We start from the raw sequence: 54,675 nt of genomic DNA, 5'->3' as shown, positions 1-54,675 counted from the left end.
CTGCCGCTCGTGATCCGACAACACCAGCTCGGCCAGCCTCGGCCCAGGACGTCCCATGCACTGACCAACGACGGATCAAGGACTCAGGACACTAGCCGTCACCCGCCCGAGTGGGTGCGGCTGGCCCGGCGTGCGGGCCGCTGGCACGCTGCGGCCCAGGAGACGGGAGAGGCCCGGTGGCTCGATGGGAGTGGTGGATGGCCGACGAGCCGGAGCTCGAAGCGAGCGCCGAGTACGGCGGGACGCGCGAACTGGCCGGGGGCCAGCTCATGGACGCCGAGCCGCCGGCCCCGGAGCCGGCGATGATCACCACCTGGCTGCGGCTGCCCAAGCCGGTGATGGACGAGGTGCGACGACGGGCGCAGGAGCGGGAGACCGAGCCGGGCGTCCTCCTCCGGGAATGGGTCGAAGCCACCGTCGTGGACCCGGGCGGGACCGTGCCACTGAGCGTGATCACCGCCGCCGTCGCGCGTCACCAGCAGGAGCATGCGGCCCGGACCGGTCGGCACTTCGAGCGGGCGCGGCACTGGGAAGCCGTCGAGATCGCCGCGTACGTGCACCGGGCGGAGACGGAGGCACGCTGAGCCGGACTCCGGCTCAGGCGCTCAGCGCCGGAACCGTTGCCGCCGCCCGACGGGCCTCGTCGTAGCGTTCCAGCAGCAGAGCGGCCAGCTCCGGGGCGGCGCCGAGGACGTCGGCGACCAGGTCCGCGCCCGCCGCAGCCGCCGCGATGCGGTCCGGCAGCAGGCCCGGGGCCAGCAGGTACGGGGCGACGGCGGTCCGCTCGGCGCCTGCCGCGCGCAGGGCGGCGAGGGCGTCGGGCACGCGCGGGCCCGCCGCCGAGGCGTACGCGACCTCGACGGCGGCCCAGCCGCGGGTGCGGCGCCACTCGGCGGCGACCCGGCGGGTGGCCGCGTCGGCGGCCGGGTCGGAGGAGCCGGCCGCGGCCAGCACCACACCCGTACGGGCGCGGACCGCCGCCGAGCCGACGTCGAGCCCGGCCCCGGCCAGCCGGCGGTCCAGGGCGGCGAGCAGCAGCGGGGAGGGGCCCAGCACGTCCGCCACCGGCAGGCCCGCGCCGGTAGCGCGCAGCGCGGCGGGGATGTCGTGCTTGGCGTGGAAGGCCCGGTTGAGCAGCAGCGGGACGGCCACCGCGTCCGCCGCCCGCCCGAACCGGCCGGACCGCCCGACCAGCTGGGGGATCCGCGGCGCGCAGTGGTCCAGGTAGGCGGTGGCGACCTCCAGGGCGGGCCGCTGGGCCCGCACCTCCCGGACCAGCGCGGCCACGGTCGCGGCGTGCCGCGGGTCGCGGCTGCCGTGGGCGATGAGCAGGAGGGCGGGCACCGGCGGCCGCCTCACTTGCCGGAGGCCAGCAGGCCGCGGTTGCGCAGCACCCGGCGTTCGACCGGGGTGAAGACGAGCAGTTCGATGGCGATGCCGACGAACAGGATCAGGATGATGCCGAGCAGCACCCCGGACATGTCGGAGAACTCGCGCTGGTCCTCCAGGAACCGGCCCAGGCCCCGGCCGAGGTCGGGGGAGGAGGCGACGAGCTCGGCGGCCATCAGGGAGCGCCAGGAGAACGCCCAGCCCTGCTTGAGGCCGGCCAGGTAGCCGGGCAGCGCGGCGGGGATGAGCACGTGGCGGGCGCCGGTCAGGCCGGTGGCGCCGAGGGTGCGCCCGGCCCGCAGGAACAGCGGCGGGACCTGGTCGATGCCGGCCACCAGCCCGTTGGCGATGGACGGGACGGCGCCGAGCAGGATCACCGCGTACATCATCTGGTCGTTGATGCCGAGCCAGATGACCGCGGCCGGCACCCAGGCGACCGAGGGCAGCGACTGGAGGCCCTGGAGGACCGGGCCGATCGCGGTGCGCACCGGCCTGACCCGGGCGACGACCAGGCCGATCGGGGTGCCGATGACGACGGCGAGCAGGAAGCCCGACAGGCCGCGCCAGACGCTGGTCCAGATGATCGAGAACAGCGTGCCCTGGTACCAGAGGTCCTGGAGGGAGTGCCACACGTCGGTGGGGCTGGGCAGCTTGTACGAGGAGGTGAGGTGCAGGCTGTACGCGCCCTGCCACAGTGCCAGCACCACCAGCACGCCGATCAGCGGCGGCAGGGCCTTGCCGCGCAGCACCTCGCCGAGCGAGCTGCGCCGGGCGGTGACGGAGTCGAGGGCGTCCAGGCCGGCGCCGACGTCGGCGCTGTCGGAGACGCCGTCGGAGACGGGGTTCTTGTCCAGGACGACGGGAGCGGTGTCAGTGCTGGCCATGGCGACGGATCTCCCCACGCAGTTCTTCGGTGATCTCGATGGACAGGTCGGCGACGCCGGAGGACTCGATGCGGCGCGGCTGCGGAAGGTCGATCCGCCACTCCCGGGCGACCCGGCCGGGGCGGGAGGAGAGCAGCACGACGCGCTGGGCCAGCCGGACGGCCTCGCGCACGTTGTGGGTGACGAACAGGACGGACAGCTGCCGCTCGGCCCAGATCCGGGTGATCTCGTCGTGCAGGACGTCCCGGGTGATGGCGTCGAGGGCCGCGAAGGGCTCGTCCATCAGCAGCACCTTGCTGCCCTGGGCGAGGGCGCGGGCCATCGCGACGCGCTGGCGCATGCCGCCGGACAGCTCGTGCACCCGCTTGCCGTACGCGCCGTTCAGGCGGACGAGTTCGAGCAGGCGCTCGGCCTCGGCGCGGCGCTCGGGGCGGGGGACGCCGGCCAGCTTGAGGGCCAGTTCGATGTTCTTCCCGGCGGTGAGCCAGGGGAACAGGGCGTGCTCCTGGAACATCAGGGCGGGGCGGCCGCCGGACACCTCGATGCTGCCGCGGGTGGGCGCGTCGAGGCCGGCGACCAGGTTGAGCAGGGTGGACTTGCCGCAGCCCGAGGCGCCGAGCAGGGTGACGAACTCGCCGGGCGCGACGTCGAGGGTGATGTCGTCCAGCACGTGGGTGGCGGCGCCCGGGCGGCCGAAGGACTTGTGCACGTGCGAGATCCGGACGGCGGGCGTGCCGCCGGTGGCGTCGGCGCCGGGGGCGTCCGCCGAGGTGGTCAGTGCCGGGGTCATCCGGGCACCTCCTGCGTGAGTGGTCTGGCGGGGCTGGCGGGGGCTGCGGAGCGGGAGGCCGGGTCCGGCCCCGCCCGGCCCGGTGGGCATCGATCGGGGATCGACCGGGCGGGCGGGGGCCGGACCGCGGAGCTGCGAGGCGCCGGGCTACTTGGCGCCGAGTCCGGCGTCCGCCACGGGCGCCTGGTCCTTGGCCGCGAGGACCTTGTTCAGCAGGGTGAGGTCGTAGATGCCGTTCAGGTTGGGCTTCTTGAGGAGCCCGGCGGTGACGGCGTGGTCGGCCTCGGCCTGGAGGGTGTTCGCCAGCGGGTCGTCCAGGAAGTCGATGTCGGACCAGGCCGGGTCGAGGACGGCCGGCTCCAGCGCGTTGCCGGCCTCCTTCTTGATCGCCTCGTTGGCGTCGGCCTTGGCCTTGTCGGGGTTGGCCTTGATGAAGGCGTTGGTGTTCACCGAGCCGCGCAGCACGGCCTCCACCACGTCCGGGTGCTCCTTGAGGAACTTCTGCGAGACGATGATGTTGGTGATCACGAACTTCTTGTCCGGCCAGACGTCCTTCTCGTTGAGCAGGACCTTCGCGCCGAGGGTGACCAGCTTGGAGGCGGTGGGCTCGGGCACCCAGGCGCCGTCGATGGAGCCCTGCCGGTAGGCGTCGGGGGTGACCTTGTTGTCGGTGCGCACCACCGAGACGTCGCCCGCGCCGGACGCCGCGTCGACCTTGTAGCCCTTGCCGGCCAGGTAGTTGAGCAGCGCCACGTCCTGGGTGTTGCCCAGCTGCGGGGTGGCGATCTTCTTGCCCTTGAGGTCGTCCAGCGAGCCGATCTTCTCGGGGTTGACCACCAGCTTGACCCCGCCGGAGGCCGAACCGCCGATGATCTTCAAGGACTTGCCGTCGGACTTGGTGTAGCCGTTGATCGCCGGGGAGGGGCCGATCCAGCCGATGTCGATCGATCCGGCGTTGAGCGCCTCGATCTCCGCCGGGCCCGCGTTGAAGACCTGGGTCTTCACCTGGGTGGCGCCCAACTCCTTCTGGAATATGCCTTCCTGGAGCCCGACCAGCGGGGTGCCGTGGGTCAGGTTGGCGAAGTAGCCGATCTTCACCGTGTCCGCGGTGAGCTTGGGGCCGGACGCCGAACTCCCCACGGTGGCCGCGGTGTCGGCCTTGGTGTCGGCCTTGGAGCCGTAGCTGCAGGCCGACAGCAGGGCGACGGCGGTCAGGCCGGCGGCGGCGGCCGCGGCCGTGCGTCTGATCCGGCCGGCGTTGGGGCGGGCGGGCCGATCGGAGGGGGTGCGGTACGAGGGTGCCTGGTGCGGTGCCATGGTGGGTCCTGTTCGCGGACGGACCGTCAGGAAGCGGTCCCGGGCGGACGGTGGGAAGGTGGCGCTTGCGGCAGGGGGTGTGCCGGGCAAGCCGGGCGGCCGTGGGGAGCGGCCCGGTGACGGGGCGTTCTCAGCCCCGTCGGCCCGCACATCGGGTCAAGCCGCCCTGGCCGCTGCCGAGGACGCCGCTGCCGATGCGGCCGCCTTCCTTGTCCATGCCCGAGAACGCCTCGCTGGGCATCAGACCCAGTCCTCCTCTTCGGGCGCGCCGGGCGCGCCGTCGGTGCGTACGGTGGCGAAGGCCTCGCCCGCCATGCCGGCGGTGAGGGTGGTGCCGTCGGCCGGGTCGATCAGCAGGAACGAGCCGGTGCGGCGGTTGTCGGTGTAGTCGTCGAGGGCCAGCGGCTCGGCGGTGCGCAGCTTCACGTGGCCGATGTCGTTGACGTTCAACCCCTCGGTGCCGGAGCGCTGTTCGAGGGTGTCGATGTCGATGCGGTAGGTGATCTCCTTGACGAGGGCGCGCACGGTGCGGGTGGTGTGCTTGAGCAGCACCTTGTCCCCGGCGCGCAGCGGCCGCTCGTTGAGGTGGCTGACGGTGGCCTCGATGTCCTTGGTGGGGGCGGGGGAGGCCCCGGCGGTGATGAGGTCGCCGCGGGAGACGTCGAGGTCGTCGGCGAGGCGGACGGTGACCGACTGCGGGGCCCAGGCGAGGTCCGTTTCCCGTCCGAGGGCGTCGATGGCGGCGACGGTGGTGGTGTGGCCGGAGGGCAGCACGGTGACGGGGTCGCCGACGCGCAGCACGCCGGAGGCCAGCTGGCCCGCGTAGCCGCGGTAGTCGGGGTGCTCCTCGGTCTGCGGGCGGATCACGTACTGGACGGGGAAGCGGGCGGGCTCCGCGCCGGGGTCGCTGCCGACCGGGACGGTCTCCAGGTGCTCCAGCAGGGTCGGGCCGCCGTACCAGTCCATCTGCGCGGACGGCTCGACGACGTTGTCCCCGGCGAGGGCGGAGATCGGGACGGCCAGCACGTCCTTGACCCCGAGCGAGGCGGCGTAGGCGGTGAACTCGGCGGCGATCGCGGCGAACACCGGCTCGGCGTAGTCGACCAGGTCCATCTTGTTGACGGCCAGCACCACGTGCGGCACCCGCAGCAGGGCGGCGACGGCGGCGTGCCGGCGGGTCTGCTCGACCACGCCGTTGCGGGCGTCGACCAGGACGACGGCGAGCTCGGCGGTGGAGGCGCCGGTCACCATGTTGCGGGTGTACTGCACGTGCCCGGGGGTGTCGGCGAGGATGAACCGGCGCCGGGGGGTGGCGAAGTAGCGGTAGGCGACGTCGATGGTGATGCCCTGCTCGCGTTCGGCCCGCAGGCCGTCGGTGAGCAGCGCGAGGTCGGGTGCCTCCTGGCCGCGGCTGCGGGAGGCGTGCTCGACGGCCTCCAGCTGGTCGGCGAGCACCGACTTGGAGTCGTGCAGCAGGCGGCCGACCAGGGTGGACTTGCCGTCGTCGACGGAGCCGGCGGTGGCGAAGCGCAGCAGGGAGGTGGCGCTGGTCCCGACGGTCGTGCTGGTGGTGCTCATTAGAAGTACCCCTCGCGCTTGCGGTCTTCCATCGCGGCCTCGGACAGCTTGTCGTCGGCGCGGGTGGCGCCGCGCTCGGTGAGGCGGCTGGCGGCGATCTCGGCGATCACGGCCTCGATGGTGGTGGCGTCGGAGTCGACGGCGCCGGTGCAGGACATGTCGCCGACGGTGCGGTAGCGCACCAGGCGCCGCTCGACGGGCTCGCTGTCCTTGGGGCCGCCCCACTCGCCGGCGGTCAGCCACATGCCGCTGCGGGCGAAGACGTCCCGCTCGTGGGCGTAGTAGATCTCGGGCAGTTCGATGCCCTCGCGCTCGATGTACTGCCAGACGTCCAGCTCGGTCCAGTTGGACAGCGGGAAGACCCGCACGTGCTCGCCGACGGCGTGCCGGCCGTTGTACAGCGACCACAGCTCGGGGCGCTGGCGGCGCGGGTCCCAGGCGCCGAACTCGTCGCGCAGGGAGAAGACGCGCTCCTTGGCGCGGGCCTTCTCCTCGTCGCGGCGCCCGCCGCCGAACACCGCGTCGAAGCGGTTGGTCTCGATGGCGTCGAGCAGCGGCACGGTCTGCAGCGGGTTGCGGGTGCCGTCGGGGCGCTCGCGCAGCCGGCCGTCGTCGATGAAGTCCTGGACGTGGGCGACGTGCAGGCGCAGGTTGTGCTCGGCGACGGTCCGGTCGCGGTAGGCCAGGACCTCGGGGAAGTTGTGGCCGGTGTCGACGTGCAGGAGGGAGAAGGGCACGGCGGCCGGTGCGAAGGCCTTGAGCGCCAGGTGCAGCATCAGGATGGAGTCCTTGCCGCCGGAGAACAGGATCACCGGGCGCTCGAACTCCCCCGCGACCTCGCGGAAGATGTGCACCGACTCGGCCTCCAGCGCGTCCAGGTGGGACAGCGCGAAGGGCCCCCCTGAATCCTGGCCGGCGTCCTGGGTGCGGACCGGGCTGTCGGTCGCGGTGGTCATGCCAGACCCCTCTCGGTCAGGAAGGCGTGCAGCTCGGCGGCGGACTCGGCGACCGCGCGGCCCTGCGTCTGGAGGCGCAACTCCGGTGCGGCCGGGGCCTCGTACGGGTCGTCGACGCCGGTCAGGCCGGAGATCTCCCCGGCGGCCTGCTTGGCGTACAGGCCCTTGACGTCCCGTTCGGCGCACAGCTCGACCGGGGTGGCGACGTGGATCTCCAGGAACTCGGTGCCGGCCGCGGCGTGCCGCTCGCGCACCGCGGTGCGGGAGTCGGCGAACGGGGCGATCACCGGGGCGAGCACCTTGACGCCGTTGGCGGCGAGCTTCTCGGCGACGAAGCCGATCCGGGTGACGTTGGTGTGCCGGTCCTCGCGGGAGAAGCCGAGGCCCTTGGAGAGGAACTCGCGGATCTCGTCGCCGTCCAGCACCTCGACCTTGTGGCCCTCGGCGCGCAGCCGCCCGGCCAGTGCGAAGGCCAGGGTGGTCTTGCCCGCGCTCGGCAGCCCGGTCAGCCACACGGTGGCGCCGCGCTCGCAGGGGGCGGCCGCGGGGGCCGCCTCTGCGGCTCCGTCGGCGGCCGGGGTGTGAGCTGTCACGGTTCGTTCCTTACGCGGTGGTTGACGGACGGTCAGGAGGCCGGGGGCCTCAGAGGTGGATGCCGCACTCGGTCTTGCCGGAGCCGGACCAGCGGCCGGCCCGGGCGTCCTCGCCCTCGCCCGGCTTGCGGGTGCAGGACAGCGGCGAGCAGCCGATGGACGGGTAGCCCTCCCACAGCAGCGGGTTGAGCAGCACGCCGTTCGCGGCGACGTAGGCGTCCACGTCCTGCTGCGTCCAGCGGGCGATCGGGGCGATCTTGACCTTGCGGCGCTTCGGGTCCCAGGAGACCACCGGCGTGTTCGCCCGGGTCGGGGACTCGTCGCGGCGCAGCCCGGTCGCCCACGCGTCGTAGCCGGCCAGGCCGCGGTTGAGCGGCTCGACCTTGCGCAGCGCGCAGCACAGGTCCGGGTCGCGGTCGTGCAGCCGCGGCCCGTGCTCGGCGTCCTGCTCGGCGACCGTCCTCAGCGGGGTGAGCGTGATGACGTTGACCGGCATGGTCGCGGCGACCGCGTCCCTGGTCCCGATGGTCTCCGGGAAGTGGTAACCGGTGTCCAGGAACACCACGTCCACCCCCGGGAACACCGAGGACGCGAGGTGGGCTACCACCGCGTCCTCCATCGAGGAGGTGACGCAGAACCGCTCGCCGAAGGTGTCGGCGGCCCAGCGCAGCACCTCCTGCGGGGTGGCCTCCTCCAGCTCGCGGCCGGCCCGGACGGCGAGCTCCTCGTGGTCAGTCGTGGCCCGGTCGGTCATGCGACGCACCCCCGTTGGTCGGTGACAGCAGGCCGAGGAACTTCAACTGGAAGGCGCGGCGGCAGCCGTGGCACTCCCAGGCGCCGTGGCCGGCCTCGGACGGGCGCAGGTCCTCGTCCCCGCAGTACGGGCAGAAGAACGGCGCGGCTCGCTCACTCATCGCCCACCTCGCTCCGCTCGGCGTTCGCTTCGCGAACAACGCCCTGCCTACCGGTTCGCTCGCTGCGCTCGCTCACGACAGCTGCTCCTCGGTGGCGCGGGCCGTCCACTGGGCGAAGCGCTCGCCCTCGGCGCGGTCGGCCTGGTAGCGGGTCAGCACGCGCTCGACGTAGTCGGGCAGGCCGGCGCTGGTGACCTTGAGGCCGCGGACCTTGCGGCCGAAGCCGGCCTCCAGGCCGAGCGCGCCGCCCAGGTGGACCTGGTAGCCCTCGACCTGCTCGCCGTGCTCGTCGGTGACCAGCTGGCCCTTGAGGCCGATGTCGGCGACCTGGATCCGGGCGCAGGCGTTCGGGCAGCCGTTGATGTTGATGGTCAGCGGCTCGGCGAACTCCGGCAGGCGCTGCTCCAGTTCGTCGATCAGGGTGCGCCCGCGCTCCTTGGTCTCGACGATGGCGAGCTTGCAGTACTCGATGCCGGTGCAGGCCATGGTGCCGCGGCGGAACGGCGAGGGGGTGACCCGCAGGTCGAGCTCCTCCAGGCCGGCCACCACCGAGTCGACGTGCTCCTCGGCGATGTCGAGGACCAGCATCTTCTGCTCGGCGGTGGTGCGCAGCCGGTCGCTGCCGTGGGCGGCGGCGAGGTCGGCGATCCGGCCGAGCAGCTTGCCGTCGACCCGGCCGACGCGCGGGGCGAAGCCGATGTAGTAGCGGCCGTCCTGCTGCTTGTGGACGCCGACGTGGTCGCGCCAGCGGGCGGCGGGCTCGGCCGGGGCGGGCCCGTCGACGAGGCGGTACTTCAGGTACTCGTCCTCCAGGACCTGACGGAACTTCTCCACGCCCCAGTCGGCGACCAGGAACTTGAGCCGGGCGCGGTTGCGCAGGCGCCGGTAGCCGTAGTCGCGGAAGATGCCGATGACACCGCCGTAGACGTCGGCGACCTCGTCCAGCGGGACCCAGGCGCCCAGGCGCACGCCGAGCTTGGGGTTGGTGGACAGGCCGCCGCCGACCCACAGGTCGAAGCCGGGCCCGTGCTCGGGGTGGACCACGCCGACGAAGGCGACGTCGTTGATCTCGTGGGCGACGTCCAGCTGCGGGGAGCCGGAGACCGCGCTCTTGAACTTGCGCGGCAGGTTGGAGAAGTCCTTGTTGCCGATGAAGCGGCGCTGGATCTCCTCGATGGCCGGGGTGCCGTCGATGATCTCGTCCTCGGCGATGCCGGCCACCGGCGAGCCGAGGATGACGCGCGGGGTGTCGCCGCAGGCCTCGGTGGTGGACAGGCCGACGGCCTCCAGCTTCTGCCAGATCGCCGGGACGTCCTCGATCCGGATCCAGTGGTACTGGATGTTCTGCCGGTCGGTCAGGTCGGCGGTGCCCCGGGCGTACTGCTCGGAGACCTCGGCGACCGCGCGCAGCTGGGCGACGGTCAGCCGGCCGCCGTCGATGCGCACCCGGAGCATGAAGTACTCGGCGTCCAGCTCGTGCGGGTCCAGGATCGCGGTCTTGCCGCCGTCGATGCCCTCCTTGCGCTGGGTGTAGAGCCCCCACCAGCGCATCCGGCCGCGCAGGTCGGCGGGGTCGATCGAGTCGAAGCCCCGGTGCGCGTAGATCGTCTCAATACGTGTCCGCACATTGAGACCGTCGTCGTCCTTCTTGAACTGCTCGTTGGCGTTCAGCGGGGTGAAGTGCCCCATGCCCCACTGGCCCTCGCCGCGGTGGCGGGTCACCTTGCGAGCCGCGGCGGGGCGGGGCGCGACCGGGCGGTCGGCCGTGGGCTCGGCAGTCTCGGGAGAGGTGGCCATGGTGAAGTCCTTCTGGGCAGGTGGCGCTGGCGCCGGGTGGGTCGCGGGGCGTGCTCGGCCGTGCGATCGCTGCTGTGACCTGCGGGTTTCTCAGGGCCGGGAGAGCAGCTGACCGGGCCGGGCGGGCGCCTGCGCATCCGCTCGTGCGGGGATGGCGGGGTGGACGGCGCCGGGTGCGGTGGTGCGGTGGGGTGGGAGCTCAGGTCACCGGACAGATGGCGCTGGACACGCGAAGGAGATCGACGTGGAGTCGACCTACTAGGGTGGTTCCGGCGCTAGGCATGGCAAGAGATTCGCACGGCGCGGGACTCGCGGTCCACTAACATCCGCATACTGGACTCCGGAGTTTCGGCATCTGGGACGCCCGGGCGTTCCCGCCGCTCCCGGCCGGGCCTCCTGACGGGCGCTCGGACCGCGGTCCGGTGCGGCGGCCGACGCGGCGGTGCGCACGTGCCCGGACGGCAGCCCGCACGGCCGGGGCGCACGCGCCCGCACCCCGGGGGAGATCAACCGGAGCGACCCGGCCCGATACCGTTAGCCCTGTGCAAGCAGCAGGCGATACGAGCAGACCGAACCCCGAACGGCCCTCCCGGCGCCGGGGCAAGGGCTCCCGGCGCGCGGCCAAACAGGGCCTGTGGCGCCGCACGGCGTGGGACTTGGTCAAGGACACCACCAACACCTGCGTCGAGTACCGGGTCACCGGCCTCGCCGCCGAGGCGGCCTTCTTCACCCTGCTGTCCATCCCGCCGCTGCTGCTCGGCCTCGCCGCCACCCTCGGCTACCTCGACGGGTTCCTCGGCGCGGGCACCATCGAGCGGCTCAAGCACGACATCGTCTCGGCCTCCGGAACGGTCCTGTCCGACTCCTCCGTCAACGAGGTCGTCAAACCGCTGCTCAGCCAGGTCTTCGACCAGGCCCGGCCCGACCTGATCTCGATCGGCTTCCTGCTGTCGCTGTGGTCCGGCTCCAGGGCCCTCTACATCTTCATCGACACCATCACCGTCATGTACGGGCTGGACGGCAAGCGCGGCATCGTCAAGACCCGGCTGCTGTCGCTCGGCCTCTACCTCGGCGCCCTGGTGATCGGCTCACTGGTGCTGCCGCTGCTGATGGCCGGGCCCGGACTGGTCGAGAACGCCGTCCCCGGCGCCGCCGGACTCGTCGGCGCCGCCTACTGGCCGGTCGCCATCCTGCTGCTGATCGTCTCCCTCACCACCCTCTACCACCTGGCCGTGCCGGTCTCCACGCCCTGGCGCGAGGACATCCCCGGCGCGCTGGTCGCCCTGGTGGTGCTCGTCTTCTGCAGCGTCGGCCTGCGGCTCTACCTGGTCAGCTCGGTCGAGGGCCCCTCGGTGTACGGCTCGCTGGCCGCGCCGGTGGCCGTCCTGCTGTGGATCTTCGTGGTGGCCCTCGCCGTACTCATCGGCGCCGCCATGAACGCCGCCATAGACCGCCGCTGGCCCACCCTGGAGACCGCCGACGCCCGCGCCGAGAACGAGCGCGCCCACGAGGAGGCGGCCGCCGCGGTGGTCCGCGAGGTCGCCGCCCGCCGGGCCGTCGAACGGGCCCGGCGCGCCCGCGAACTCGGCCTGGCCGAGGGCGTCGAGGAGGAGTGGGGCGAGGAGGACGGCGACGACGTCGACGTGCCCGCCGAGTACCCCGAGCGGTGGGCCGACGTGCTGGCCGCCGACAACGTGCGCGCGCGGCTCACCGCTCGGCCCGGGCCGCACCACCGGCCCGCCCCGCCGCCGCCGGACAGCGACCGGCCCTCCCCACCGCCGCCGGAGCGGCCGGGGGCGGGGCCGGGGGCGGAGCAGGTGCCGGGGTACCCGCCCAGGCCGCCGTGGGAGCAGCGGTAGCGGCGCGCTAGTGGCACGGTAGGGGCACGGCCGTGGCGGCGGCTTCGTACGGGCAGGGCCTCCCTCGCGGGTGCGGGGGAGGCCCTCTGCGTTGCCGGTCGCGTTGTCGGTTGCGCTGACGGCGGTCGGCCGGTGTTCGACTTGTGTGCGAATCGTGCCGAGGGCGGTCCGGGCCGGTCGGCGGGGGCCTGGGGCACCTTGACGGCACCTTGACGGCCGGCCGGCGGGGTGTGCCGGTGGGGCCGGGGTGTGCCGGTGGGGTCAGCCGATCGTCGGGTTCTGCGGGTACGGGGGCTGCTGCGGGTGGCCGTAGCCGTGGGTGGACTGCTCGTTGATCGGCGGGTAGCCGTACGACGCCTGCGCTCCACCGTGCTGCGGACCGCCGAACTGCGGACCGCCGTACTGGGGGGTGCCGGGCAGCGTTCCGCCGTGCTGCGGTCCGTCGGGCCGGGGCGCGCCGGGCGCGTGGCCGAAGGAGGGGCGCAGCTCGGTGGGGGCGCCCGGGTCCGCGTGGCCGGGGCCGGGCGGCGCGGACGGCGCGGACGACGGGCCCGCCGGGTCGGGCCCGGTGCCCGGCAGCGCGTCCGGGCCCGCGGCCAGCGGTTCGCCCGCCCCCAGGGTCCCGCCCGGGGCGGCGGAGGCCGGGGTGCCGGCCGCCGCCCGCTCGGCCGGGACGGCCTGCGCCGGGAGCGGCTCCGGGCTGGTCGGGGCCGGGTCCATGGCGGTGCGTCCCGAGGAGTCGCTCAGCTTGATCAGCAGGGCGACCATCAGCCAGTTCGCCAGTAGGGAGGAACCGCCGGCCGCCAGGAAGGGCAGCGCCTTGCCGGTCAGCGGGACCAGCCCGCTCACGCCGCCGACCACCACGAACACCTGCAGTGCGAGGGCCGCCGACAGGCCGGTGGCCAGCAGCTTGCCGAACGGGTCGGTCAGGCCGACCGCGGTGCGCAGCCCGCGCTGGATCAGCAGCACGTACACCAGCAGGATCGCGGTCACCCCGGCCAGGCCGAGTTCCTCCCCGATGGTGGTGAAGATGAAGTCGCTGCGCCCGGCGAAGCCGATCAGCCACGGCCGGCCGGAGCCCAGGCCGGTCCCGGTCATGTGTCCGGTGCCGAGGCTGAACAGGGCCTCGGCGGGCTGTGCGGAGATCGCCTGGTTGTTGACCGGGGGGAAGTAGTCGAGCGGGTGCAGCCAGGCCTCGACGCGTCCGTGCACGTGCGGCTCCACGGTGCCGACCACGGCCGCGCCGCCGACCGCCATCAGCAGGCCGAGCACCACCCAGCTGGTGCGCTCGGTCGCCACGTACAGCATCACGACGAAGACGCCGAAGAAGATCAGCGAGGTGCCCAGGTCGCGTTCGAAGATCAGCACCATCAGGCTGACCGCCCAGATCGCCAGCACCGGTCCGGCGTGCCGCCCGCGCGGGAGGGTCATCCCCCAGACCTTCCGCCCGGCCAGTGCCAGGGCGTCCCGGGAGGCCATCAGGTAGCCCGCGAAGAAGATCGTGATCGCGACCTTCACGAACTCGTCCGGCTCGAAGGAGGGCAGCCCGGGGAGCTTGATCCAGCGCTTGGCGCCGAAGCTGTCGGTCGGCGAGAAGATCGGCGCGGTCAGCAGGATCAGCGCGCCCGCCATCAGCACGTAGACGTAGCGCTGGAAGAAGCGGTGGTGCTTGACGAAGACGATCAGCGCGAGCGCCGCCGCCACCGCGATGAACGTCCACATCAGCTGGCCCGGCGCGGCCGGGAGCTTCTGGTAGTCGCCCTTGGCGGCGTGCGCGGCCTTGTAGCTGAAGTCCAGCCGGTCCAGCAGCACCAGCCCGAAGCCGGTCAGGAACACGCCCAGCGGCAGGATCAGCGGGTCCGCGTACGGTGCGAACCGGCGCACCGCCAGGTGCGCCACCGCGACCAGCGCGCCGAGGGACAGGCCGTGGACGAGGAGCCCGGGCGGCAGCTTGTCGGTCATCGCCAGCGAGGCGTCGATGTGTCCGGCCAGGCAGACGGCCACCGCGAGCGCCAGCAGGCCCAGCTCGATGTTGCGGTGGCGCGCGGCCAGCCGCCGGCCCTCGCCGCGTGCAGTGCTTTGCACCTCTTGTCGTCCCCTTGCTGTCACCCACGTGGCCGGTATCGCCGACGGTGCATCCTGCCAGACGGGAGCGGGCTCGCGCCGGTTGCGCCTCCGGGGTCGCCATGGGCAGAACTTTGCCTGGGCAAAGCTTTGTTCGGCTTTGGCAAAGCTTTGTTCAGGTCCGGGTATAGAGGTGGGCCCCGGCTGCGGCGGACGGCGTCGGGAAGGCCATCATGGCCGGGCGCCGCGGCCCCTGCGGCGGTAGGGATGAGGTGGGCGGACGGATGAACGGCGCGGTGGACGGCGCGTTGGCCGGCGGGTTGGCCGGCGGGGCCCGGGTGCTCGCGTACGGCGGCCCGCCCGCGTGGCAGTGGTCCGACCTGGCCACCTCCTGGACCTTCGAACCGGTGGTGCTCGCCCTGTCGCTGCTGCTCGGCGGCTGGTACCTGGCCGCGGTGCGCACCGCGAACCGCGGCGACGGCGCCCGCTGGCAGCCCACCCGCACCGCGGCCTTCCTCGGCGGGCTGCTGCTGTGGATCTGGTGCACCTGCTCCGGCCTCGGGGTGTACGAGCGCGTCCTGTTCACCGACCGGGCCGTGCAGGTCGTGCTGCTGCTCATGGTCGTCCCGCTGCTGCTCGCGCTCGGCGCCCCCGTCTCGCTGCTGGTCCGGTCCTCGCCGGAGCACCGGCGGGAGCGGATCCTGCGGGCGCTGCGCAGCCGGCCCTCCAAGGTGCTGATGTTCCCCGCGGTCTCCACCGCGCTGCTGATGGCGCCGCCGTGGCTCCTCTACTTCACGCCCTGGTACGAGTGGTCGGTCTCCAGCGGCGTCGGCAACCTGGTGCTGCACCTGGCGCTGGTGCTGCTGGGCCTCGCCTACTTCTGGCCGCGGCTGCAGCTCGACCCGGTCGGGCACGAGTACCCGCACCTGGTCGGGCTGTTCATCACCTTCGCCGAGGTGATCTTCGACGCGGGGCTCGGGATCGTGCTGATCTACGGCGGGCACCTCGTCGCCGAGCACTACTACGTGGCGCTCGGGCGGCCCTGGGGGCCGAGCCTGGCGCAGGACCAGACCTGGGGCGGCAACGCCTTCTGGGTGCTGGGCGACCTCGTCGGCCTGCCGTTCCTGGCCGCGCTGGTGCGGCGGATGGTGGTGCAGGGGCGCGAGGAGATCAAGGCCGTGGACGCCGAGCTGGACGCCCGCTTCGAGGCGCAGGCCGCGCAGGACCGGGCGGCGGGGCGGCCGGAGGAGGACGAGGGCGGGATGCGGCCGTGGTGGCTGGACGACCCGAACCTCAAGCACCGCTACGGGGGGTAGCGGCGGGTCGGTGCGTCGTGCGTCGTGGGTCCTCTGTCGTCCGTCGTGCGTCGTCCGTCGCGCATCGTCCGTCGTGCGCCGTCCTGCGGCCGGGCCAATGTTGGCCCGCTGCAACCCCTTCCTACCGCATTTCCGCAGGTCAAAAATAGGTTGGCCACGACCGCCCACCCCGCTAGCGTGTGACACATCGGTTCGGGGGCCATTGGGCCGCCCGAGGAGTAGAGAGCAGGAGGTGAACCCCCGTGGTCGTTGTCGCCCCGATAGCTGCCCTGGGCAGCACGCGCGTTCACCTCCTCTTCCCGGCCGCCGGCTGAGCCTTCCGCGCCAGCCGTAGCCCGCCGGGACCATCTCCTCCCGAAGGGCCACTGCGTTGTTCAACGCTGCCTCCACTTCGCTGTTCTCCTCTTCCTTCCCCACCGAGAGTTCCCCGCTGGCCCGCTACGGCTGGACGCCCGAGCTCGACGAGCTCTTCGTCCCGCTCGCCGAGGCCGGCCTGCTCCCCGCCCGCATCACCCGGGTCGACCGCGGCCAGTGCGACGCCGTCCTGGCCGACCCGGAGACGGGCGAGCTGCGCACCGTCCGGCTCGACACCCGGCCGGTGGGCGACGCCGACATGATCAACTGCCCCTGCACGGGCGACTGGGCCGCCGTCGACCTGCACGCCCAGCCGATGGCCGCCGTCTCCGCGCTGCTGCCGCGCTCCACCGCGATCATCCGCAAGGTGGCCGGCAAGCGCTCCGACGGCCAGGTGCTGGCGGCCAACGTCGACACCGTACTGATCGCCGCCTCGCTCGCGGCCGATCCCGACCTCGGGCGGATCGAGCGCTTCCTGGCCCTGGCCTGGGAGTCCGGCGCTGAACCGCTGGTCGTCCTCACCAAGGCCGACCTGGTCGACGACGCCGAGTTCATCCGGGCCGACGTCGAATCCGTCGCACCGGGCGTCACCGTGCTGGTGGTCAGCGCGGAGAGCGGCGAGGGCATCGACGTGCTCCGTGCCTGCGCCCCCGGCACCACGGTGCTGATCGGCCAGTCCGGCGTGGGCAAGTCCACGCTCACCAACGCGCTGGTCGGCGCCGACGTGATGACCGTCCAGGAAGCCCGCGAGGTCGACCAGAAGGGGCGCCACACCACGACCACCCGCGAGCTGATACCGCTGCCCGGCGGGGGCGTGCTCATCGACACCCCCGGGCTGCGCGAGGTCGGCCTCTACGGTGGCGAGGGGGTGGACCTGGCCTTCGCCGACATAGCCGAGCTGGCCGAGGGTTGCCGCTTCCACGACTGCAGCCATCACACCGAGCCCGGCTGCGCGGTCCGCGCGGCGCTGGAGGACGGCACCCTGCCGCAGCGCCGGATGGACAGCTACCTCAAGCTCCAGCGCGAGAACGAGTGGATCGCCTCGCGCACCGACGCCCGGGTCGCCAAGGCCCGGCTGAACAAGTGGAAGGCGATCACCAAGTCGATGCGTGCGGCAGGCGGTCCGGTGAAGCGCTGACCGGATCCGTCCTCGGCGCAGCGGTTCAGCAGCTCCATGGCCCAGCGTCCGCCCGGCGAGCCCGGGCGTGACGCCCCGCACTGACCGGTCGGCTGGCGGCCGGCCAGTGCGGGGACGGGCCGAGGCGGAGCCGTGCGAGCCGGGCGGGGCCGGGCGGGGCCCGGTATGGAGCCGGGTATGGAGCCGGGCCCGGTGGTGGGTGTGTGGGTGGGTGGTGGGTGGTGGCGGCGGGAGGGTGGGGGAGGGGGGAGGGGGAAGCCCCCAACGGCAATGTCCGATTCCCGCCAGTCACCCCTCGTCCGATCCCGCAAACTGGACAACGTGATCGACGACGACATTCGGTACCGAGCCGTGGACAGCCGCGACGCCCGCTTCGACGGCATCTTCTTCACGGCGGTCACCTCCACCGGCATCTACTGCCGGCCGAGCTGCCCCGCCGTGACCCCCAAACGTGCCAACTGCCGCTTCTACCCCAGCGCCGCGGCCGCCCAGGGCGCAGGCTTCCGAGCCTGCCGCCGCTGCCGCCCGGACTCGGTGCCGGGCTCCCCGGAGTGGAACCACCGCGCCGACCTGGTCGGCCGCGCGATGCGCCTGATCGGCGACGGCGTGGTGGACCGCGAGGGCGTCGCGGGCCTGGCCGACCGCCTCGGCTACAGCGCCCGGCAGCTCCAGCGCCAGCTCACTGCCGAGCTCGGCGCCGGCCCGATCGCGCTGGCCCGGGCCCGCCGCGCCCAGACCGCCCGGCTGCTCCTGCAGACCACCGAACTCCCCGTCACCGACATCGCGTTCGCGGCCGGCTTCGCCTCCGTCCGCCAGTTCAACGACACCGTGCGCGAGGTCTACGACCGCACCCCCAGCGGCCTGCGCGCCGAGGTGGTGTCCGGCCGCCGCACGGCGACCCCGGCCGGCGGGCTCACCCTGCGCCTGGCCTACCGCGGCGCGCTGGACAGTGACCACCTGATCGACTTCCTGGAGCTGCGCGCCGTCCCCGGCGTGGAGGAGGTGGTACCCGGCGCGCGCCCCGGTGTGCGCACCTACCGGCGCACCCTCGCGCTCCCGTACGGGCACGGCATCGCCGAGGTCGACGGCCTGGCACCGCAGGACCCGCGCACCCGCGGCTGGCTCGACTGCCGCCTGCTGCTCGCCGACCTGCGCGACCTGCCGACCGCCGTCCAGCGCCTGCGCGGCCTGTTCGATCTGGACGCCGACCCGGACACCGTGGACGAGCAGCTCGGCGCCGATCCGGTGCTCGGCCCGCTGGTCCGCGAGCGCCCCGGCCTGCGCTCGCCCGGCCACGTGGAGCCGCACGAGCTCGCCGTCCGTGCCGTGCTCGGCCAGCAGATCACCGTCGGCGCCGCCCGCACCCTGGCGGGCCGGCTCGCGGAGAAGTACGGCGCCGCGCTGCCCGAGCCGAGCGGCGGACTGCGGCTGCTCTTCCCCTCGGCGGCGGTGCTGGCCACCGCCGACCCGGAGGACTTCGCGATGCCCGCGGCCCGCCGCCGGGCGCTCACCGGCCTGTGCGCCGCGCTGGCGGAGGGCGTGGTGCGCCTGGACGGCGGCGTCGACCGGGAGGAGGCCGCCACCCGGCTGCTGGCGCTGCCCGGCATCGGCCCCTGGACGGTCGGCTACCTGCGGATGCGCGCCCTCGCCGACCCCGACGTCTTCCTCCCGACCGACATCGGCGTCAAGCACGGCCTCCTCCGGCTCGGCGCCCCCGGCGACGCCAAGGCTGCCGCCCACGCCGCCGAGGCCTGGGCCCCGTGGCGCTCCTACGCCGTCCACCGCCTGTGGGCCGGTCCCGCGAGCGCCGACAGCACCAGCACCATCCTCAGCACCAGCACCAGCACCAGCACCAGCACGAACACCGGAACGGAGAACGACCCGGCATGAGCACCACCGTCTACACCACCATGGAGAGCCCGTTCGGCCCGCTGCTGCTCAGCGGCGTGCTGCCCGAGGACGGCGGCCCCGCGGCCCTGGCCACGGTCACCGCGCCCGGGCAGAAGTACGCGCTGGCCGAGCCCGCCGACGACTGGGAGTACGACCCCGAGGCCCTGGCCGAGCCGGTCGCCCAGCTGACCGCCTACTTCAAGGGCGACCGCACCACCTTCGACTTCCCGCTCGCCCCCGAGGGCACCGAGTTCCGCCGCCGGATCTGGGCCGCGCTGGACGAGATCCCGTACGGCACGACCGTGACCTACGGCCAACTCGCCGAACTGGCCGGGCAGTCGCCGCGGACGGTCCGGGCGGTCGGCGGCGCGGTGGGTGCCAACCCGCTGCTGATCGTGCGCCCCTGCCACCGGGTGCTCGGCGCCGGCGGCGCGCTCACCGGGTTCGCCGCGGGTGTGGACCGCAAGCGCTGGCTGCTGGAGCTGGAGAGCGGCACCCTCTTCTGAGACACCCGTGCCCGGAGGCCTCAACCCCGCAGGTCCCACCCCCCGCAGGTCTCAACCCCACAGGCCTCAACCTCGGAGGCCTCAACCCCGCAGGTCCACCCGCCAGTTGTTGCTGCGCATGAACCGACCGGGCGGGAACTCGAACTCCGTCTCGCCGAGCAGCGTGAACCCGGCCTTCGCGCAGACCGCGTTGGAGGCGGGGTTGTCCACCGAGGGGAAGGCGTGCAGGAAGCGGTGCGCGGCCTCGCGCCGGGCGGCGGCGACGGCGGCCCGGGTGGCGGTCACGGCGATGCCGCGCCCCTGGTGCTCGGGCAGCACGTTCCACCCCATCTCGTGCACGGTCCCGCCGTCCCAGCTGCGGGTGCCGTAGCCGACCGTGCCGACGGCCTCGCCCTCGGGCAGCAGCACGATCCGGTACATGCAGCCCAGCCCGGACGGGACGAAGTCCAGGTAGCGCCCGTGCCGGACGAGCAGCTGCTCCTCCGTCTCCGGCCCGCCGACGTGCTTCTTCATCTCCGGGGTGTTCACCCGGCGCAGCAGCGCGAGGTCGGCGTCCGTCCAGGGTTCGAGCTGTACCTCGGTGGTGGTCATGCCGGGGACGGTAGCGCCCGCCGGACCCCGTCCACCAGCGGTTTTCACCCGCCCGCGGGCCCCTCGGGGCCGACCGCCCCGGGCTCGGCGAGGGCGCGGGCGAGCCGGTCCAGCGCGGGCAGGGCGTGGACGACGGTCGTGCGGTCGGCCGGGTCGAGGGTGCCGAGGGCGGTGGCGATGCGGCGTTCGTGGGCGTGCTGCCAGTCGTCGAGCTGGAGCCGTCCGGCGGGGGTGAGGGCGATGCGGGCGGTGCGCCGGTCGCCGGGGTCGGCCTGGCGGTCGACGAAGCCGGCTTCCAGGAGCTTGCCGACCAGGCCGCTGACGGTGTTGGGGGCGAGCCGCTGGCGGGCGGCGAGTTCGCCGACCCGGAGTGGGGCGGCGGCGAGCGTCTGGAGGAGTTCGACCTGCGCCATCGGCAGGGACTCCCAGGGGTAGTCGGTGCGGATGCTGCTGCGCAGGGCGCGGCGCAGCCGGGTGACGGTGTCGGTCAGCCGCCGGGCGTGCTCGACCGCCGGGTCGGGGCTTTCGGTGGCGGGGTCGGGAACGTGTGGTGACGACGGCATGGCGGACAGCGTATCGCCTGGTACGGGGCGTTCCCGGGGCGCTGTCCGGTCCTCGGACGCGGGGTGGGCGCCCTGCGAGATGTTTCGTATCGCAGGGCGAGCAAGTCGTAGCAAGAACATATCTGCATCCGATATATTCGTGGCATGAACGCCACCGCCTTCACCGCGCGCCTGCTCACCGAGCGGGCCCGGCCCCGCGGCATAGCCGGCTGGCGCCACGCCCACTGGCTGGCCGTCGGCACGGTCTGTCTCGGTGCCTTCCTCGGCCAGCTCGACGCCAGCGTCATCGCCCTGGTCTTCCCCGCCCTCGGCCGCCACTTCGGCGCGGGTTTCGCCGCCGTCGAATGGGTCGCCCTCGCCTACCTGCTCGTCCTGGTCGCCCTGCTGGCACCGGTCGGCTGGCTGTCCGACCTGGTCGGCCGCAAGACCGTGTACATCGGCGGCTTCGCCGTCTTCGGCCTCTCCTCCCTCGGCGCCGGACTCGCCGGCAGTCTGTGGATCCTGGTCGGCTGCCGGACCCTACAGGCCGTCGGCGCCGCGATGATGCAGGCCAACAGCGTCGCCCTGGTCGCCCGCGGTGTCCCCGAGCACGCGATGCGGCGCGCGCTCGGCATCCAGGCCGCCGCCCAGGGGCTCGGGCTGGCACTGGGGCCGAGCCTCGGCGGGCTGCTGGTGGAACACGCCTCCTGGCAGTGGGTGTTCTGGGTCAACGTGCCGATCGCGCTGTTCGGCATCGTGGCCGGCTGGTACCTGCTGCCCCGCACCCGGACCGCGGCCGACGGGCCGACCACCGTCCCCACCACCGTTCCCGCACCTCGCGGTTCCGTACCCCGAGGCTCTGCACGCCGCACGCCCTCCGAGCCCCGCTTCGACCTGCCCGGCATGCTGCTCCTCACCGGCGCGACCACCTCGCTGCTGCTCGCCCTCTCCACCGCCTCCGGCCTGCCGCTGCCCGGCTGGGCCGTGGTCGTCCTGCTGGCGGCCGCCGCGGTGCTCACCCTGGCGCTGGTGCGCCAGGAGCGGCGGGCGGCCAGGCCGGTCCTGGCACCCGGGCTGGTCAACACCCCTGGTGTGCGGTCCGGGCTGGTGGTCGCGCTGATCGGCTACCTGCTGCTGTTCTGCCCGCTCGTACTGGGCCCGGTGCTGCTCACCGGCGCGGGCGTCTCGACGGCGGCCGCCGGCCTGGTGGTCACCCTGCTGCCCGCCGCGTTCGCGGTCGCCGCGACGGTCGGCGGCGGATTGCTGCCCCGGGGCTGGTCGGACGTCGCCCGGTGCCGCGCCGGGGCCGGCCTCGCCGCCGCCGGGCTGCTGCTGTTCGCCGTGCTGCCCGCTTCGGGCGCGGCGGTGGCGGCCCCGCTGCTGGTGGCCGGCTACGGGCTGGGGCTGCTGCTGCCGGCCAACAACGCCCTGGTGATGCGGGCGGTCCCGGCGGAGTGCTCGGCCGTCGGCGGCGGCATGGTGAACATGGCGCGCAGCCTCGGTACGGCGCTGGGCATGGCGCTGTCGGTCCTCGGTGTCCACCTGGCGGGCGCGGCGTCCGGTGGGCGGACGGTGCTGGTCGCCCTCGCGGCGGTCGCGGTGGCGGCCGTCGCTCTGACCCGCCCGACCGCGCGCCGGGACGGCCCGGACCGAGCGGGCTTCGACCCGCACGGCCCCGGGCGGAGGGGCCCCGGCGGCCCGGAGGGCCTCAGGGCGCGCTGATGTTCAGGGCATCCTGGGCCCGGTTCAGGCCGAGCCGCACCAGCGTCTCCAGGGCGTTCGCGCAGCGCTCCAACACCTCTGGCATCGCGGCCAGTTCCTCGTCCGTGAACTTCTTGAGCACGTAGTCGCCGACGCTCTGTCCCTTCGGCGGGCGGCCGATGCCGAAGCGCAGCCGGATGAAGTCCCGGGTGCCGAGCACGTCACCCACCGAACGGACCCCGTTGTGCCCGCCCGGCCCGCCGCCGCGCTTCAACTTGCCGGAGCCGTAGGCGAAGTCCAGGTCGTCCTGGACGATCACCAGGTGCTCCACCGGCACCCCGTACCGGCGCATCAGGCCGGACACCGGCCGACCGGACAGGTTGATGAACCACTGCGGCTTGGCCAGCAGCACCCGCCGCCCGTCCAGTTCGATCTCCGCGACCGTGCCGCCGATCCCGCGCCGCCGGAACCGGGCGCCGTGCCGTTCGGCCAGCCGGTCCACGGTCAGGAACCCCGCGTTGTGCCGGGTCGTCCGGAACCAGGGGCCGGGGTTGCCCAGTCCGACGATCAGCCAGGGCGCTTGAGGGGTCATGCGGGAACTCCAGGTGCTGTGGAACGGCGGACGGCCGGGGCGCGGTGCGGGCCGGTACGGGACCGCCCGCGCGCCCCGGCCGTCCGGGAGAACGGAGGGAACGGAGGGAACGTGACAACGAGGGAACAGCGGGACCGACGGGAACAGCGGGAACAGAGGAACAGCAGCAGGACCAGCGGGTGTCAGGACGCGGGGACGCCGGGGGCGGCGCCGCGCTCCTTGAGCATGTCGGTCATCAGCTCCACCTCGGAGGTCTGGGCGACCACCATCGACTGGGCGAGCCGCTTCTCGACGTCGTTCTTCGCCATGTCGACGTACCCCTGGGCCATCTCGACGCCGCCCTTGTGGTGCTCGATCATCAGCTGCAGGTAGTACACCTCGGCGTCCCGCCCGCTGAGCGAACGCAGCTTCGCCATCTGGGTGTTGGTGGCCATGCCGGGCATCAGCGAACCGTCGTGGGCCTGGTAGTCGTGGCCCATCCTCATCCACGCCATCGGCTTGGCCGGCGAGTGCTGCGACAGCCCCCACTGGTCGATCCAGCCCATCATCATCCCGCGCTGGTTGGCCTGGGTGTTGATGATGTCGAAGGCGAGGGTGCGGGTCGGCTCGTCGCTGGTGCGGTCCCGGACGATGAACGACAGGTCGACCGCCTGCTGGTGGTGGGTCGCCATGTCACGGGCGAACCCGGCCTCGGGCGAGTCGTCGGCCGGGACGGCGACCGAGGAGGAGCCGGAGGCCGTGGTCGAACCCGCCACCAGGGCCGGCACCCCGAGCGCCAGCGCCACCGCGGCGGCCAGCGCGGCCGGCCACCACATCCGCCGACGGCCCGGCCGGCCGGTCGGCTCCGTCGTCCCGGCCCCGGCCCCGGCCCCGGCCGCGTCCGCGACCCCGGCCGATTCGGCCTCCGCCGCCGGGACGTCCTCCGGGCGGGCCCCCTCGGCGGTCACATCTGCCCCATCGTGCAGGAGGCGCCGGGCTCCTGGGTCTGCTTGCCCTGGACGTACTTGGTGAAGAACTGGCTGACCCGCGGGTCGCTGGCGCTGTCCACGATCAGCTGGGTGCTCCAGGCGTTCAGGGTGATGGTGCCCTGCTCGTCCGGGTACGGGCTCATCAGCGAGTACGGGGTGTTCTTGACCTTGTCGGACAGGGTCTTGATGTCGTCCGGCGTGGCCTTGCCGTTGTACGTCACCCAGACCGCGCCGTGCTCCAGCGAGTGGACGGCGCGCTCGTTCTCGACCGGCTGGTCGTAGACGTGGCCCATGCAGTCCAGCCAGACCGCGTTGTGGTCCCCGCCGACCGGCGGGGTCATCGGGTAGTTGACCTTCTCCTTGACGTGGTTGCGGCTCAGGTCGCCGAAGGTCTTCACGCCCGGGATGTCCGCGTTGGCGGCGGCCACGCGGTCCTTCTTCTTCTGGTTCTGGTCCATGACGAACCAGGTGGCGGTGCCGATCGCACCGACCACCAGCACACCGGCGGCCACCGAGGCGATCACCTTGTTGCGGCGGTCGCGGCGCTGCTCGGCGGCGCGCAGCTCGGCGATCCGGGCGCGGCGGTCGACGTTGCCCTTGGCACCGGGCTTGTTGGACTGCTTGGAGGCGGAACCCATGATGTTCGTCCTTGTCCCCGCCGCGCACGGCTGTGGCGGCGGTCGGCTGTAGTGGAGGTAGGGCGGACCCGCCGACGGGAGCGTCGGCGGTGGGTTCCGCTCAGGACCGGTGGACCTGGAGTTCGTGCAGATCCGGCGCGGGGCGCGGACCGTCCAGCAGACCCGCGGGCACCGCCCGGGGCAGCGCCTCGGGCGTCGGCACGGCCAACGGCAGTACGGCGGGCTGCGGATGCGGCGGCGGGTTGGGCAACTGGGCGTCCTGCGGGCAGAACGGGTGGCTGGAGCAGCCGTTGTTGCGCGGTGGCTGGCCGTCGGCGGTGCACAGGATCCAGTGCTCCTGCGGTTCCCCGAACCAGTGGTGGTCGGACGCCCGGACGACGTCGCGGGCGTCGCGGGCGTCGTGGGCGTGCGGTGCCGGCGCGACGGCGTCCGCCGCGCTCACCAGCGAGACGGCGCTCACCAGGGACACGGCGCTCACCGGGGCCGGGCCGGGGCGGACGGGGGCGTCCGCCTTCGCCAGGCCCGAACACGGCAGCGCGGACAACAGCGCGACCAGCAACAGGACCAACAGCACACCCGCCGGGCGGCCCGCCGGTGCGGCCCTCCCCGGTCGGGGCGAGCTCGGGGCCGACGCGGTCATGCGCACATTTAATCAGCCGAACGGGTGAAGCGATGCCCCTCCTCGGACCTCATTTTCGGCCGCCAACACCCCCCAATGTCCAGGAAACGCCCTGCTCGGGGCACATCCGGCAAGCAGGGACGGAACGGGAGCGAACGAGTCGGTGACACCCGTCCCACCCAGCTGCCCGGACGGCCGTGAACCGGCAGGTGAGCGCGGTGGCCGGGATGATCCGATCGGTGACCGGTTGTCGCCGAAACCCGGACACGGTCGTTGCACTTGGAGACAATGACGCCAGTCCGGCCCCGCCGGGGGCGGCGCGACCACGGACCGACCAGGAGCCGCCAGATGAGCAAGCAGGGTGCACCCGCACAGCCGCCCCGGCCCGACGACGGCTGGTGGGACACCGTCTACGACGGTCCGGCGGGCACCCTCCCCGACACCCCGCACGCCGACCCGGGCGACGGCAGCGTCGACGACTGGTTCGACACGGCGGCCGGACTCATCGGGCCGCAGCGCACCGCTCCGCCGGTGCCGGAGCCCGCGGCGGAAGCTGCGGAGGAGCTTGCGGACGAGCCCGTGGAGGTGCCCGTGGACGAGCCCGCGGAGGCGCCCGCGGCCGAACGGGACAGCATCGACGACTGGTTCGACGACGCGCTCGGCGTCATCGAGGGCGCCGGCGGCATCGGGCGCCAGCGCAGCTCGACCGAGACCCAGCGGGCCCCCGAGCCCCCCGCGGCGGAGCCCGAGCCCGAGCCCGAGCCCGAGCAGCCGTCCACCCCGGTCTCCCCGGTCCCCCCGGTTTCCCTGGAAAAGCCCGTCCCCGAGCTCGCCCCCGCCCCCACCCCCGCCGCAACCCCCGAGCCCGAGCCCGACCACGCGCCGCAGCCCGAGCCCGACCACGCGCCGCAGCCCGATCCCGAACCCGTGGCCCCCGTCCCCGTCCCTGCCTCGGTCCCCGACCCGCGCCTCGCCATCCGCACCCCGCTCGCCGAGACCCCTCCCACCGTCCCCCACGTCGGCGAACGCCCCCCGACCTACGGCCCCGAGCCGACCGCCGTACCGGAGGCCGACCCCGACACCCTCGACGCCGTCGTGCCGGACACCGCGCTCGAAGGCGCCCAGTACGGGGCGACCGTGCTGCGCGCGGTCTCCGTCCGCGGCGACTCCGCCCGCTACCGCGGCGAGCCGCGCCGGGACAGCCTGCTGGTCACCAGGTTCGGCGACGGCCCCGACGGGCTGCTGCTCACCGTCCTCGCCGGCTACGAGCGCACCGGCGGCGCCGAGGACGAGTCACTCACCCCGCAGGCCGTCGCCGCGGGGACGGGCGAGGCCTGCCGCCAGCTCGCCGCCACCATCGGACGCAGCCGGACCGGCCTCGCCGCCGACCTGCGCGACGGTGCCCGCGACCGGCTGCGCTACGGCCTCCAGCGCCTGGCCACCGGCGCGGCCGCCCCGCTGCGGGCCCTCGCCCCCCAGGCCGAGGGGGACGACAGCCCGTCCCCGGCCTCGCTGCACTGCCTGCTGATGTCGCTGGACCCGGCGGCCGGCTACCGCGCCGCCTTCGGCGTCGGGCCCGGCGGGCTCTACCTGCTGCGCTCGGGCCACTGGATCGACGCCTACGCGGCCCGGCTGCTCCACCACCCGGACGGCCAGCCGCCCGTCCCGGAGGCCCCCGTGCCGGACCCGCGCCCGTTCCGCTTCCGGCTCGTCCCCGCCACCCCGGGCGACATCCTGCTCCTCTGCACCCCGGGCTTGTCCCGCCCCATCGCCGACGAACCGGCGGTCGCCCACTTCCTCTCCTCCCACTGGGCCCACCCCCACCCCCCGGGCACCGTCGACTTCCTCCGCCAGGTCCAAGTCCGCGCCAAGGGCTACGCCGACGACCGCACCGCCGCCGCCATCTGGACCGAATGACCAAGCCCCATCGCACCAGAAGTCGGCCCGCCCGACTTCCAGCGCAGCCCCCCACGGCGCCCGCCGCCCGTCGGGCCGCCCCCTTCCCGACCCGGAGCCGGCCGGGCGGGGCAGCAAGCCCCGCACACCAGAAGTCGATCCGCCCGACTTCTGGTGCACAGTCCCCGTGCGAGTGCTCGGTGCTCATCGGGGGCGTGGCACTCTCGGGCAGGCGGGTCGGGCTGAGAGAGCAGGCCCCGCGTAGCCAGAAGTCGACCCGACCGACTTCTGGCTCAACCGGATCTGTGTTCGCCCCCCGGTGCACCGGGTGCCGTGGTGCCGTGGCCCTCCCGCATCTGGTCGGGCGAGGGCCGAGGACCGAGGGGCGAACGCCCTGCCGGCGGGCCGCAGCTCAGTTCTCCCTGGCCCTGGCCCCGGCCCTGGCCCCGACCCCGACCCCGGCCCTCCGGACACCAGAAGTCGGCTGGGCCGACTTCTGGTGCGGGAGCGGCGAGTGCGCTGGGGAAGAAATCTATAGACCGGTCGGTCTACTTCTGCGCGCGCTGCATGGGAAGTCGGCTGGGCCGACTTTTGGTGCGGGCAGGGTGGCGGCGTGGTCGAGAAGCCCGATGAATCTGTAGATCGATCTACATATTCTCCGGGATGGCCAGCCAGTAGATCGGTCTACATATTTCCCCCGAGAGGCACGCCGCGCGCGGGGCCCGACCCCCGGCGGGCCGGGGGTGCTGCACCGGAAGAGGCGGCCAGGGCTCAGTGGCCGGGGTGCCTCAGGTGCGGAGCAGGATGGTGGCGACGGCGGTGGCCTGGGTGAGGGCGGTGGGGTGGTGGGCGCCGGGGAGGCCGATCGCGATGGGGACGGCCAGGCCGTCGAGGAGGGCGCGGAGTTGGCCGGCGCGGTCGGCGGCCGGTCCGGGGGTGAAGTGGCCGGTGCTGGTGCCCTGCTCGATGAGGGTGACCAGGTCGGCCTGCCAGGGCGCCTCGATCTCCTGCTGCCCCTGGCGGAGTTCGGCGCTGGCCGGGGAGCGGCCCCAGACTTCCACCCAGAGGATCCAGCGCGGGTCGCCGGGGCCTTCGGCCAGGTAGAGCCGCAGGTAGGCGTCGAGGCGCTGCCAGGGGTCGAGGGCCGGGTCGGTGAGGGCTGCGCGCCGGCGGGCCCCCAGCTGATCCTCGCTCCAGCGGAGGGTTTCGAGCAGCAGCTGGTCCTTGCTGCCGAAGTAGTAGAGCAGGTGTCCGGCGCTCATCTGGAGCTGTTTGCCGAGTCCGGCCATGGTGAGTTTGGCGAGTCCGTGTTCGGCGATCGCGGCCCGGGCGGTGGCGTAGACCTCCTCGCGGGGGCGCGCCGGGCGGCGCGGGCGGGGGTCGGCCATGGTGGAGCTGCTTCCTGACGCGGGAGACGGGCGAGACGGGCGAGACGGGCGAGACGGGCGAGACGGGGAGACGGCGGCGCTGGTGGAAGTCCGAACGGTACCGGAGCGGGGAAGGCTCCCCGCTCCGGTACCCCCGGCGTCAGGCCTTGGGCTGCTGCTGGGTGATGCAGTGGATTCCGCCCCCGTTGGCGAAGATCCCGCGGGCGTCGACGAGTTCGACGGTGCGGCCGGGGTAGGCCTTGGCGAGGATGTCGGCGGCCTCCTGGTCGCGCGGGTCGTCGAAGGCGCACAGGACGACGGCGCCGTTGGCCACGTAGTGGTTGATGTAGGAGTAGTCGACCGGTTCGCCGTCCTCGTCGAACAGGACGGTGGGGGCGGGCAGTTCGATGACCTCCAGCTGTCGGCCCTGCGCGTCGGTGGCGGCGCGCAGCACGGCGACGAGCTCCTGGCAGACCTCGTGGTCGGGGTGGGCCGGGTCGGGCTGGACGTGGGCGACGACGACGCCGGGGCGGACGAAGGAGGCGACGATGTCGATGTGGCCGCGGGTGCCGAACTCGTCGTAGTCGCGGGTGAGTCCGCGGGGCAGCCAGATGGCCTTGGTGGTGCCGAGGTGGGCGTGCAGTTCGGCCTCGACGTCCTCCTTGGTCCAGTCGGAGTTGCGGCCCTCGCCGAGCTGGACGGTCTCGGTGACGAGGACGGTGCCCTCGCCGTCGACGTGGATGCCGCCGCCTTCGTTGATCAGCCGGGAGGCGAAGCGCTGGACGCCGGTGAGTTCGCTGATGTGCTCGGCGACGTGCTGGTCCTTGTCCCAGCGGGCCCAGGACTGGGCGCCCCAGCCGTTGAAGATCCAGTCGGTGGCGGCCAGCGAGCCCTTGCCGTCGATCACGAACGAGGGGCCGATGTCGCGCATCCAGGCGTCGTCGAGCGGGCGTTCGACGATCTCGACGGCCTCGGAGACGTACCGGCGGGCGTCGGCGGTCTCGCCGGTGTTGACGATCAGGGTGAGCGGCTCGTACCGGACGATGGTGTCGGCGACGGCGGCCCAGGCCTCGCGGCCGGCGTGCAGCTGCTCGGGGGTCTCGAAGGTGGGGTTGGTGGTGGGGAAGGCCATCCAGGTGCGCTCGTGGGGGTACCACTCGGCGGGCATCCGGTAGCCGAGGGAGGCGGGCGTGGGGGTGGTCATCATCGGGTCCTTGAGGAAGAAGTGAGCGACGGGGTCAGAGGAAGTAGAGGCGGCTGAGCGAGACGCTGTCCGCGGGTTCGGAGCGCAGGGGTGCGCCGTCGAGCGAGACCAGTCCGGTCTCGGTGACCTCGACGTGGCCGGTGCGGGCGTTGCGGACGAGGTCGCGCGGCCCGATGCCGCGGGTGCCGCGGACGCCGACCCGGCGGCGGCGGGTGGGGAGTCCGTCGGCGGCTCGGTGGGGGTGGGCGCCGTCGGCGGCGGCCTGGGCGACGAAGGCCACCGAGAGGTCGGCGGCGGTGGCGCCGTGGGCCCCGAACTGGGGCCCCAGGACGAGGGGTTCGCAGCGGTCGGTGGCGGCGTTGGGGTCGCCGGTGACGCCGTACGCGGGGAAGCCGGCCTTGAGGACGAGTTGCGGTTTGGCGCCGAAGTGGTCGGGGCGCCAGAGCACGATGTCGGCGAGCTTGCCGATCTCGATCGAGCCGACCTCGTGGGCGAGTCCGTGGGCGATGGCGGGGTTGACGGTGAGTTTGGCGATGTAGCGCAGCACGCGCTCGTTGTCGTCGCCGCTCTCGGTGGTCCCGTACGAGCCGTTGCCGTCCATCGGTCCGCGTTCGGCCTTCATCTTGCCGGCCATCGCGAAGGTGCGGCGCACCGTCTCGCCGGCGCGGCCCATGCCCTGGGCGTCGGAGGAGGTGATGCCGATGACGCCGAGGTCGTGCAGCACGTCCTCGGCGCCCATGGTGCCGGCCCGGATGCGGTCGCGGGCCATGGCGGCGTCGCCGGGCAGGTCGGTCTTGAGGTCGTGGGCGGAGACGATCATGCCGAAGTGTTCGCCGAGGGCGTCCCGGCCGAAGGGCAGGGTGGGGTTGGTGGAGGAGCCGATGACGTTCGGCACGCCGGCCAGCTTGAGCACGTTGGGGACGTGTCCGCCGCCGCAGCCCTCGATGTGGAAGGCGTGGACGGTCCGGCCCTCCAGCACCCGCAGGGTGTCCTCGACCGCCAGGCACTCGTTCAACCCGTCGGTGTGCAGGGCGACTTGGACGTCGTACTGTTCGGCGACGCGCAGCGCGGTGTCCAGTGCGCGGGTGTGGGCGCCCATGTCCTCGTGCACCTTGAAGCCGCAGGCGCCGCCCTCGGCCAGCGCCTCCACCAGCGGGGCCTCGTCGGAGGACGAACCGCGGCCCAGGAAGCCGATGTTGACGGGCCAGGCGTCGAAGGCGTTGAAGGCGTGGCGCAGCGCCCAGGGCGAGTTGACGCCGACGCCCCAGACCGGGCCGAACTCCTGGCCGATGATCGTGGTGACGCCGGAGGCCAGCGAGGCCTCCATGATCCGCGGCGAGAGCAGGTGGACGTGGGTGTCGACGGCGCCGGCGGTGGCGATCAGGCCTTCGCCGGAGACGATGGTGGTGCCGGTGCCGACGACCACCTCGACGCCGTCCAGGGTGTCCGGGTTGCCGGCCCGTCCGATCGAGGCGATCCGGCCGCCGATCAGGCCGATGGACGTCTTGCGGATGCCCTGGATCGCGTCGATCACCAGGACGTTGCTGATCACGACGTCGCAGGTGTCGCGGACGGCGGCGGGCTTGAGGTGGAGGCCGTCACGGGCGGTCTTGCCGAAGCCGGCCAGGAATTCGTCGCCGGGGGCCTGGGAGTCGGATTCGACGCGGACGATCAGTCCGCTGTCGCCGAGCCGGATCCGGTCGCCGGCCCGGGGGCCGTGCACGGAGATGTAGTCGTGGGCGGTGAGGGAGCTCACGAGGGCACCTCCTGGTCGTCGAAGTCGGTGAGGTAACCGGTGGCGCGGGCTTTGGCGAGGGCGGCGTCCTTGGCGCCGGGGGCGTCCAGGGGGCCGTCGACGAGTCCGGCGAAGCCGATCGCGACGCGTGCGCCGCCGATCGGGACGAGGCCGACCTCGACGGTGGCGCCGGGGTCGAAGCGCACCGAGGAGCCGGCCGGGACGGCCAGGTGGGTGCCGTAGGCGGCGGCCCGGTCGAAGGCCAGGCGCGGGTTGGCCTCGAAGAAGTGGAAGTGGGAGGTGACCGAGATCGGCACCCGGGAGGTGTTGTGGACGGGGATGAGCAGGGTCTCCTCGACCGGGTCGTAGCCGGCGCCGTCGCCGGGCAGCGCGCGGCCGGGGGCCTCGTCGCCGAGCGAGCCGGCGCCCCGGAAGGGGTCGTCGACGACGGCGAGCCGGGTGCCGTCCTCGAAGACGGCCTCGACCTGGACGACGGTGACCACGTCGGGCACTCCGGGCAGGACGTCGGCGGCGGTGAGGACCGAGCGGCCGGCCTCGACGGCCTCGGCGAGGCGGCGGCCGTCGCGGGCGGCTTCGCAGACGGTGTCGGCGATCAGGGCGGTCGCCTCGGGGATGTTGAGGCGCACGCCCCGGGCGCGGGGGGCGCGGGCCAGTTCGGCTGCTGTGAAGATCAGCAGCCGGTCCCGCTCGGTGGGGGGCAGTCGCACGGTTCCTCGCTCGCGGTCGCCGGGGAGGGGGTGGGTTCGGGGCCCTGGGCTTCCGGATGATGTTAGAACGGCGTTCAAACATCTCGGTTCATTGAACCCGCACCGGGGCTCTGTGTCCAGCGTTGCCGCTCCCGGAGCCTTCGGCCCCTCGGGCGGGCGGCGGGGCGGGCGGCGGGGTGAGAAGCGGGACGGGCGGCGGGGCGAGCAGCGGGGCGGGCGGCGGGGGCGAGCGGGCCTGTTCGCCGGGCGGCGCACGGCGGTGGTGCGGGTGGGGGCGCGCGGCCCCGCGCACGGTCCGTACGGGCGCCGGGTGTGCGCGGGATCGGGTGGGGGCGGTCTCGAAAACAGCCTCTGCGCTTCGCAAACCTGTCCGGCGCGGGCAGTTGGATCACGTGAACCTCCCCGTGCCCCTTTCACCCCACGTGATCGGACGCACACTGTTGCAAACGCCGTCAACTGGGCATGAGGATGGTGGTTCAGTACGAGGGGGCCACCCGGCCGGCGGGGGATCCGGAGGCGGGGGCCCGGATTTTGAGGGCGGGGGCATCTGTTGATGGACGGTCAGTCGCGATTCCCGCGGCAGCGGACGAGTTCGGGCGACGCCTACCGGTCCGGGCCGGTCCAGGGCCCGGTCGTCGGCGCCGGAACGGCCCTGCCGGGTGCGTCGGCCCCGGGGTGCGCGCTGCACCGCCGGCTGCACCTGACGCTCGAACCGGCCGACCTGGTCGGGGTGGGCGCGGTGCGGCACCGGCTGCGTACGGCGCTGAGCCACTGGGGGGTGCCGGAGCTGTCCGACACCGCCGAGCTGCTCTCCTCCGAGCTGGTCACCAACGCGTTGCAGCACACCGGCAAGGGCGCGGTCTTCGACGCGGTGCTCGGTACGGACAGCCGGCTGCGGGTCGAGGTGCAGGACGGCGCGAGCCGGCTGCCCGGGCGGCGGCGCGAGCCGGACGCCGAGTACGCGACCTCGGGGCGCGGGCTGCTGCTGGTGGAGGCGCTGGCGGACTCCTGGGGCGTGCAGCTGCGCGGCGACGGCAAGGTCACCTGGTTCGAGCTCGCGATGCCGTGACCCGCCGAAGTCCGCCGAAGTCCGGCGGAGCCCGCCAGCGTCCGCCGAAGCCCGCCCATGTCCGCCAACGTCCACCGAAGCCCGTCGGCGAACCCGAACGCGACACCCGTACGATTGTTCGTCTCCGATTGATCCGTTCCCGAAGCAAGCCCTGAACACAAGGCGGAGCGCAAGATTTCCGGCCCGTTGCCATTGCCGCTCGGCCGAACATTGGACAGGATGGTGGGAATGTGTGTCCACGTGCGGGAAGCAGCGGGGAGACCGAACCTCGACTGACCACCGCCCGTCGGCACCGCCCGATCCAGCACGACCCATCACACCGCCACGCGGCCCGTCCGGACGGTCGGCGCGGTCCGCCACGGCAGCGGCAGGAGCAGCATGCCCACTGAGCCCGAGTCGCCGGGGCCGACGCTTCCTCCCGGCGTGTCCGCCGCGGAGCGGCACCTGCCCGCCGCGGAGCCGCACCCGCCCGCTCCCCGCACGCCCGCGCAGGCCACCCGCCGCAACTCCGTCCGCACGCCGCCGGTGCTCGCCTCCGGGCGGCTGGCGCCCGTGCTGTCCGGCGGCCTGCCGCCCTCCTCCGCCGACTCCATGCCGGACTGGCTGGAGCCCGCGATGGCCGCCAACGGCATCGGCTCCTTCGACTGGGACATCCGCCGCGACGTCCTGGAGGGTGACCAGCGGGCCTGCGCGATCATCGGACTGGACTCCGTCGAGCGGGACCGCTTCGACCGCACCGCCGCCTCCTTCCTGTCCCTGCTGCACCCCGAGGACGCGCCGGTGGTGCGCCGCCGGGTCGAGCGCGCGGTGGCCGAGCTGGGCCAGTGCGGCGCCTACTACCGCACCGTCGGGCCGAACGGCACGATGCGCGCGGTGCGCTTCCGCGGCCGGGTGCTGGCGGACGCCTTCGGCCGGGCCTCGCGGATGGTGGGCTTCGTCTGGGACGCCACCGTCGAGCTGCACAAGCGCGACCACGCCGACCGGATGGCCCTGCTGCGCGAGGAGCGCTCCCGGTTCATCAAGGAGGCCGCGCGCGCCCTCTCCGAGGCGGTCACCGTGCGTGACGTGGCCCGGGTGTTCACCGAGCTGCCGCTGCCCGGACTGCCGCCGGACGGTCTGGTGCTGGCCTCCTTCGAGGCCGGCCGGGCCCGGATCCTCGGCGCCTCCGGCTACCGTTCGCAGGCCCTCGCCGTCTGGGACCGCGCGGTGCTGCCCGCCGGCCACCCGGCCGCCGAGGCGCTCAGGCACCGCACCCCGGTCTTCATCTCCAGCCGGGAGGACTTCCGGGACCGCCACCCCGACGTGTGGGAGCAGACCAGCCGCACCGGCCGCGGCTCCTGGGCGTACCTGCCGCTGGTGGCCAGCGGCCGGGCGATCGGCGTCTGCGTGGTCAGCTTCGACGACGAGCGCGAGCTGGACGCGGACGAGCGCACCCTGCTGTCCACCCTGGGCGGGCTGGTGGCCCAGTCGCTGGCCCGGGCCCGGCTGCACGACGCCGAGCACGAGCTGGCGGCCGGCCTGCAGCGGGTGATGCTGCCCCGCACCGTCCCGTCCGTGCCCGGGGTGACCACCGCGGTGCGCTACCTGGCGGCCGGTTCCGGGCTGCAGATCGGCGGCGACTGGTACGACGTGGTGCCGCTGCCCGGCGGGCACGTCGGCCTGGTGATCGGCGACGTCCAGGGCCACGACGTGCACGCGGCCGGGATCATGGGTCAGCTGCGGATCGCGCTGCGCGCCTACGCCGCGGAGGGCCACCCGCCCGCCGCGGTGATGGCCCGCGCCTCCCGCTTCCTCGCGGACCTGGACACCGACCACTTCGCGACCTGCACCTACGCCGAGGTCAACGTGGACTACGGCGTGGTCTACGCCGTCCGGGCCGGCCACCTGGACCCGGTGGTGCGCCGCGCGGACGGCACCGCCGCCGTCCTGCCGGTGGCCGGCGGGCTGCCGCTGGGCATCGACCCGGACCAGGAGTACCGGGTGACGAGGTTCAGCCTGGACCCGGGCGAGACGGTGCTGCTCTGCACCGACGGCCTGGTCGAGGCCCGCGGTACGGACCTGGACGAGGGCATCGGCCGGCTCACCCGGACCATGGCCCGGCCGCTGCCGGTGGCCGGCGAGGCGGCCCGCGACCCGCTGGAGGAGCTGGCCGACCGGATCACCTCCCAGGCCGCCGACTCCAGCGAGCGCGAGGACGACATAGCGCTCCTGCTGCTGCGCTGGGACGGTCCGGAGGGCGGCCTGGCCGCCCAGCAGCTGCGCCGCCGGATCGGCCAGGCCGACCTGGCCAGGGTCGCCGAGGTGCGCGCCGAGCTGCGGGACGCGCTGCGCCGCTGGGGCGTCGCCGAGTTCATCGACACCGCCGAGCTGCTCTCCTCCGAGCTGGTCACCAACGCGATCCGGCACACCGACCGGGACGCCATGTTCACCGCCCGGCTCTACCGGGAGACGGTCTCGGACGGCGGCCGGGCCCGGCTGCGGGTCGAGGTGGAGGACGAGTCGGACCTCTGGCCGACCCGCCGGACCCCGGGGGAGCAGGCCTCCTCCGGGCGCGGGCTGATGCTGGTCGAGGCGCTGGCGGACGCCTGGGGCGTGGAGCCGCGCGGGTCCGGCAAGCGGATGTGGTTCGAGCTCAGCGGGACGAGCGCGGCCTGACGGTTTCCCGCCCCCGCCCCCTGGGGCCCGGGTGACGCGGGGCCCCAGGGGAACGGTCGGGCCGGGGCCCGGTGACGGGTCAGCCGAACTGCTGCTCCAGGTCCTTCAGTTTGCGCTCCAGCGAGTCCAGCCGGGGGAGCGTGACGGTGTCCTCGTCGGCGGTGAGGTCGATGGTGCGCCGCTCCGGACGGGCCGGCAGGCCCGGCTGGGCGACGGTGCCCTCGGCGGCCTCGACCTCGCGCGCGCGCGTCCTGGCCCCGCGCGCGCCCGACCCGGCCTCCCGGGCGCCCGCCCCGGCGGAGCCGAGGGCCCCGGCCTCCCGGGCGCCCGCCGGGAGCTCCGCCCCGGGCCCGCCGGCTATCGCGGACTCCGGGCCGGCCGACTCCAACTGCCGTGCGGCGCCGCCGCGTCCGCGCCAGTGGCCGCTGCTGCGGTTGATCGCCCGGATCTCGGCCCGTTCTCGGCGCCCGGCGAGCTTACGGCGCTCCTTCTCCATGGCGCGCTCGCGCTTCTCGTCGCGGACCTCGTCCACCGCCTCGTCCAGGCTGCGGACACCCTCCAGGAGCATCAGCGACCAGGCCGCGTAGGTCTCGCGCGGGGCGCGCAGCCAGCGGACGATGCGGATCTGCGGCAGCGGACGGGGCACCAGGCCCTGTTCGCGCAGCGCGGCCCGGCGGGTCTGCTTGAGCGCGCGGTCGAACAGGATCGCGGCGGACAGCGACATGCCGGAGAAGAACTGCGGGGCGCCGGCGTGGCCGAAGCCGCGCGGGGCGTGCACCCAGTTGAACCAGGCCGAGGCGCCGGCGAAGAGCCAGACCAGCAGCCGGGAGCCGAGCGCCGCGTCGCCGTGGCTGGCCTCGCGGACGGCGAGCACCGAGCAGAACATCGCGGCGCCGTCCAGGCCGAACGGGACGAGGTACTCCCAGCCGCCGGACAGTCCGAGGTTCTGCACGCCGAAGCCGACCAGGCCGTGGAAGGAGAGCGCGGCCGCGACACCGGCGCAGCAGAACAGCAGCGTGTAGGAGGCAGCGCCGTACAGGGATTCCTTGTTGCGGCGCCGTTCCTCGGAACGCTCCCAGGAATCCGCGCCGGCGGCGGATCCCCGGCTTCGGGCCAGGGCCACCAGGAGGGCGCTGACCAGCAGCCCCACGACCCCGGTGACGGCCCAGCCGAGCGGTATGTCGGACAATTTCATTGCCGGAACCAGCCTCGCTTTCTGCGTCGCGTTCCTGCGCCGGTCGCTGCGTTCCAGCAGCGCGGCGGGGACCATCATGACGGATGCCCGGCGGGGGAAAGGCGGATTCGCCGTCAATGCGCTGAGGAGAGGGATTTCTGACCCGTCGCCAATCACATGGTCATATGAATTCGGCGCTGGACATTCCCGGAATCACGGGCTTTTCGAATCCCGGGTCGTACGGATTTCCGTCAACGTCGCGTGACGCGGGGGCAGCCGTTGCACATTTCCGCGGATTCCACGGTGTAGACGAGGCAACAGCTGGCCCGAGCCCGGTCCGTACCCGAAGCACCGCCGCACCCGGGCGCCGGGGGTGCGAAACCGGCGCCCGGGGTGAAGGGGGCCGGGGCGGGAGCGGGGCCCCGGCCCGCGCCGGGCGTGCGCGCCGGTCCGGAGGGGGATGGCCCGGAGGAGGGCTCCCCGGGCTCCCCGGGTGCCAGCAGGGCGGACAGCTCGTCGCGCGCCCGTTCCTGCTCCCCGAGCAGCCCGCCCGCGTACCAGAGCCCCTCCACCACCGCGTCGGTGGCCATCGCCCACAGCACCCGGGGCCCGCGCCGCGCCTCCGGCCCGAAGGCGGCCAGCACCGGGGTCAGGAACTCGGCCAGGGCGCACCGCAGTTCGGCGCCGAGCGCGTCCTCGTCCGGCACCGTGCGGGCCCCGGCCGTGCGGGCCGCGGGGTCGTCCGGCAGGCAGACGAAGGCCTCCGGGCGCACCGTCAGCCCCATCGAGGCCGGGGCGCGGTGCACCGAGACGTCGCCGGGGCCGAGCAGCGGGACGCGCCGCTCCAGGAACCACGGCACGGTGAACAGCAGCGAGACCGGCCAGACGAAGCGGTGCAGCCCGAAGCCGGCCGCCACGTCCGGGCGCAGCGGCCGCCCGTAGCGGGTCAGGCCCTGCCGGGCGTCGTGGGCGACCAGTTCGCGCAGTGCCGCCGGGTCGGTGGTGAGGGTGGCGACCGGCAGCCAGCCGTCGCCGTGCCGGGGTGGGGCGCAGCGCAGGTCCAGCATCGGGGCGAGCGCGGTCAGCCGGTGGTACGAGGGGGCGCAGGGGGTGGGGGTGTCCGGTGCGTGGGCGGGGTCGTGCGCCCGGGTGGTGCGGGGGGCGCGCGGCGCGGGGCCGGGCCGGGTGCTGCTCGCGGTCATGGGCGGGCCCCATCGGGTCGACCGGGGCCGCCGGTGGACCGCCCGGCAGGGCCGGTCGCGGACGGTCCGCCGCGGCCGGGCCCGGCCGGTCCGGGGCGTGGCGGTGCCCGGGGGACAGCAAGGCGACCTGTCCGGGGCGCTGCTCACCCCGGACAGGTTAGGCTCACCTTAGCTGATAGTTCCCCGGGTCTCGCTGGTGATGCGTCCGTCCGGGGGAGGCCCCGGCGCACGTCCGAGCTGGCGTGCGAGCCAGACCGGCACCCCGCCCAGGGCGTGCACCAGGCGGGTGGCCTCGGCGCGCAGCCGCACCGCCTCGGCGGGTTCGGACACCTCGGCGAGCGCGGCGAGCGCCGGCGCCACCCCCACCGTGAAGCCGAGTTGCTCGCGCAGCCGCAGTGAGGCGTCGAAGCCCTCCCGGGCGTTGCCGCGGTCGCCGCGGGAGAGCGCGAGCGCGCCCAGGTGCCGCCAGGTGTAGGAGCGGAGCAGTTCGTCCCCGCGTTCCCCGGCGCCCTCGTGCGCCCGGCGGTAGGCGATCCAGGCGGCGCTGCGGTCGCCGAGCAGGTTCTCGGCGACCAGTCCGCGCCGGAAGTCCAGCAGGGGCCGGCCCGGCGCGTCCGGCGGCAGCAGCGCCGAGGTGCGGCCGAGGGCGGCCTGGGCCTCGTCGAGGCGGTCGCGCGGGCCGAGCACGCTGGCCAGGTAGGCGAGGAAGCCGCGGGCGCAGCCGGCGGCCGCGCGCTGCTCGGTGCCCTCCGCCAGGGCCTCGGCCAGCCGTAACGCCTGTTCCGCCTGGGTCCAGTGCGCGGCGGTGAACAGGCATTTCTCGATGAGGAGTTCGGCCCGTGCGAGGGCCGCGGCCGGGTCGTGTTCGGCGGCGGGTCGCAGTAGTTCGGCGGCCTCCTGCCAGCACCCCCGGGATCGCAGCCGCCACACGGTGTCGCCCGGTTCCTCCGCTGCCGCCCGCCCCCGTTCGTCCGGGCCGCTCGGGCTCCATCCGTGCTCCGACAACGCCACCTCCTTGTGTGCGCCATCCAGCAAGGGCGCGGACCTGCCTGGGAGCCCTGCCGTCACGGCCCGTTCGCATGGCGGCGGCAGGGTGAACGGCACGGCGAAAGGCCCGCGCTGTGGCGGCAATTCAACACGGGGGTGAGCTTGTGCACCAGATCACGAGCGGAGGTTGTTGCTTTTGTCGGGGAGATGATCTAGTGGGGCGCCGGGTGTGCGGCGCCGGGCTCCGGGTGTTGGGGCGCCGGGGTGTCGGGGGAGGGGCGGGTCGGGTCAGGAGGTCCAGCCGGTCTCCATCAGGGCCTCGGCGGCGCCGTTGGCGGGTTGGGGCACGCCGGCCAGGTCGAGGCTGAACAGGGCGACCAGCAGTTGTTCGCCGCGCACGGTGGCCTGGTGGGAGTAGCCGGCCAGGGTGAACATGGCGGCGGCCATCTCCTCGGCGTGCAGGGTCTGCAGCCACAGGCACTCGACCGACTTCACGTCGGCGGGCTCGGTCCAGGTGTCGACCTGGGCGACCATCCGGCCGCCCAGCAGGGTGACCCCGTCGCGTTCCTGGGCCTCGGTCAGCTCCAGGTCGTCGAAGCCGAGCCACTCCAGGTAGCGGGCGGCGGTGAACACCGCGTCCTGGGAGGTGCGCACCGGGTGGGGGCGGAACGGGGCGCGGTGGCGGAACGGCCTGGGGCGTCCGACGGGGCCGCCGCCCTGCGCGGGCGGGGCGGGCACCGGGGCGTTCACCGGGTGCGCCGGGTAGGGGCGGGCGCTCTGCGGGCCGGGGGCGGCGAGCGGGCCGGCGGTGCCGCCGCCCAGCCGGGTGGTGCGGTCCACCGGGAGGCGGACGGTGGCGCCGCAGTTGCAGGTGAACTCGGGCTGCGGCCACTGGTCGGAGCGGCCGCAGTGCGGGCAGCGCATGCTCAGCCAGGAGTCCTCCCAGGAGCGGAACCGCACCTGGACCGGCACCCCGCCGCGCAGCAGCGGGACCTTCAGCGAGGCGCCGCACGGACACGGCAGCGACGGCGGCTCGTACAGGTGCTCGCGGCGGCAGGCGGGGCAGCGGATCGCCCGGGCGCCACCGCCCGCCCCCGGCCCCGACCGCGCGGGGTCGTGTCCGGTGAAGTCGTCGGGCAGTCCTGCCATCGCGGGCTCCGTCCGTCGGTGTCGGGTCGGGGTGGTTGGTTCCCATGCTCCCCGAAACGTCCGGCTTCGGGCGCGGAATGGGGCAATCCTCAGGGACGGATCAGGGACGGATCAGGGGCCGGTCGCCGGTACGGGCGAGGCCGGGCCCCTCCGCGGGGAGGATGCGCGGCCGGCGTCAGCGGGGTGGTCGGTCGACGGACCAGCGGGCCAGGTCGGCGGGGGTGTCCAGGTCGTCGGGGACGGCGACGTCCGCGCACTCGACCAGGACGAGTTCCCCGGCGTGCGCCGCCAGCAGGGCGCGGGCCCCGGCGTCCCCGGACGCGCCCTCGGCGGCCTCGGCGAAGTGCCGCGCGCCGATCAGCACCGGGTGTCCGCGCCGTCCGCCGTACGCCGCGGCGGCCAGGTCGGCGCCGGCCCGGTGCGCGGCCAGCAGCCGGGCGACCGCGGCCGGGGTGACGCCGGGGGTGTCCACCAGCATCACCAGCACCGCCGGGGCCCGCAGCGGCAGTGCGGCCAGTCCGGCCCGCAGCGAGGAGCCCATGCCCTCGGCCCAGTCCGGGTTGGCGACCAGCCGGCAGCCCGGCAGGTGCGCGGTGGAGCGCACCCGCTCGCGGTCCGCGCCCAGCACCACAGTGACGTCGGGGCAGCCGCCGGCCCGGACGGTGGCCACCGCGTGCTCCACCAGCGGCCGGCCCGCGTACCGGATCAGCGCCTTGGGCCGCCCGCCGAGCCGGCGTCCGCCCCCGGCGGCGAGGACGAGGGCCGGGACGGCGGGCGGTGTGGTCTGCATGCGCCCAGCCTGCCCGGTCGGGGCCCGGTCGCGCAGCCGTTCGGCGCTTGTACGAATCCACAAGGCGAAGGCGCAGGTCGCGGGCGGTCCCCGGCGGTTCGGCCGCTGGTCCCGCGGCCCGCTTGCCCCTGTACTGGGGCGATGAACACCGCACCGCGCCCGCTGGTGGACCGCTTCGGACGGGTCCACACCGATCTGCGGGTCTCCCTGACCGATCGCTGCAATCTGCGCTGCACGTACTGCATGCCGGCCGAGGGGCTGGACTGGCTGCCCCGGGCGGACACGCTCGGGGACGACGAGGTGGTGCGGCTGGTGCGGATCGCGGCGCAGCGCCTGGGGGTGCGCTCGGTGCGGCTGACCGGCGGGGAGCCGCTGCTGCGGCGGGGGCTGCCGGGCCTGGTCGGGCGGCTGGCCGCGCTGGGCGTGGAGCTGTCGCTGACCACCAACGGGATCGGTCTGGCCCGGACCGCGGTCGCGCTGCGGGAGGCCGGGCTGGGGCGGGTGAACGTCAGCCTGGACACGCTGCGCGCGGACCGGTTCGCGGAGCTCACCCGGCGGGACCGGATCGCCGACGTGTTCGCGGGCCTGGCGGCGGCCAAGGCGGCCGGGCTGGACCCGGTGAAGGTCAACGCCGTGCCGGTGCGCGGCGTGAACGACGACGAGATACCGGAGTTGGCGGCCTTCGCCGTCGAGCACGGCTACCGGATGCGCTTCATCGAGTCCATGCCCCTGGACGCGCAGGGGAGTTGGGACCGCGCCGCGATGGTGACGGCCGAGGAGGTGCTGGCCCGGCTCGGCGAGCGCTTCGACCTGGTGCCGGTCGGGCGCAGCGGCAACGCCCCGGCGGAGGAGTGGCGGGTCGCCGGGACGGACACGGTGATCGGGGTGATCGCCTCCGTCACCCGGCCGTTCTGCGGGGGCTGCGACCGGGTCCGGCTGACGGCCGACGGGCAGTTGCGCAACTGCCTGTTCGCGACCGAGGAGTCGGACCTGCGCGCGCTGCTGCGCGGGGGCGCGGACGACGGGCGGATCGAGGAGGCCTGGCGGGCCTCGGTGACGGGCAAGGGGCCCGGACACGCCATCGGCAGCGCCGGGTTCGTCCGGCCGGACCGGCCGATGTCGGCGATCGGGGGCTGAACTCCCGGGCGCGGACGGGGATGCGGACGGGCATGCGGGCGGTGACGGGGACCCGGATGGGGCCCGGGCGGCCGGAGTCGACGGAGTGTGAGCTTCGACATGCTCCTGGGCTCCCCGTGGCGTCGGCTTGACCTTCTCTTGGGGTGGCTGGTCTGCTGGTTCGCCGTCAACCCGCCCCTGATCCCGGGAGTTCTCCGTGCCCGCCCGCCGTACCTGGCTGTCCGCCGCCACCGTGTTCCTGATATGCCTGCTCGCCCTGGTCGGCTGGCTGGTCGAGGGCCGCGGCGGGAAGTCGCCGGGCGGGTCCGGACCGTCCGCCGTCGGCACCGGCACCAGCCCGCTGCAGAACCCGGACGGCACCAAGCCCGGCCTGGCGCCGCTGACCACCCCGGAGGAGCAGAAGGCGGGCCGGGAGCTGATCGCCAAGGTGGCCACCGCCCGTACCGGTCCCAAGGACGGCTACGACCGCAACGAGTTCGGCCCCGCCTGGACGGACAGCGTCGAGGGCGTCCCGTACGGCGGCAACAAGTGCGACACCCGCAACGACCTGTTGGCCCGCGACGGCAGCGGTGTCGAGCGCAAGGACGGCTCGGACTGCGTAGTCACCGCGATGACCATCCACGACCCGTACACCGGCCGGACCGTCGAGTGGACCAAGCAGCAGGCGTCGAAGATCCAGATCGACCACGTGATGCCGCTGTCCTACGACTGGCAGATGGGCGCCGCCACGTGGGACAAGGCCAAGCGGGTCCGGATCGCCAACGACCCGCTCAACCTGATCCCCGCCGACGGCTCGCAGAACGCCTCCAAGGGCGACTCCGGCCCGGCCGACTGGCTGCCCGCCAGCACCGAGATCCGCTGCTCGTACGCGGTGCGCTTCGCCCAGGTCTCGCTCAAGTACCAGCTGCCGGTCACCGAGGCGGACAAGAAGGCGATGCTCCAGCAGTGCGGCGGGTGAGGAAACGATCCTCCTTCGCCGGTCGTACCGCGAGGCGGCGAGGCCTCGTGGCGGCGCAGCGGCGCGGCGGCGCGGCGGCGCTAAGGAAGTGCCAAGGAGGCGGCCGGGGGCAGCGGGCGAGATGCCCCGGCGGTGCCCCGGATGGTATTCGTGGGCGGTGCCCCCGATGACCCCCCGCCTGCGGCGACGCGCCCTGCCCGCCCTCGCCGCCCTGCTCCTCGCCCTGGCCGCCGGCTGCTCCGGCCCCGGCGGCGCACGCCCCGCGGCCGCGCCGACCAGCCGCCCGCCGCTCGCCGAGCGGGCGCCCACCAGCGCCTCCCCGGCGCTGCAGGCGTACTACGACCAGCGGCTCGCCTGGGCACCCTGCGACGGCGCGGGCGGCGACGCGGGCGCCGACGGCGCGGAGGCGGCCGCAACCGCCGTCCAGTGCGCCACCCTCAAGGCCCCGCTGGACTACGCCGACCCCGGCGGCCGCAGCATCGACGTCGCCGTCGCCCGGGTGCCCGCCGCCGACCCCGCCCACCGGATCGGCGCCCTGCTGGTCAACCCCGGCGGGCCCGGCAACTCCGGTGCCAACATGGCCCGGGGCTGGAAGGACGGCCAGGGCCCGATGCGCGACCGCTTCGACGTGGTCGGCTTCGACCCGCGCGGCTCCGGCGCCACCCTGCCGATCGACTGCCTGGACGACCGCACCCGCGAGCAGTCGATGCGCACCGACGACCCGGCCTACGACCGAGGCCGGGTCCTCGCCGACGCCTGCCGGGCCAAGTACGCCGACATCCTGCCGTTCCTCGGCACCCGCAACAGCGCCCGCGACATGGACGTGCTGCGCAGCGCCCTCGGCGAGCGCAAGCTCGACTTCCTCGGCCTCTCCTACGGCACCTACCTCGGCGTCCTCTACGCCGAGGAGTTCCCCGACCGCACCGGTCGGCTCGTCCTCGACGGCGCCGTCGAACGCAGCACCGACCTGATGCACCTCGACGTCGAACAGGCCGCCGCCACCGAGGCCGGCTTCCGCGCCTTCGCCATCGCCTGCACCGCCGAGGGCGCCGACTGCCCGTTCGGCACCGACCCGGCCGCCGCCCCCGGGCGGCTCGCCGACTTCCTCGACGGCCTCAAGGACCACCCGCTGCCCACCCACGACGGCCGCACCGTCACCGCCTCCCTCGGCTGGGGCGTCGTCATCGACACCCTCGCCGACGGCCACGGCAGCTGGTCGCGGCTGCGCTCCGCCCTCGACCCCGCGCTCACCCGCGGCGAGGGCGACGAACTGCTCCGGTTCTCCGACGGCAACGCCGGCCGCGACGACGACGGCCACTACGAGAACTCCGCGGACGCCTTCGCGGCCATCCACTGCGCCGACGCCCCGCTCGCCCCCAGCGACGCCGACCTGCGCACCGCCCTCGCCGACCTCGCCGCCCGGGCCCCGCTCACCAGCCGCCACGACACCCGGATCACCCTGCTCGAACCCGACTGCCGCCCCTGGCCGTACCGGTCCACCGAGCGGCCGCACACCGTGACGGCGCCCGGCAGCGCCCCGGTCCTGGTGATCGGCGGGACGGAGGACCCGATCACCCCCTACGTGTGGGCGCAGCGGATGGCGGCCGGGTTGCAGCACGGCGTGCTGCTCACCCGCGACGGCGACGGGCACATGTCCTGGTACCACAGCTCCTGCGCGCGCGACGCCGCCGAGGCCTACCTGGTGGACGGGGTGCTGCCCGCCGCCGGGGCGCGCTGCGGCTCCGACTGACGGGGCGTCGTGCCGGGCCCGTGGGGGCCCGTGGGACGGGCCCGTGAAAGGGACCCGTGAGAGGGGCAGGCGAAGGGGCAGGCGAAAGGGGCACGCGAAAGAGGGCGTACCGCGCGAACGCGGCACGCCCCCTGGGGAGTTCGGGCTCCGGGTCAGGGTTCCCGGAGCCCGGGTCGGACCGACCGGATCAGGCCTTCGGGGCCGTCAGGTCGTAGAAGGTGGTGCCACCGACCGTCTTGGCGGTGAAGTGGCTGGTCACCCAGGCCTCGATCTGCGCCGACTCGGTCTGCTGGTCGCCCTCGGCGCCCTCGCCGCCCGCCCCGCCGGCGCCGCCGAAGCCGCGGTGCGAGCCGCCGCCGATGAACCAGTGCACCTTCCCCTCCTGGACGTACTTCTGGAAGCCCGCCAGGCTGAGCGAGGGGTCCGTGCCGTTGAAGCCGCCGAGCGCCATCACCGGCTTGCCGGTGGCGAGTTGGTAGCTCGCGGCGTTCTGCGAACCGGTGGTGGCGGCCGCCCAGGTGTACTGGCCGGAGTCCTGCGAGAGCAGGGACTTCGCCTCGTCGCTCACCTTGGTGCCGCCGAGCAGGCCGCCCATGCCGCCGCCCATGCCGCCGCCGAAGCCGCCGGGGCCGCCCGCGCCCTCGGGGTCCTGGCCGCCGCCGGGGAACCCGGGGAAGCCGGGCGTACCGGAGGCGCCGCCGGAGCCGGTGGACCCGCCCGCGCCGCGCTCGTGGCGGCCGCCGGGGGCGGTGCCGTCGGCGCCCCGGCCGGAGCCGCCGTTGAAGCCGCCCTGACCGCCCTGGTCACCCTGGCCGTTCTGACCGCCCGGGAAGCCGTGGCCGCCCTGTCCACCCCGCCCGCCGAAGCCGCCCTGACCGCCCTGACCACCTTGGCCGGCCTGGCCGCCCTGACCCTGGCCGCCCTGGCCGCCGCCGAAGCCGCCCGGGAAGCCCCGGCCGCCCTTGCCGCCCTTGCCGAAGGAGCCCGGCCCGAAGCCCGCGCCCTTCACGGACGGACCGGCCGTGATGATCGAGCCGTTGTGCGCGGTGCCCACGGTGTCCACCGCGTACGCGGCCGGACCGCCGAGCGCCGCCGCCAGGCCCACCAGGCCCGCCACCGAGGCGATCCGCGCGCCCGTCCGTCCGGAGACCCGGCCTGCCACCTGCCCGGCGACCAGCGCCCCCGCGGCCGCCAGTCCGCCGACCAGCACCGCCCAGCGCAGCCAGGGCAGGAAGTCGGAGCTGCGCCCGAGCAGGACGAACGCCCACCCGGCCGTCACCGCGAGCACGCCGGCCAGCAGCAGTGCGTACGGCAGCCGGTGCCGGGCCCGCCACAGGCCGTCCACGCCCATGCCGAACAGCGCCGCGACGGCCGGGGCCAGCGCCACCGTGTAGTACTGGTGGAAGATCCCGGACATGAAGCTGAAGATCAGCGCGGTGGAGACCAGCCAGCCGCCCCAGACCAGGAAGGCCGCGCGGGCCGTGTCCGGACGGGCGTAGCGGCGGGTCGCCCACAGGCCGACCACCAGCAGGATCAGCGCTGCCGGCAGCAGCCAGGCGATCTGCCCGCCGATGTCGCTGCCGAACAGCCGGGTGATGCCGGTCTGGCCCCAGCCCCGGCTGTGCCCGGCGCCGCCCGGCAGGTCGAGCCCGGCGGGCATCCGGCCGCCGCCGCCCACGCTGCCGCGCTCGTTGCCGTCGACCCGGCCGAGGCCGTTGTAGCCGAAGGTCAGCGACAGGAAGTCGTTGTCCTGCGAGCCGCCGACGTACGGGCGGGCCGAGGCCGGCAGCAGCTCCACGACCGCCACCCACCAGCCGCCGGCGACCACCACGGCCACGCCCGCGAGCAGGGTCTGCCGCAGCCGCCGCCAGAAGCCGGTGGGCGCCACGACCAGGTAGATCACCGCGAACGCGGGCAGGATCAGGAAGGCCGCCAGCGTCTTGGTGAGGAAGGCGAAGCCGAACATCGCGCCGGTGAACAGCAGCCAGCGGGTGCTCGCCGTCTCGACCGCCCGCACCATCCCGTACGCGGCCAGGGTCAGCAGCAGCACCAGCAGCGCGTCCGGGTTGTTGAAGCGGAACATCAGCGCCGCGACCGGGGTGAGCGCCAGCGCGGCGCCCGCCAGCAGGCCGCCGAGCGGGGAGAAGCGGCGGCGCACCGTCGCGTACAGCGCGCCCACGGTGGCGGCGCCCATCAGCGCCTGCGGGGCCAGGATCGACCAGGAGGAGAGGCCGAACAGCCGCACCGACAGCGCCATCGGCCACAGGGACGCCGGGGGCTTGTCGACGGTGATGAAGTTGCCGGCGTCGGAGGAGCCGAAGAAGAAGGCCTTCCAGCTCTGGCTTCCGGCCTGCACGGCCGCCGAGTAGAAGGCGTTGGCCCAGCCGGAGGCGCCCAGGCCCCACAGGTAGAGCACGACCGTCGCGGCCATCAGCGCCAGCAGGGCCGGGCGCACCCAGCGCGGGTCGTCCGCGCGCCCGCGCCAGGCGCGGGCCGGGAGGGTGCGCAGCCGTCCGGACCAGGAGGCCGGGCCCTTGGGGCCGGTCGTCGGCAGGGGCTGCTCGGGGAAGAGCGGCGCCGGGTCCGGCCGCGGCGCCTCCGGTGGCGGGTAGTTCGCGGCCTCGGGCCACGGATCGCCGGCCGGAGGGGAGTAGCTGCTCGTGGTCATGCGCCATACCGTGCGTGGCGTGGCTGAGAGAACCGTGAGATACGGCTGTGAGGCGGGTGTGATCTGCCCGGTTTCACCCGTCCGGAGGCGGAGTCAGGGGGCTCTCGTCCGGTCGGGCTCGGGCGGTCGGGCCGCTGGTCCCGTCGGGCCGCTCAGGCGGCGGCCGGCATGGTGATGTGCTTGCCCAGCCACTCCAGGGCCGGGGGGATCTCCCGGGTCCAGGTGTGGAAGTTGTGGCCGGCGGTGTCCAGGGTGATCGTGGACATCTTGGTGGGCGCCTTGAAGGCGGCGACCATGGCCTTGGTGTCGTCGTAGTTGTTCTCGTCGTTCGCGGTGGTCAGCAGCAGCGAGACCGGGGCGGCCGGCTGGTTCTTGAGCCGCCACAGCAGGTCGTTCTCCTGCTTGAGCTTGTCGTTGCCGCCGAACAGGTCGCCGGTGGTCGGGTCGTGGGCGGCGCTGTAGTAGCCGGAGAGCGCGACCGCGGCCGGGTAGGAGTCGGGCTTGCGCAGGGCGAACTTGAGCGCGCAGTAGCCGCCGGTGGAGTTGCCGATCACGGCCCGGTTGGAGGGGTCGGTGCCGATCCGGTAGGTGGTGGCGAGGGCCTTGGGCAGGTCGCTGGTGAAGAAGGTCTCGACCTGGGGGCCGTTCGGCACGTCGACGCACTCGGTGTCGCGGTTGTCGACGAGGGTGGGGCGGGTCATCACCAGGATGGTCGGCGGCAGCTTCTTCTGCTCGATGGCGTCGAGGGTGGACGCCGGGTACTGCATCAGCGAGATCAGCTTCTCCGGGGTGCCCGGGTAGCCGGTCAGCACCACGGCCATCGGGAAGCGCTGCTTGGCGAAGCCCGGCTGGAAGTACTGCGGCGGCAGGTAGACGTACGCCTCGGTGCTCAGGCCGGTGCCGGCCCCTTTGACGTCGACCTTCTGGATCATCCCGGAGCGGTCCGGCTCCGAACCCTGGGACGAGTAGAACTTCTGCTCGCCGGTGACGGACACCCCGGAGGCGTTCGGCTGGTGGTCGACCACCGTGCCGAGGCCGCCGCTGGTGCCGAGCAGGTCGGTCCAGGAGCTGTAGAAGCCGAAGTAGCTGTTGGCGATCAGGCCCATCGCGGCCAGCACCGACAGCTGGGTGGCCAGGAAGGCGCCGATCCGGCCCAGCCAGGACTTCCAGCCCTTGCCACCGAACTTGGGCCAGAACCACATGGTGGCGGCGAAGACGACGATCGCGATGACCGACGTGATGACCTGGAGGGGGAGTCCGGTGAGGCTGAGCACGTGCCCGATCGTAGTTGACCCCGGCGTCGACCCCGCCGGGCGGGGCGGGACGGCCCCCGCGGGTGGTCGCCGGAAACGGATTGACCGGGGTGGTTCGTACTCGGGACCATGTCGCGGGGTGTGCGCGCGGTGCGCGTGCCGGGTGACATGGGGTGGGGTCATGAAGTCCATCGGCAAGGCCGGCCTGGCCATCGGTTCGGCGCTGCTGCTCGCGGCGTGCTCGGGCGGAACGACGGCGGGCAGGCCCGGGCCCGGGGCCACGACGAGCGCGGTGGCGTTCGGCCCGGTGCTCAGCAAGAACATCGAGCCGGTCGACAACGCGCTCGCCCGGATCCCCGGGGCCAAGAACCTGAGCGACCTCGAGGCCGTGATGAGCGCCCTCAGCACCGCCGCGCACGACGCCTCCAGGGCGCTGAACGTGGCGGACGCCCCCGCTGCGGTCACCGGGGACCGGCACGACCTGGCGAACGCGCTGAGCGTGCTCCAGTCCGACGCGACGGATGTCCGTCTCGGCATCAAGTCCCGGAACGTCTGCGCACTGGACTCGGCCGAGGCCCAGCTGGGCGCGGGCGAGGGCTTGAAGTCCGTACCGGCGGTCCTGGCGAAACTGACGGCGGCCGGCTACGCGGCGAACCTCACCGTCCCCCAGCTGCCCAAGCAGCAGTCCCGCTCGCTGGACAACGGCACGATGATCAGCAAGGGGAAGCTGCACGGCTACGGCGAGTTCAAGGTCGACAACGGCAGCAAGGCGGACGCGGTCGTCTCGCTCGTGCTGGGCGGCAAGGCGGTGCACTCGATGTTCGTGGCCAAGGGACAGAAGGCCGCCGTCCAGGGCGTGGAGGACGGGACGTACGACGTCTACGTCTCCCAAGGGGCGGACTGGGACTCCGCGGCCAAGTCCTTCACCCGGAGCTGCGCGTTCACCAAGTTCGAGGACACCTTCCCGTACGAGACCGGCCGCACCTCGACGTCCTGGTCGATCACCCTCCAGCCGGTGGTCGACGGCAACGCCGAGACCAACGACGTGGACCCGAACTCCTTCCCGCAGCTGTAGCGTCCGGCCGGACGGCCCCTTCCGGCGGCCGTCCGAAACCGCTTGACCAGGGCGGTTCGTGATCGGCACCATGGCGCCCCGTGTGCGCGCGGAGTGCGCGCCCGGCAGCGTTGAGGTGGGGTTGTGAAGTTCTCGGGGTCCGTGGGCAGATCCGGTCTGGCCGTTGGTGCGGCGCTGCTGCTGGCGGCGTGCTCGGGCGGGGGCGGCGGCGCGGCTGTGTCGAGCGCCTCGCCGTCCGCCGCGGCGACGCCGTTCGGGACGGCGCTCGACCAGGCCCTGGCGCCGGTCGGAGCCGACTTCGGCAAGGCGGCCTCGGCCAAGAGCGCCCTCGACCTCGACACCGCGCTCACCCACCTGGCGTCCGACACCAACCGGGCCGTGCGGAACGTGAACGCCACCACCGCGCCCTCCGGCGCCACGGCGGCGCGGGCCGACCTGGCCACCGCCCTGGCCACGCTCGCCACCGACACCGAGCCCGTCCGGAAGGACATCTCGGAGCACAAGGTGTGCTCCGCCGGTGGCGGACTGGCGCAGTTCGGCGCCGCCCAAGGGGTGGCCGGGGTCTCGGCGGCCCTCGCCAAGCTGGCGGCGGCCGGCTACCGGACCGCCTTCGCCGTGCCGGAGCTGCCCAAGCCGCAGACGCAGGCGCGCAGCCTGGACAACGGCACCGTGGTCCAGGAGGGCGGCAAGGGCGGCAAGGGCGTGGTGAAGGTCGACAACACCGGGCAGACGGACGCGGTCTTCACGCTCGCCGCCAATGGCACCGCGGTGGCCTCGGTGTACGTGGCCAAGGGGCAGCAGGCCACCATCGAGGGCATCGCGGACGGCGTGTACGACTTCTACTACACCACCGGCGTGGACTGGGACTCCGGCGCGAAGCAGTTCACCCAGGGCTGCGCGTTCGCCAGGTTCACCGGCACGCACGACTTCACGCCGGACCGGGGCGGCACGATCTGGACCCTCACCGTGATCTCGCCGGACGGCAAGGATCGGCGCGACGTCCAGTGGATGAAGTCCGATCCCCTCGCTCAGCCGTAGCGTTCATGGGTTCGTCCCGTAACGGGCATACCAGGACGGGTTGTTGCCAAACGATGGCACAACCCGGCCCCTGGGGTGGCGAGTTGTGCGGGAACTGTTGACCGCTTGAAGTGACCATGGCACTTTCGTGCGGGCGTGGGCCTCGGCGACCAGCCGGGCGGCCCGCGATCCCCCACAAGGAGAGCCATGTTCAAGAGACTTGTCGCGATGGCCGGTGCGAGCGCCGTCGTCGCCGGAGGGCTGGTCCTCGCCGCCGCCCCCGCCCACGCCGTCCAGGCCGCCGACCTGACGTCGACCATCGCCCTGGACGACTGCTCCGCCTCGCTCGTCCGGTTCCCCACCTCGGCCTCCGGCGACCGGGCCATGATGCTCACCAACGGGCACTGCCTGCCGTCCATGCCCCCCTACGGCCAGGTCATCCAGAACGTCAGCGCCAGCCGCAGCGGCACCCTGCTGGACGGCGCGGGCAACAGCCTCGGCACCGTCCAGGGCGACAAGGTGATCTACGCGACGATGACCGGCACCGACGTCGCCCTCTACGAACTCACCGACACCTTCGCCTCGATCACCTCCAAGTACGGCGCCACCGCCCTCACCATCAACGACGCCCACCCGGTCGACGGCTCGTCGATGTACATACCGTCCTCGTACTGGAAGCAGGTGTGGAACTGCTCCGTCAACGGGTTCGTGCCCACCCTGCGCGAGGACCAGTGGAGTTGGCACGACTCGCTGCGCTACAGCTCCGGCTGCAACACCACCCACGGCACCTCCGGTTCGCCGATCATCGACTCCGCGAGCGGGCGGATCGTCGGCATCAACAACACCGGCAACGACGACGGGGAGATGTGCACCCTCAACAACCCCTGTGAGGTCGCCGCCGACGGCTCCACCAAGGCCTTCAAGGGCCAGAGTTACGGCGAGGAGACCTACTGGTTCACCACCTGCGTCAACTCCGCCCGGACCGTCGACCTCACCGTGCCCGGCTGCCTGCTCACCAAGCCGGCCGGCGCCGCCGTCTCGGTGGGCAACCCCGGTGACCAGTCCACCGCGGTGGGCGGCTCGGTCAACCTGCAGATCAACGCCTCCGGCGGCACCGCCCCGCTGTCCTACAGCGCGACCGGGCTGCCGGCCGGCCTGTCGATCAACTCCTCGACCGGCCTGATCTCCGGCACCGCCGCCACCGCGGGCAGCTCCAGCGTCACCGTCACCGTCACCGACGCGGCCGGCAAGTCGGCCGGCACCAGCTTCGCCTGGACGGTCACCGGTGGTGGCGGCGGTTCCTGCACCCCGGCGCAGCTGCTCGGCAACCCGGGCTTCGAGACCGGGACGGCGTCGCCGTGGACGGCTTCGAGCGGTGTGATCGACAACGGTTCGTCCGAGCCGTCGCACGGTGGTAGCTGGAAGGCGTACCTGGACGGCTACGGCAGCACCCACACCGACACGCTGTCCCAGACGGTGAGCATCCCGGCGGGCTGCAAGGCGACGCTGAGCTTCTGGCTGCACATCGACACCGCCGAGACCGGCAGCACCGCGTACGACAAGCTGGCCGTCTCGGTCAACGGCACCACGCTCAAGACCTACTCGAACGTGGACGCCGCGGCCGGCTACCAGCAGCGCACCTTCGACCTCTCGGCCTACGCGGGCCAGACGGTCACCGTGAAGTTCACCGGCACCGAGGACTCGTCGCTGCAGACCAGCTTCGTGATCGACGACACCTCCGTCCAGACCGGCTGAGGTCGCACCGGCTCCTGAGGGACCGGTGAACCAGGGCAGGTGAGGGGCCCGGCGGCTACGGCCGCCGGGCCCTTGTCGTGCTCCGGGGAACGCTCCGGCCGTGCCTCGGCTGTGCTCCGCTCCGTGTCGATGCAGAAACGAATCTCCTGGGACCTTGACGGCCTGTTCCGGTCGCCCTAGGTTCAGCGCTGCAAGTTTCCGGCAAGTTACAGAAGCTTCTTGCAGACTTCACCCCGGCTGCCCCCACCCCAGCCACCCCCAGGAGACAACGTGGTCACCACCCCCACCCGCGGGCCCGCCCGCACCCGCCGGCCCGCCCGCACGGCCGGCGCGCTCGCGGCCTCGGCGGCGCTCGCCCTCTCGCTCGGCACCGCCCTCGGCGCCCCCGCCGCGCAGGCCGCCCCGCCCGCGAACAACGGCAAGGACGTCACCGCCACCCTCTTCGAGTGGCGCTTCGACTCGGTCGCCCAGGCCTGCACCACCACCCTCGGCCCGAAGGGCTACGGCTTCGTCGAGGTGTCGCCGCCCCAGGAGCACATCCAGGGCCCGCAGTGGTGGACCTCGTACCAGCCGGTCAGCTACAAGATCGCCGGACGGCTCGGCGACCGCACGTCCTTCAAGAACATGGTGGACACCTGCCACGCGGCCGGGGTGAAGGTGATCGCCGACGCCGTCGTCAACCACATGACGGCCGGTTCCGGCACCGGCACCGGCGGCACCGCGTACACCAAGTACAACTACCCCGGCACGTACCAGGACCAGGACTTCCACACCTGTCGCCAGCCGATCACCAACTACCAGGACCGCGGCAACGTCCAGAACTGCGAGCTGGTCAACCTCGCCGACCTGGACACCGGCAGCGACTACGTCCGGAGCACCATCGCCCACTACCTGGACGACCTCGGCTCGCTCGGCGTCGACGGCTACCGGATCGACGCCGCCAAGCACATCGCCGCCGCCGACCTCGCCGCCATCAAGGCCAAGACGGCCAACCCCAAGGCCTACTGGGTGCAGGAGGTCATCTACGGCGCCGGCGAGCCCGTCCAGCCCACCGAGTACACCGGCAACGGCGACGTCGACGAGTTCCGGGTCGGCACCGACCTCAAGCGCGTGTTCACCGCCGACAAGCTCGCAAGCCTCAGCACCTGGGGCGCCTCCTGGGGCTACCTGCCGAGCGACCAGGCGCGCAGCTTCGTCGACAACTGGGACACCGAGCGCAACGGCTCCACCCTCAACTACACCTACGGCAGCACCTACACCCTGGCCAACGTCTTCCTGCTGGCCTCGACCTACGGCTCGCCCAACGTCTACTCGGGCTACGGCTTCAGCGGCAACGACGACGGCCCGCCCAACGGCGGCACCGTCAACGCCTGCTACCAGGACGGCTGGAACTGCACCCACGCCTGGCGGCAGATCGCCAACATGGTCGGCTTCCGCAACGCCGTCGCCGGCACCGGGGTGACCAGCTGGTGGTCCAACGGCAACAACGCGATCGCCTTCGGCCGCGGCAACCGGGGCTACGTCGCGATCAACCACGAGAGCGGCGCGATCACCCAGACCTTCCAGACCGGACTGCCGGCCGGGACGTACTGCGACGTCCAGCACGGCGACCCGCAGCCCGGCGGGGGCTGCACCGGCCCGACCTACCAGGTGGGCGCCAACGGGCAGTTCACCGCGACGGTCGGCGCGGGCGACGCGGTGGCGCTGTACGTCCAGCCCGGCACGGCGGTGTCCGGCGCCTCCTTCAACGTCAACGCGACCACCTCGTACGGGCAGAACCTGTACGTGGTCGGTGGCGCCGCGGCGCTCGGCGGCTGGGACCCGGCCAAGGCGCTGCCGCTGTCCTCGGCCGGATACCCGGTCTGGTCGCTGGCGCTCTCGCTGCCGGCCGGCACCTCCTTCCAGTACAAGTACCTGCGCAAGGACGCGAGCGGGGCGGTGACCTGGGAGTCCGGGGCCAACCGGGCGGCGACCGTGCCGGGTCCGGGGAACGTCACCCTGAACGACACCTGGCGGCCGTAGCCCTCTGCCCGTACCTGGGACCCCCCGGGCCCCCCACCCCGCCGCGGGGGCGCCGGGGGGGGGGGGGGGGCGCGCCCCCCACCCACCG

Annotated in this window: 45 protein-coding genes and 2 pseudogenes; 18 read left to right on the top strand and 29 right to left on the bottom strand. The window is 73.8% G+C overall.

What is annotated here, in order from left to right; all coding sequences use genetic code 11:
• Positions 1 to 197: 197 nt before the first annotated feature.
• Positions 198 to 584 (top strand): hypothetical protein, encoded by a 387-nt coding sequence (locus ACFWXO_RS07995; protein ID WP_380522783.1) that lies wholly within the window; start codon positions 198 to 200, stop codon positions 582 to 584.
• 13 nt (positions 585 to 597) lie between these two features.
• On the opposite strand, the gene ACFWXO_RS07990 is transcribed toward ACFWXO_RS07995, so the two are convergent.
• The 11 genes from ACFWXO_RS07990 to ACFWXO_RS07940 all read right to left on the bottom strand — a co-directional run bounded on the left by ACFWXO_RS07990 (position 598) and on the right by ACFWXO_RS07940 (position 10,501).
• Complete coding sequence (locus tag ACFWXO_RS07990; protein WP_380522782.1) at positions 598 to 1,344, bottom strand: sirohydrochlorin chelatase; 747 nt, start codon at positions 1,342 to 1,344, stop codon at positions 598 to 600.
• Positions 1,345 to 1,355: 11 nt separating this feature from the next.
• On the bottom strand, positions 1,356 to 2,273 hold the full coding sequence (locus tag ACFWXO_RS07985; RefSeq protein ID WP_380522781.1) for an ABC transporter permease: 918 nt from the start codon (positions 2,271 to 2,273) through the stop codon (positions 1,356 to 1,358).
• Entirely contained in the window at positions 2,260 to 3,063 is an 804-nt protein-coding gene (locus ACFWXO_RS07980; protein ID WP_375890137.1) for an ABC transporter ATP-binding protein, read from the bottom strand. The genes ACFWXO_RS07985 and ACFWXO_RS07980 overlap by 14 nt, the downstream gene beginning before the upstream one ends.
• Before the next feature lie 147 nt (positions 3,064 to 3,210).
• Positions 3,211 to 4,380, bottom strand: a complete 1,170-nt coding sequence (locus tag ACFWXO_RS07975; protein ID WP_380522779.1) for an aliphatic sulfonate ABC transporter substrate-binding protein — start codon at positions 4,378 to 4,380, stop codon at positions 3,211 to 3,213.
• A 240-nt stretch (positions 4,381 to 4,620) separates the two neighbouring features.
• Positions 4,621 to 5,958: a sulfate adenylyltransferase subunit 1 gene (locus ACFWXO_RS07970; RefSeq protein WP_380522778.1), complete on the bottom strand. Its 1,338-nt coding sequence runs from the start codon at positions 5,956 to 5,958 to the stop codon at positions 4,621 to 4,623.
• On the bottom strand, positions 5,958 to 6,914 hold the full coding sequence (gene cysD, locus ACFWXO_RS07965) for a sulfate adenylyltransferase subunit CysD (protein WP_375890142.1): 957 nt from the start codon (positions 6,912 to 6,914) through the stop codon (positions 5,958 to 5,960). The genes ACFWXO_RS07970 and cysD overlap by 1 nt, the downstream gene beginning before the upstream one ends.
• Entirely contained in the window at positions 6,911 to 7,507 is a 597-nt protein-coding gene (cysC, locus tag ACFWXO_RS07960) for an adenylyl-sulfate kinase (RefSeq protein WP_375890144.1), read from the bottom strand. Before cysC ends, cysD begins: the two co-directional genes overlap by 4 nt.
• 49 nt (positions 7,508 to 7,556) lie before the next feature.
• Positions 7,557 to 8,261 carry a phosphoadenylyl-sulfate reductase gene (locus tag ACFWXO_RS07955; RefSeq protein WP_375890145.1) on the bottom strand — a complete coding sequence of 235 codons (705 nt, stop codon included), beginning with the start codon at positions 8,259 to 8,261 and terminating at the stop codon, positions 7,557 to 7,559.
• Complete coding sequence (locus ACFWXO_RS07950; RefSeq protein ID WP_375890147.1) at positions 8,239 to 8,421, bottom strand: hypothetical protein; 183 nt, start codon at positions 8,419 to 8,421, stop codon at positions 8,239 to 8,241. Before ACFWXO_RS07950 ends, ACFWXO_RS07955 begins: the two co-directional genes overlap by 23 nt.
• Before the next feature lie 72 nt (positions 8,422 to 8,493).
• Complete coding sequence (locus tag ACFWXO_RS07945; protein WP_375890149.1) at positions 8,494 to 10,218, bottom strand: nitrite/sulfite reductase; 1,725 nt, start codon at positions 10,216 to 10,218, stop codon at positions 8,494 to 8,496.
• Positions 10,219 to 10,417: 199 nt separating this feature from the next.
• A complete protein-coding gene (locus tag ACFWXO_RS07940; RefSeq protein ID WP_310593185.1) occupies positions 10,418 to 10,501 on the bottom strand; it encodes a putative leader peptide in 84 nt (27 codons plus the stop codon).
• Positions 10,502 to 10,760: 259 nt separating this feature from the next.
• Here ACFWXO_RS07940 and ACFWXO_RS07935 point away from each other — a divergent pair, with 259 nt between their 5' ends.
• A complete protein-coding gene (locus ACFWXO_RS07935) occupies positions 10,761 to 12,077 on the top strand; it encodes a YihY/virulence factor BrkB family protein (RefSeq protein ID WP_380522777.1) in 1,317 nt (438 codons plus the stop codon).
• A 261-nt stretch (positions 12,078 to 12,338) separates the two neighbouring features.
• On the opposite strand, the gene ACFWXO_RS07930 is transcribed toward ACFWXO_RS07935, so the two are convergent.
• Positions 12,339 to 14,162, bottom strand: a complete 1,824-nt coding sequence (locus ACFWXO_RS07930; protein WP_380522776.1) for an FtsW/RodA/SpoVE family cell cycle protein — start codon at positions 14,160 to 14,162, stop codon at positions 12,339 to 12,341.
• 263 nt (positions 14,163 to 14,425) lie between these two features.
• Between ACFWXO_RS07930 and ACFWXO_RS07925 the strand changes: the two genes are divergently transcribed.
• The 4 genes from ACFWXO_RS07925 (at position 14,426) to ACFWXO_RS07910 (ending at position 19,345) form a co-directional block, all read left to right on the top strand.
• On the top strand, positions 14,426 to 15,457 hold the full coding sequence (locus tag ACFWXO_RS07925; RefSeq protein WP_380522775.1) for a cytochrome c oxidase assembly protein: 1,032 nt from the start codon (positions 14,426 to 14,428) through the stop codon (positions 15,455 to 15,457).
• 370 nt (positions 15,458 to 15,827) lie between these two features.
• Positions 15,828 to 16,949, top strand: a complete 1,122-nt coding sequence (gene rsgA, locus ACFWXO_RS07920) for a ribosome small subunit-dependent GTPase A (RefSeq protein ID WP_380522774.1) — start codon at positions 15,828 to 15,830, stop codon at positions 16,947 to 16,949.
• Between the two features lie 270 nt (positions 16,950 to 17,219).
• Positions 17,220 to 18,839, top strand: a complete 1,620-nt coding sequence (locus ACFWXO_RS07915) for a DNA-3-methyladenine glycosylase 2 family protein (protein ID WP_380522773.1) — start codon at positions 17,220 to 17,222, stop codon at positions 18,837 to 18,839.
• On the top strand, positions 18,836 to 19,345 hold the full coding sequence (locus tag ACFWXO_RS07910) for a methylated-DNA--[protein]-cysteine S-methyltransferase (RefSeq protein ID WP_380398302.1): 510 nt from the start codon (positions 18,836 to 18,838) through the stop codon (positions 19,343 to 19,345). Before ACFWXO_RS07915 ends, ACFWXO_RS07910 begins: the two co-directional genes overlap by 4 nt.
• Before the next feature lie 81 nt (positions 19,346 to 19,426).
• Here ACFWXO_RS07910 and ACFWXO_RS07905 read toward each other — a convergent pair whose 3' ends face one another.
• Both ACFWXO_RS07905 and ACFWXO_RS07900 read right to left on the bottom strand, forming a co-directional pair.
• A complete protein-coding gene (locus ACFWXO_RS07905; protein WP_380522772.1) occupies positions 19,427 to 19,936 on the bottom strand; it encodes a GNAT family N-acetyltransferase in 510 nt (169 codons plus the stop codon).
• Between the two features lie 44 nt (positions 19,937 to 19,980).
• Positions 19,981 to 20,499: a MarR family winged helix-turn-helix transcriptional regulator gene (locus ACFWXO_RS07900; protein ID WP_380522771.1), complete on the bottom strand. Its 519-nt coding sequence runs from the start codon at positions 20,497 to 20,499 to the stop codon at positions 19,981 to 19,983.
• 144 nt (positions 20,500 to 20,643) lie between these two features.
• Between ACFWXO_RS07900 and ACFWXO_RS07895 the strand changes: the two genes are divergently transcribed.
• The gene (locus ACFWXO_RS07895; protein WP_380522770.1) at positions 20,644 to 22,200 is read left to right on the top strand and encodes an MFS transporter; all 1,557 of its coding nucleotides are present in this window, start codon (positions 20,644 to 20,646) and stop codon (positions 22,198 to 22,200) included.
• Here ACFWXO_RS07895 and pth read toward each other — a convergent pair.
• The 4 genes from pth to ACFWXO_RS07875 form a co-directional block, all read right to left on the bottom strand.
• Positions 22,187 to 22,771 carry an aminoacyl-tRNA hydrolase gene (pth, locus tag ACFWXO_RS07890; RefSeq protein WP_380522769.1) on the bottom strand — a complete coding sequence of 195 codons (585 nt, stop codon included), beginning with the start codon at positions 22,769 to 22,771 and terminating at the stop codon, positions 22,187 to 22,189. The two genes, ACFWXO_RS07895 and pth, sit on opposite strands and share 14 nt — an antisense overlap.
• Before the next feature lie 182 nt (positions 22,772 to 22,953).
• Positions 22,954 to 23,586, bottom strand: coding sequence for a DUF305 domain-containing protein (locus tag ACFWXO_RS07885; RefSeq protein WP_375890287.1), 633 nt, complete (start codon positions 23,584 to 23,586; stop codon positions 22,954 to 22,956).
• Between the two features lie 128 nt (positions 23,587 to 23,714).
• Positions 23,715 to 24,377 carry a DUF3105 domain-containing protein gene (locus ACFWXO_RS07880; protein WP_375890169.1) on the bottom strand — a complete coding sequence of 221 codons (663 nt, stop codon included), beginning with the start codon at positions 24,375 to 24,377 and terminating at the stop codon, positions 23,715 to 23,717.
• 100 nt (positions 24,378 to 24,477) lie between these two features.
• The gene (locus tag ACFWXO_RS07875) at positions 24,478 to 25,017 is read right to left on the bottom strand and encodes a hypothetical protein (protein ID WP_380522767.1); all 540 of its coding nucleotides are present in this window, start codon (positions 25,015 to 25,017) and stop codon (positions 24,478 to 24,480) included.
• A gap of 327 nt (positions 25,018 to 25,344) precedes the next feature.
• Between ACFWXO_RS07875 and ACFWXO_RS07870 the strand changes: the two genes are divergently transcribed.
• Complete coding sequence (locus ACFWXO_RS07870) at positions 25,345 to 26,913, top strand: hypothetical protein (protein WP_380522766.1); 1,569 nt, start codon at positions 25,345 to 25,347, stop codon at positions 26,911 to 26,913.
• A 767-nt stretch (positions 26,914 to 27,680) separates the two neighbouring features.
• Here the strand turns inward: ACFWXO_RS07870 and ACFWXO_RS07865 are convergent.
• The 4 genes from ACFWXO_RS07865 to ureA form a co-directional block, all read right to left on the bottom strand.
• A complete protein-coding gene (locus ACFWXO_RS07865) occupies positions 27,681 to 28,280 on the bottom strand; it encodes a TetR/AcrR family transcriptional regulator (protein ID WP_375890175.1) in 600 nt (199 codons plus the stop codon).
• Between the two features lie 139 nt (positions 28,281 to 28,419).
• On the bottom strand, positions 28,420 to 29,466 hold the full coding sequence (locus ACFWXO_RS07860) for an agmatine/peptidylarginine deiminase (protein ID WP_380522765.1): 1,047 nt from the start codon (positions 29,464 to 29,466) through the stop codon (positions 28,420 to 28,422).
• Between the two features lie 31 nt (positions 29,467 to 29,497).
• The gene (locus ACFWXO_RS07855) at positions 29,498 to 31,219 is read right to left on the bottom strand and encodes an urease subunit alpha (RefSeq protein ID WP_380522764.1); all 1,722 of its coding nucleotides are present in this window, start codon (positions 31,217 to 31,219) and stop codon (positions 29,498 to 29,500) included.
• Positions 31,216 to 31,926 carry an urease subunit gamma gene (ureA, locus tag ACFWXO_RS07850; protein WP_380522763.1) on the bottom strand — a complete coding sequence of 237 codons (711 nt, stop codon included), beginning with the start codon at positions 31,924 to 31,926 and terminating at the stop codon, positions 31,216 to 31,218. Before ureA ends, ACFWXO_RS07855 begins: the two co-directional genes overlap by 4 nt.
• Positions 31,927 to 32,479: 553 nt before the next feature.
• Here ureA and ACFWXO_RS07845 point away from each other — a divergent pair.
• A complete protein-coding gene (locus tag ACFWXO_RS07845) occupies positions 32,480 to 32,995 on the top strand; it encodes an ATP-binding protein (RefSeq protein ID WP_375890181.1) in 516 nt (171 codons plus the stop codon).
• A 378-nt stretch (positions 32,996 to 33,373) separates the two neighbouring features.
• Positions 33,374 to 35,650: a SpoIIE family protein phosphatase gene (locus ACFWXO_RS07840; protein ID WP_375890183.1), complete on the top strand. Its 2,277-nt coding sequence runs from the start codon at positions 33,374 to 33,376 to the stop codon at positions 35,648 to 35,650.
• Between the two features lie 79 nt (positions 35,651 to 35,729).
• Here ACFWXO_RS07840 and ACFWXO_RS07835 read toward each other — a convergent pair whose 3' ends face one another.
• From ACFWXO_RS07835 to ACFWXO_RS07815, 5 genes are all read right to left on the bottom strand, one after another.
• A complete protein-coding gene (locus tag ACFWXO_RS07835) occupies positions 35,730 to 36,845 on the bottom strand; it encodes a DUF2637 domain-containing protein (protein WP_375890185.1) in 1,116 nt (371 codons plus the stop codon).
• A 230-nt stretch (positions 36,846 to 37,075) separates the two neighbouring features.
• On the bottom strand, positions 37,076 to 38,026 hold the full coding sequence (locus ACFWXO_RS07830) for a (2Fe-2S)-binding protein (protein WP_380522762.1): 951 nt from the start codon (positions 38,024 to 38,026) through the stop codon (positions 37,076 to 37,078).
• A gap of 168 nt (positions 38,027 to 38,194) precedes the next feature.
• Positions 38,195 to 39,031: a hypothetical protein gene (locus tag ACFWXO_RS07825; RefSeq protein WP_375890188.1), complete on the bottom strand. Its 837-nt coding sequence runs from the start codon at positions 39,029 to 39,031 to the stop codon at positions 38,195 to 38,197.
• A gap of 270 nt (positions 39,032 to 39,301) precedes the next feature.
• Positions 39,302 to 40,162 carry a hypothetical protein gene (locus ACFWXO_RS07820; RefSeq protein ID WP_380522761.1) on the bottom strand — a complete coding sequence of 287 codons (861 nt, stop codon included), beginning with the start codon at positions 40,160 to 40,162 and terminating at the stop codon, positions 39,302 to 39,304.
• A gap of 175 nt (positions 40,163 to 40,337) precedes the next feature.
• Positions 40,338 to 40,952 (bottom strand): NTP transferase domain-containing protein, encoded by a 615-nt coding sequence (locus ACFWXO_RS07815; RefSeq protein ID WP_380522760.1) that lies wholly within the window; start codon positions 40,950 to 40,952, stop codon positions 40,338 to 40,340.
• Positions 40,953 to 41,093: 141 nt separating this feature from the next.
• On the opposite strand from ACFWXO_RS07815, the gene moaA reads away from it, so the two are divergent.
• The 3 genes from moaA to ACFWXO_RS07800 all read left to right on the top strand — a co-directional run bounded on the left by moaA (position 41,094) and on the right by ACFWXO_RS07800 (position 44,797).
• The gene (gene moaA / locus ACFWXO_RS07810; RefSeq protein ID WP_380522759.1) at positions 41,094 to 42,089 is read left to right on the top strand and encodes a GTP 3',8-cyclase MoaA; all 996 of its coding nucleotides are present in this window, start codon (positions 41,094 to 41,096) and stop codon (positions 42,087 to 42,089) included.
• Between the two features lie 241 nt (positions 42,090 to 42,330).
• Complete coding sequence (locus tag ACFWXO_RS07805; protein ID WP_380522786.1) at positions 42,331 to 43,047, top strand: HNH endonuclease family protein; 717 nt, start codon at positions 42,331 to 42,333, stop codon at positions 43,045 to 43,047.
• 166 nt (positions 43,048 to 43,213) lie between these two features.
• Entirely contained in the window at positions 43,214 to 44,797 is a 1,584-nt protein-coding gene (locus tag ACFWXO_RS07800; protein ID WP_380522757.1) for an alpha/beta hydrolase, read from the top strand.
• 187 nt (positions 44,798 to 44,984) lie between these two features.
• Here the strand turns inward: ACFWXO_RS07800 and ACFWXO_RS07795 are convergent, their stop codons facing one another.
• Together ACFWXO_RS07795 and ACFWXO_RS07790 are read right to left on the bottom strand one after the other, a co-directional pair.
• On the bottom strand, positions 44,985 to 47,465 hold the full coding sequence (locus ACFWXO_RS07795; protein ID WP_380522755.1) for an ArnT family glycosyltransferase: 2,481 nt from the start codon (positions 47,463 to 47,465) through the stop codon (positions 44,985 to 44,987).
• Positions 47,466 to 47,617: 152 nt separating this feature from the next.
• On the bottom strand, positions 47,618 to 48,739 hold the full coding sequence (locus ACFWXO_RS07790; RefSeq protein WP_375890200.1) for an alpha/beta hydrolase: 1,122 nt from the start codon (positions 48,737 to 48,739) through the stop codon (positions 47,618 to 47,620).
• A gap of 160 nt (positions 48,740 to 48,899) precedes the next feature.
• On the opposite strand from ACFWXO_RS07790, the gene ACFWXO_RS07785 reads away from it, so the two are divergent.
• The 5 genes and pseudogenes from ACFWXO_RS07785 to ACFWXO_RS07765 all read left to right on the top strand — a co-directional run bounded on the left by ACFWXO_RS07785 (position 48,900) and on the right by ACFWXO_RS07765 (position 54,587).
• Entirely contained in the window at positions 48,900 to 49,793 is an 894-nt protein-coding gene (locus tag ACFWXO_RS07785) for a hypothetical protein (protein WP_375890201.1), read from the top strand.
• Positions 49,794 to 49,934: 141 nt separating this feature from the next.
• The gene (locus tag ACFWXO_RS07780) at positions 49,935 to 50,831 is read left to right on the top strand and encodes a hypothetical protein (protein ID WP_380522754.1); all 897 of its coding nucleotides are present in this window, start codon (positions 49,935 to 49,937) and stop codon (positions 50,829 to 50,831) included.
• Between the two features lie 186 nt (positions 50,832 to 51,017).
• A pseudogene (locus ACFWXO_RS07775) lies at positions 51,018 to 51,635 on the top strand (trypsin-like peptidase domain-containing protein); the annotation flags it as partial.
• Between the two features lie 201 nt (positions 51,636 to 51,836).
• Positions 51,837 to 52,565 (top strand): annotated as a pseudogene (locus ACFWXO_RS07770) (putative Ig domain-containing protein); the annotation flags it as partial.
• Positions 52,566 to 52,835: 270 nt separating this feature from the next.
• Positions 52,836 to 54,587, top strand: a complete 1,752-nt coding sequence (locus ACFWXO_RS07765) for a carbohydrate-binding module family 20 domain-containing protein (RefSeq protein ID WP_380522753.1) — start codon at positions 52,836 to 52,838, stop codon at positions 54,585 to 54,587.
• Positions 54,588 to 54,675: the final 88 nt, after the last annotated feature.

It is taken from the genome of Kitasatospora sp. NPDC059088, from assembly GCF_042738155.1.
Lineage (GTDB): Bacteria > Actinomycetota > Actinomycetes > Streptomycetales > Streptomycetaceae > Kitasatospora.
The sequence above is the reverse complement of the archived record's forward strand: the minus strand, read 5'-3'. Positions and strand labels throughout refer to the sequence as shown.

What these genes read in the sequence shown, in the direction of transcription:
- ACFWXO_RS07910 (WP_380398302.1), top strand. Translation starts at nt 18,836, where the DNA reads ATGAGCACCACCGTCTACACCACCATGGAGAGCCCGTTCGGCCCGCTG.
- ACFWXO_RS07815 (WP_380522760.1), bottom strand. Translation starts at nt 40,952, where the DNA reads ATGCAGACCACACCGCCCGCCGTCCCGGCCCTCGTCCTCGCCGCCGGG.
- ACFWXO_RS07865 (WP_375890175.1), bottom strand. Translation starts at nt 28,280, where the DNA reads ATGGCCGACCCCCGCCCGCGCCGCCCGGCGCGCCCCCGCGAGGAGGTC.
- ACFWXO_RS07840 (WP_375890183.1), top strand. Translation starts at nt 33,374, where the DNA reads ATGCCCACTGAGCCCGAGTCGCCGGGGCCGACGCTTCCTCCCGGCGTG.
- ACFWXO_RS07875 (WP_380522767.1), bottom strand. Translation starts at nt 25,017, where the DNA reads ATGACCGCGTCGGCCCCGAGCTCGCCCCGACCGGGGAGGGCCGCACCG.
- ACFWXO_RS07820 (WP_380522761.1), bottom strand. Translation starts at nt 40,162, where the DNA reads ATGGCAGGACTGCCCGACGACTTCACCGGACACGACCCCGCGCGGTCG.
- ACFWXO_RS07945 (WP_375890149.1), bottom strand. Translation starts at nt 10,218, where the DNA reads ATGGCCACCTCTCCCGAGACTGCCGAGCCCACGGCCGACCGCCCGGTC.
- ACFWXO_RS07860 (WP_380522765.1), bottom strand. Translation starts at nt 29,466, where the DNA reads ATGATGACCACCCCCACGCCCGCCTCCCTCGGCTACCGGATGCCCGCC.
- ACFWXO_RS07975 (WP_380522779.1), bottom strand. Translation starts at nt 4,380, where the DNA reads ATGGCACCGCACCAGGCACCCTCGTACCGCACCCCCTCCGATCGGCCC.
- cysD (WP_375890142.1), bottom strand. Translation starts at nt 6,914, where the DNA reads ATGACCACCGCGACCGACAGCCCGGTCCGCACCCAGGACGCCGGCCAG.
- ACFWXO_RS07970 (WP_380522778.1), bottom strand. Translation starts at nt 5,958, where the DNA reads ATGAGCACCACCAGCACGACCGTCGGGACCAGCGCCACCTCCCTGCTG.
- ACFWXO_RS07870 (WP_380522766.1), top strand. Translation starts at nt 25,345, where the DNA reads ATGAGCAAGCAGGGTGCACCCGCACAGCCGCCCCGGCCCGACGACGGC.
- ACFWXO_RS07925 (WP_380522775.1), top strand. Translation starts at nt 14,426, where the DNA reads ATGAACGGCGCGGTGGACGGCGCGTTGGCCGGCGGGTTGGCCGGCGGG.
- ACFWXO_RS07985 (WP_380522781.1), bottom strand. Translation starts at nt 2,273, where the DNA reads ATGGCCAGCACTGACACCGCTCCCGTCGTCCTGGACAAGAACCCCGTC.
- ACFWXO_RS07940 (WP_310593185.1), bottom strand. Translation starts at nt 10,501, where the DNA reads ATGCCTAGCGCCGGAACCACCCTAGTAGGTCGACTCCACGTCGATCTC.
- ACFWXO_RS07905 (WP_380522772.1), bottom strand. Translation starts at nt 19,936, where the DNA reads ATGACCACCACCGAGGTACAGCTCGAACCCTGGACGGACGCCGACCTC.
- ACFWXO_RS07845 (WP_375890181.1), top strand. Translation starts at nt 32,480, where the DNA reads ATGGACGGTCAGTCGCGATTCCCGCGGCAGCGGACGAGTTCGGGCGAC.
- ACFWXO_RS07800 (WP_380522757.1), top strand. Translation starts at nt 43,214, where the DNA reads ATGACCCCCCGCCTGCGGCGACGCGCCCTGCCCGCCCTCGCCGCCCTG.
- ACFWXO_RS07900 (WP_380522771.1), bottom strand. Translation starts at nt 20,499, where the DNA reads ATGCCGTCGTCACCACACGTTCCCGACCCCGCCACCGAAAGCCCCGAC.
- ACFWXO_RS07795 (WP_380522755.1), bottom strand. Translation starts at nt 47,465, where the DNA reads ATGACCACGAGCAGCTACTCCCCTCCGGCCGGCGATCCGTGGCCCGAG.
- ACFWXO_RS07885 (WP_375890287.1), bottom strand. Translation starts at nt 23,586, where the DNA reads ATGTGGTGGCCGGCCGCGCTGGCCGCCGCGGTGGCGCTGGCGCTCGGG.
- pth (WP_380522769.1), bottom strand. Translation starts at nt 22,771, where the DNA reads ATGACCCCTCAAGCGCCCTGGCTGATCGTCGGACTGGGCAACCCCGGC.
- ACFWXO_RS07835 (WP_375890185.1), bottom strand. Translation starts at nt 36,845, where the DNA reads ATGAAATTGTCCGACATACCGCTCGGCTGGGCCGTCACCGGGGTCGTG.
- ACFWXO_RS07955 (WP_375890145.1), bottom strand. Translation starts at nt 8,261, where the DNA reads ATGACCGACCGGGCCACGACTGACCACGAGGAGCTCGCCGTCCGGGCC.
- moaA (WP_380522759.1), top strand. Translation starts at nt 41,094, where the DNA reads ATGAACACCGCACCGCGCCCGCTGGTGGACCGCTTCGGACGGGTCCAC.
- ACFWXO_RS07830 (WP_380522762.1), bottom strand. Translation starts at nt 38,026, where the DNA reads ATGACCGCGAGCAGCACCCGGCCCGGCCCCGCGCCGCGCGCCCCCCGC.
- ACFWXO_RS07895 (WP_380522770.1), top strand. Translation starts at nt 20,644, where the DNA reads ATGAACGCCACCGCCTTCACCGCGCGCCTGCTCACCGAGCGGGCCCGG.
- ACFWXO_RS07995 (WP_380522783.1), top strand. Translation starts at nt 198, where the DNA reads ATGGCCGACGAGCCGGAGCTCGAAGCGAGCGCCGAGTACGGCGGGACG.
- ACFWXO_RS07950 (WP_375890147.1), bottom strand. Translation starts at nt 8,421, where the DNA reads ATGAGTGAGCGAGCCGCGCCGTTCTTCTGCCCGTACTGCGGGGACGAG.
- ACFWXO_RS07785 (WP_375890201.1), top strand. Translation starts at nt 48,900, where the DNA reads ATGAAGTCCATCGGCAAGGCCGGCCTGGCCATCGGTTCGGCGCTGCTG.
- ACFWXO_RS07915 (WP_380522773.1), top strand. Translation starts at nt 17,220, where the DNA reads ATGTCCGATTCCCGCCAGTCACCCCTCGTCCGATCCCGCAAACTGGAC.
- ACFWXO_RS07980 (WP_375890137.1), bottom strand. Translation starts at nt 3,063, where the DNA reads ATGACCCCGGCACTGACCACCTCGGCGGACGCCCCCGGCGCCGACGCC.
- ACFWXO_RS07880 (WP_375890169.1), bottom strand. Translation starts at nt 24,377, where the DNA reads ATGGGTTCCGCCTCCAAGCAGTCCAACAAGCCCGGTGCCAAGGGCAAC.